General features: G+C 43.3%; 46 protein-coding genes, 1 other RNA gene and 2 pseudogenes. 27 read left to right on the top strand and 22 right to left on the bottom strand.

All coding sequences use genetic code 11. The features are described 5' to 3' along the window. Positions 1 to 133 precede the first annotated feature (133 nt). Entirely contained in the window at positions 134 to 913 is a 780-nt protein-coding gene (locus IM473_RS00245) for a DUF4407 domain-containing protein (protein WP_287690297.1), read from the bottom strand. A 129-nt stretch (positions 914 to 1,042) separates the two neighbouring features. Next, positions 1,043 to 1,228, bottom strand: coding sequence for a hypothetical protein (locus IM473_RS00240; RefSeq protein WP_002737983.1), 186 nt, complete (start codon positions 1,226 to 1,228; stop codon positions 1,043 to 1,045). A gap of 246 nt (positions 1,229 to 1,474) precedes the next feature. Here IM473_RS00240 and IM473_RS00235 point away from each other — a divergent pair, with 246 nt between their 5' ends. After that, a complete protein-coding gene (locus tag IM473_RS00235; RefSeq protein ID WP_287657530.1) occupies positions 1,475 to 2,827 on the top strand; it encodes a helix-turn-helix domain-containing protein in 1,353 nt (450 codons plus the stop codon). A 434-nt stretch (positions 2,828 to 3,261) separates the two neighbouring features. Here IM473_RS00235 and pheT read toward each other — a convergent pair whose 3' ends face one another. Next, positions 3,262 to 5,697: a phenylalanine--tRNA ligase subunit beta gene (gene pheT / locus IM473_RS00230; protein ID WP_287657529.1), complete on the bottom strand. Its 2,436-nt coding sequence runs from the start codon at positions 5,695 to 5,697 to the stop codon at positions 3,262 to 3,264. Positions 5,698 to 5,870: 173 nt separating this feature from the next. Between pheT and IM473_RS00225 the strand changes: the two genes are divergently transcribed. Further along, entirely contained in the window at positions 5,871 to 7,211 is a 1,341-nt protein-coding gene (locus IM473_RS00225) for a DNA cytosine methyltransferase (protein ID WP_287657528.1), read from the top strand. Here the strand turns inward: IM473_RS00225 and IM473_RS00220 are convergent. Together IM473_RS00220 and IM473_RS00215 are read right to left on the bottom strand one after the other, a co-directional pair. After that, a complete protein-coding gene (locus tag IM473_RS00220) occupies positions 7,203 to 7,973 on the bottom strand; it encodes a hypothetical protein (RefSeq protein ID WP_287657526.1) in 771 nt (256 codons plus the stop codon). The genes IM473_RS00225 and IM473_RS00220 overlap by 9 nt on opposite strands. Further along, complete coding sequence (locus tag IM473_RS00215) at positions 7,954 to 8,199, bottom strand: helix-turn-helix domain-containing protein (protein WP_002749478.1); 246 nt, start codon at positions 8,197 to 8,199, stop codon at positions 7,954 to 7,956. Before IM473_RS00215 ends, IM473_RS00220 begins: the two co-directional genes overlap by 20 nt. Positions 8,200 to 8,390: 191 nt before the next feature. Between IM473_RS00215 and IM473_RS00210 the strand changes: the two genes are divergently transcribed. From IM473_RS00210 to IM473_RS00200, 3 genes are all read left to right on the top strand, one after another. After that, a complete protein-coding gene (locus IM473_RS00210) occupies positions 8,391 to 9,023 on the top strand; it encodes a 2OG-Fe(II) oxygenase (RefSeq protein ID WP_287657532.1) in 633 nt (210 codons plus the stop codon). Between the two features lie 27 nt (positions 9,024 to 9,050). Then, positions 9,051 to 9,830, top strand: coding sequence for an ABC transporter ATP-binding protein (locus tag IM473_RS00205; protein ID WP_287657524.1), 780 nt, complete (start codon positions 9,051 to 9,053; stop codon positions 9,828 to 9,830). Between the two features lie 121 nt (positions 9,831 to 9,951). After that, entirely contained in the window at positions 9,952 to 11,328 is a 1,377-nt protein-coding gene (locus tag IM473_RS00200) for an MlaD family protein (RefSeq protein ID WP_287657522.1), read from the top strand. A 77-nt stretch (positions 11,329 to 11,405) separates the two neighbouring features. On the opposite strand, the gene IM473_RS00195 is transcribed toward IM473_RS00200, so the two are convergent. Then, positions 11,406 to 11,627: a type II toxin-antitoxin system HicB family antitoxin gene (locus IM473_RS00195; protein WP_287657521.1), complete on the bottom strand. Its 222-nt coding sequence runs from the start codon at positions 11,625 to 11,627 to the stop codon at positions 11,406 to 11,408. Beyond that, positions 11,608 to 11,859, bottom strand: coding sequence for a type II toxin-antitoxin system HicA family toxin (locus tag IM473_RS00190; RefSeq protein WP_287657520.1), 252 nt, complete (start codon positions 11,857 to 11,859; stop codon positions 11,608 to 11,610). The genes IM473_RS00195 and IM473_RS00190 overlap by 20 nt, the downstream gene beginning before the upstream one ends. Before the next feature lie 302 nt (positions 11,860 to 12,161). Here IM473_RS00190 and IM473_RS00185 point away from each other — a divergent pair, with 302 nt between their 5' ends. The 7 genes and pseudogenes from IM473_RS00185 to IM473_RS00155 all read left to right on the top strand — a co-directional run. Then, a complete protein-coding gene (locus IM473_RS00185) occupies positions 12,162 to 12,593 on the top strand; it encodes a DUF29 family protein (protein ID WP_287657519.1) in 432 nt (143 codons plus the stop codon). 7 nt (positions 12,594 to 12,600) lie between these two features. Further along, positions 12,601 to 12,843 carry a DUF5678 domain-containing protein gene (locus IM473_RS00180; protein ID WP_287657518.1) on the top strand — a complete coding sequence of 81 codons (243 nt, stop codon included), beginning with the start codon at positions 12,601 to 12,603 and terminating at the stop codon, positions 12,841 to 12,843. A 36-nt stretch (positions 12,844 to 12,879) separates the two neighbouring features. Further along, a complete protein-coding gene (locus tag IM473_RS00175; protein ID WP_287657517.1) occupies positions 12,880 to 13,893 on the top strand; it encodes a WD40 repeat domain-containing protein in 1,014 nt (337 codons plus the stop codon). Positions 13,894 to 13,939: 46 nt separating this feature from the next. Beyond that, positions 13,940 to 14,512, top strand: a complete 573-nt coding sequence (locus IM473_RS00170; protein ID WP_287657516.1) for a Uma2 family endonuclease — start codon at positions 13,940 to 13,942, stop codon at positions 14,510 to 14,512. A gap of 16 nt (positions 14,513 to 14,528) precedes the next feature. Then, positions 14,529 to 15,344: a DUF4351 domain-containing protein gene (locus tag IM473_RS00165; protein WP_002750702.1), complete on the top strand. Its 816-nt coding sequence runs from the start codon at positions 14,529 to 14,531 to the stop codon at positions 15,342 to 15,344. A 49-nt stretch (positions 15,345 to 15,393) separates the two neighbouring features. Further along, a complete protein-coding gene (locus IM473_RS00160; protein ID WP_159249668.1) occupies positions 15,394 to 15,735 on the top strand; it encodes a hypothetical protein in 342 nt (113 codons plus the stop codon). 33 nt (positions 15,736 to 15,768) lie between these two features. Beyond that, positions 15,769 to 15,999 (top strand): annotated as a pseudogene (locus IM473_RS00155) (DUF4351 domain-containing protein); the annotation flags it as partial. Positions 16,000 to 16,005: 6 nt separating this feature from the next. On the opposite strand, the gene IM473_RS00150 reads toward IM473_RS00155, so the two are convergent. The 4 genes from IM473_RS00150 to IM473_RS00135 form a co-directional block, all read right to left on the bottom strand. Next, positions 16,006 to 16,812: an MlaE family lipid ABC transporter permease subunit gene (locus IM473_RS00150; RefSeq protein ID WP_287657514.1), complete on the bottom strand. Its 807-nt coding sequence runs from the start codon at positions 16,810 to 16,812 to the stop codon at positions 16,006 to 16,008. A 68-nt stretch (positions 16,813 to 16,880) separates the two neighbouring features. Further along, positions 16,881 to 17,849 carry a phosphate ABC transporter substrate-binding protein gene (locus tag IM473_RS00145; protein ID WP_287657513.1) on the bottom strand — a complete coding sequence of 323 codons (969 nt, stop codon included), beginning with the start codon at positions 17,847 to 17,849 and terminating at the stop codon, positions 16,881 to 16,883. A gap of 420 nt (positions 17,850 to 18,269) precedes the next feature. Further along, positions 18,270 to 18,392 (bottom strand): hypothetical protein, encoded by a 123-nt coding sequence (locus IM473_RS00140; RefSeq protein ID WP_287657512.1) that lies wholly within the window; start codon positions 18,390 to 18,392, stop codon positions 18,270 to 18,272. Then, positions 18,389 to 19,435 (bottom strand): glucokinase, encoded by a 1,047-nt coding sequence (locus IM473_RS00135; RefSeq protein ID WP_287657511.1) that lies wholly within the window; start codon positions 19,433 to 19,435, stop codon positions 18,389 to 18,391. The genes IM473_RS00140 and IM473_RS00135 overlap by 4 nt, the downstream gene beginning before the upstream one ends. Positions 19,436 to 19,625: 190 nt before the next feature. Between IM473_RS00135 and ccmP the strand changes: the two genes are divergently transcribed. Next, on the top strand, positions 19,626 to 20,267 hold the full coding sequence (ccmP, locus tag IM473_RS00130; RefSeq protein WP_002766539.1) for a beta-carboxysome protein CcmP: 642 nt from the start codon (positions 19,626 to 19,628) through the stop codon (positions 20,265 to 20,267). Between the two features lie 100 nt (positions 20,268 to 20,367). On the opposite strand, the gene IM473_RS00125 is transcribed toward ccmP, so the two are convergent. The 3 genes from IM473_RS00125 to ssrS all read right to left on the bottom strand — a co-directional run bounded on the left by IM473_RS00125 (position 20,368) and on the right by ssrS (position 22,419). Beyond that, positions 20,368 to 20,622, bottom strand: coding sequence for a hypothetical protein (locus IM473_RS00125; protein WP_287657510.1), 255 nt, complete (start codon positions 20,620 to 20,622; stop codon positions 20,368 to 20,370). Positions 20,623 to 20,682: 60 nt separating this feature from the next. After that, on the bottom strand, positions 20,683 to 22,050 hold the full coding sequence (locus tag IM473_RS00120) for an NAD(P)/FAD-dependent oxidoreductase (protein ID WP_287657509.1): 1,368 nt from the start codon (positions 22,048 to 22,050) through the stop codon (positions 20,683 to 20,685). A 181-nt stretch (positions 22,051 to 22,231) separates the two neighbouring features. After that, positions 22,232 to 22,419: non-coding RNA, 6S RNA (gene ssrS, locus IM473_RS00115), on the bottom strand. Between the two features lie 349 nt (positions 22,420 to 22,768). Between ssrS and IM473_RS00110 the strand changes: the two genes are divergently transcribed. The 3 genes from IM473_RS00110 to IM473_RS00100 are packed head-to-tail and all read left to right on the top strand — an operon-like array spanning position 22,769 to position 25,559. Further along, positions 22,769 to 24,058 (top strand): M16 family metallopeptidase, encoded by a 1,290-nt coding sequence (locus IM473_RS00110; protein ID WP_287657508.1) that lies wholly within the window; start codon positions 22,769 to 22,771, stop codon positions 24,056 to 24,058. A gap of 14 nt (positions 24,059 to 24,072) precedes the next feature. Further along, positions 24,073 to 24,933, top strand: coding sequence for a fructosamine kinase family protein (locus IM473_RS00105; protein WP_287657506.1), 861 nt, complete (start codon positions 24,073 to 24,075; stop codon positions 24,931 to 24,933). Between the two features lie 35 nt (positions 24,934 to 24,968). Then, positions 24,969 to 25,559 (top strand): Uma2 family endonuclease, encoded by a 591-nt coding sequence (locus IM473_RS00100; RefSeq protein ID WP_287657504.1) that lies wholly within the window; start codon positions 24,969 to 24,971, stop codon positions 25,557 to 25,559. Here the strand turns inward: IM473_RS00100 and murG are convergent. Next, a complete protein-coding gene (murG, locus tag IM473_RS00095) occupies positions 25,541 to 26,614 on the bottom strand; it encodes an undecaprenyldiphospho-muramoylpentapeptide beta-N-acetylglucosaminyltransferase (RefSeq protein WP_287657503.1) in 1,074 nt (357 codons plus the stop codon). The two genes, IM473_RS00100 and murG, sit on opposite strands and share 19 nt — an antisense overlap. Positions 26,615 to 26,691: 77 nt before the next feature. Between murG and IM473_RS00090 the strand changes: the two genes are divergently transcribed. Then, the gene (locus IM473_RS00090) at positions 26,692 to 27,498 is read left to right on the top strand and encodes a DUF8623 domain-containing protein (protein WP_287657501.1); all 807 of its coding nucleotides are present in this window, start codon (positions 26,692 to 26,694) and stop codon (positions 27,496 to 27,498) included. A gap of 179 nt (positions 27,499 to 27,677) precedes the next feature. On the opposite strand, the gene IM473_RS00085 is transcribed toward IM473_RS00090, so the two are convergent. From IM473_RS00085 to psb32, 3 genes are all read right to left on the bottom strand, one after another. Next, a complete protein-coding gene (locus IM473_RS00085; RefSeq protein ID WP_287657500.1) occupies positions 27,678 to 28,496 on the bottom strand; it encodes a transglutaminase-like domain-containing protein in 819 nt (272 codons plus the stop codon). A 222-nt stretch (positions 28,497 to 28,718) separates the two neighbouring features. Continuing rightward, positions 28,719 to 29,318, bottom strand: a complete 600-nt coding sequence (locus tag IM473_RS00080; protein WP_287657499.1) for a hypothetical protein — start codon at positions 29,316 to 29,318, stop codon at positions 28,719 to 28,721. 144 nt (positions 29,319 to 29,462) lie between these two features. Further along, the gene (gene psb32, locus IM473_RS00075; RefSeq protein ID WP_287657498.1) at positions 29,463 to 30,146 is read right to left on the bottom strand and encodes a photosystem II repair protein Psb32; all 684 of its coding nucleotides are present in this window, start codon (positions 30,144 to 30,146) and stop codon (positions 29,463 to 29,465) included. Positions 30,147 to 30,352: 206 nt separating this feature from the next. On the opposite strand from psb32, the gene IM473_RS00070 reads away from it, so the two are divergent. From IM473_RS00070 to apcB, 6 genes are all read left to right on the top strand, one after another. Next, entirely contained in the window at positions 30,353 to 32,362 is a 2,010-nt protein-coding gene (locus tag IM473_RS00070; RefSeq protein ID WP_287657496.1) for a GAF domain-containing hybrid sensor histidine kinase/response regulator, read from the top strand. Positions 32,363 to 32,436: 74 nt separating this feature from the next. After that, entirely contained in the window at positions 32,437 to 32,898 is a 462-nt protein-coding gene (locus IM473_RS00065) for a hypothetical protein (RefSeq protein ID WP_287657495.1), read from the top strand. Next, the gene (locus IM473_RS00060; RefSeq protein ID WP_287657493.1) at positions 32,895 to 33,536 is read left to right on the top strand and encodes a hypothetical protein; all 642 of its coding nucleotides are present in this window, start codon (positions 32,895 to 32,897) and stop codon (positions 33,534 to 33,536) included. The genes IM473_RS00065 and IM473_RS00060 overlap by 4 nt, the downstream gene beginning before the upstream one ends. A gap of 165 nt (positions 33,537 to 33,701) precedes the next feature. Beyond that, positions 33,702 to 35,666 (top strand): single-stranded-DNA-specific exonuclease RecJ, encoded by a 1,965-nt coding sequence (gene recJ / locus IM473_RS00055; protein ID WP_287657491.1) that lies wholly within the window; start codon positions 33,702 to 33,704, stop codon positions 35,664 to 35,666. Positions 35,667 to 35,694: 28 nt separating this feature from the next. Then, positions 35,695 to 36,834, top strand: a complete 1,140-nt coding sequence (gene proB / locus IM473_RS00050; RefSeq protein ID WP_287657489.1) for a glutamate 5-kinase — start codon at positions 35,695 to 35,697, stop codon at positions 36,832 to 36,834. A gap of 182 nt (positions 36,835 to 37,016) precedes the next feature. Then, positions 37,017 to 37,526 (top strand): allophycocyanin subunit beta, encoded by a 510-nt coding sequence (gene apcB / locus IM473_RS00045; RefSeq protein ID WP_502845919.1) that lies wholly within the window; start codon positions 37,017 to 37,019, stop codon positions 37,524 to 37,526. Positions 37,527 to 37,589: 63 nt separating this feature from the next. On the opposite strand, the gene ruvX is transcribed toward apcB, so the two are convergent. Together ruvX and IM473_RS00035 are read right to left on the bottom strand one after the other, a co-directional pair. After that, complete coding sequence (ruvX, locus tag IM473_RS00040; protein WP_287657487.1) at positions 37,590 to 38,069, bottom strand: Holliday junction resolvase RuvX; 480 nt, start codon at positions 38,067 to 38,069, stop codon at positions 37,590 to 37,592. Then, the gene (locus tag IM473_RS00035) at positions 38,069 to 39,310 is read right to left on the bottom strand and encodes a GNAT family N-acetyltransferase (RefSeq protein ID WP_287657486.1); all 1,242 of its coding nucleotides are present in this window, start codon (positions 39,308 to 39,310) and stop codon (positions 38,069 to 38,071) included. The genes ruvX and IM473_RS00035 overlap by 1 nt, the downstream gene beginning before the upstream one ends. 207 nt (positions 39,311 to 39,517) lie before the next feature. On the opposite strand from IM473_RS00035, the gene IM473_RS00030 reads away from it, so the two are divergent. Together IM473_RS00030 and IM473_RS00025 are read left to right on the top strand one after the other, a co-directional pair. After that, on the top strand, positions 39,518 to 40,024 hold the full coding sequence (locus IM473_RS00030; protein WP_002741066.1) for a hypothetical protein: 507 nt from the start codon (positions 39,518 to 39,520) through the stop codon (positions 40,022 to 40,024). 8 nt (positions 40,025 to 40,032) lie between these two features. Then, on the top strand, positions 40,033 to 40,440 hold the full coding sequence (locus IM473_RS00025; protein WP_002783727.1) for an MAPEG family protein: 408 nt from the start codon (positions 40,033 to 40,035) through the stop codon (positions 40,438 to 40,440). A 90-nt stretch (positions 40,441 to 40,530) separates the two neighbouring features. On the opposite strand, the gene IM473_RS00020 is transcribed toward IM473_RS00025, so the two are convergent. Next, the gene (locus tag IM473_RS00020; RefSeq protein ID WP_287657485.1) at positions 40,531 to 41,571 is read right to left on the bottom strand and encodes an adenosine deaminase; all 1,041 of its coding nucleotides are present in this window, start codon (positions 41,569 to 41,571) and stop codon (positions 40,531 to 40,533) included. Between the two features lie 569 nt (positions 41,572 to 42,140). On the opposite strand from IM473_RS00020, the gene IM473_RS00015 reads away from it, so the two are divergent. After that, complete coding sequence (locus IM473_RS00015; protein WP_287657483.1) at positions 42,141 to 42,971, top strand: hypothetical protein; 831 nt, start codon at positions 42,141 to 42,143, stop codon at positions 42,969 to 42,971. A gap of 227 nt (positions 42,972 to 43,198) precedes the next feature. Here IM473_RS00015 and IM473_RS00010 read toward each other — a convergent pair whose 3' ends face one another. After that, positions 43,199 to 44,089, bottom strand: coding sequence for an alpha/beta fold hydrolase (locus tag IM473_RS00010; protein ID WP_287657481.1), 891 nt, complete (start codon positions 44,087 to 44,089; stop codon positions 43,199 to 43,201). 331 nt (positions 44,090 to 44,420) lie between these two features. On the opposite strand from IM473_RS00010, the pseudogene IM473_RS00005 reads away from it, so the two are divergent. Beyond that, positions 44,421 to 44,577, top strand: a pseudogene (locus IM473_RS00005) (flagellar assembly protein H); the annotation flags it as partial.

The raw sequence follows: 44,577 nt of genomic DNA, 5'->3' as shown, positions 1-44,577 counted from the left end.
GGGCTACATCAAATGTTCCAAAAAAATATAGAAGAGCTAATGCAAATTAGCCGCTATCGGTTGAAGGATTACATCAAAGGACAAAGAGCGATATCGCTTGCCCTATCTACCTTCTAGCTCGCTTGTCCCCCTCTCAGGTAAAATCCCCCTGTTCAAAATCTTGTTTTTCTTGAATTAATCTCTCTCTATCGTCTTCAAGAGGAGTCTTACCTTCTAAAGCTTCTTTAAGAGCCTGTTGAGCTAATTTTTCTCCGTTAATAAATTCCCAATTAGGTTTAGGTTGTCCAGAAACAACCGTGGTTCTTAACTTTGGATTTTCAGAGTAGTAACGTAGGTCTTTTTTAGCTTTATCAATAGTTTCTTCTTGAGCGTCAATTTTTTGATCTATTTGTTGAATTTTTTGATTAACCTTCTCAATATTCTTAACTTGAATTGCTCCAATTAGCATAAAAGTACTAAGTGGTACAGTTAAAATACTAGAAAAAGCAATGTTAATAGCTAATTTCACCCAAAAGGTTGCGCTGAATTTATCTCTAAAAGAACTATTATTGCCTTTCTTTCCCTCTTGACTAGAAAAACCTAGAATACTACGATCCATTCCCCACATAAACCCTCCTGCTAGGATGGCTCCAAAAATGCCTCCAGTAGGTGAACCAAGGGAAATTAAAATAAAAGTATAACCACCAAACGTAGCAAGCACTGTAGATACCATAGCCATTGCCCCTAGACCAGCATAAGCTTTTCTGGCGTGACTTGGTAATATCTTGTTATCTGCTCCTGTCCACCAAATCAAGAATGATTGAGGGATTACAGAAATAGACCTAAATATTGAAGACAAGAATTCCATAAACTGTTCAGTATCTAAATCACTCTTTAAGACTGCATGGGAGAAGGAAGCAGGAAGCTTGAGCATTTGTACTAAAATAGCCAATACGCAGTTTAAATGCAGTACAGCCTATTGACTTTCCTGTTGCTTATCTCTCTCGTTACTCATTGTGTTTCAAAAAAGCTTATACTTCATAGTCAAATAGGCTTGTTTTTCTCAACCCCCCGAATACTTGATACCAACTTGACTTAAAATCTGAACCACTTTGGTTGCATCATAACTGGGGACTTCTATCTGATCCCCTGAAATTGAGGCATTTGAACCCAATGAACCGACGATTTTTGCCTTAGCTTCTGATTTTTTAGAATCGAGCGCATATTTGTCTAAAACGAACTTCGTCATAAAATACCTACGTTAAACTGAGACATAAGCAATAATACTTAGAACTAGCGTCGCTGAGTTAGATATGGTTAGTTTTAGGTCTGTTTTGCTTAACTACATTCCATCATGCCAAACGCTTCCAAAAAGTGACAACCCCTAAACATCGGATTTTATCGGGAGTTTTGTCGGGTAAATTTTTCTGAAAATTGGAAAAAGTGGGATTTAGTTGGGCTATAATACGCAAAAGTCTTTTGCTGTGTCGATTGTATGAATATCACGGAAGTTTTACAACTGATTGACGAACGCCTTATCGAGCGAGATAAAAAGCCACTAAATACTATCCAGAAGGCTATTTTTGAAGGGAGTTGGCAAGGACAGAGTTATCAAGAAATAGGTAACGAATATCACCGCAGTGAGACTCATATTAGAGAGGAAGGCGCTAAATTATGGAAGCTTTTATCGGATGCTTTTGGGGAAGAAATAAAAAAATCTAATTTTCGTTCTACCATAGAAAGAATGAAGATTAAATCATCTCCAAATTCTTTGAATGTTGTAAATAGTAACAATAACCATTTTTGCCATACACAAACCTTCACTTTACCCAATGGCAATGACTTAAATAGTAATAATAACTCTCAATTTGAATCAATCTATCATGATCTAACCCTTGCTCCTCAAATTATTGACTTTTACGATCGAGAAAACGAACTAGCAACAATCTCGAACTGGGTGTTTAAGCAAAATACTCGCTTAATTGCCGTTTTGGGATTAGGGGGAATAGGAAAAACCACCCTAGTTAAACGATTTATTGATCTCAATTTAGAACAATTTGAAGTGGTGATTTGGAAAAGTTTAAAATTTCCCAAGTCTTTAGATTTATGGCTAAATGATTTATTGAATACTTGCCAAAAAGAACCGAAAGAAAGCACCGATAACAAAATTCAGCAATTGTTAGAAGTTCTAAGCAATCATAAATGTTTAATCGTCTTAGATGATTTTCAAAATCTTTTTGCTGTTGGTCAAATGGCGGGTAATTATCAATCTGAATATAGCAGTTATCAACATTTTTTAAAACTGATTGCAGAAATCCAACACCAGAGCCATTTTATTCTCATTAGTCAAGAAAAATCCGCAGAAATGAACTATATTAATCAGGAAAATTCTCCTACTCAATGCTTAGAATTATCAGGATTTGAAGCGATTGATTTTCTGAAAAATAAAGGTTTACAAGATGGAGAAAGATGGTTTGAATTAATTCAATTATACGAAGGTAATCCTCTTTATTTAACTGATATTGCCGTTTTGATTAAAGATGTTTTTGATGGCAAGGTTAACGATTTCTTGGCAGAAAATAGCTTAGTTATTACAAAAAAAATGCAGTCTCATTTAAAACAAATTTTTGGTCGCTGTTCTCCCCTTGCCCAACAAATCGCCTTAGAATTAAGTAAAGTTGATCAACCTTTATCTAGAGAGGAGTTAAAAAATAACCTAGATTTATCTGTCAGTGATTTAATCAATGGTTTACAATCCTTGCAACAACGTTATTTAATTCAAAGGGAGCAAAACCGATTTCAATTATCATCTATTTTTAAAGCGTATATCAAAAGCGATCGATTGTAATATTTCTTAGAGGAGATCGAGTCTGAAAAAGAACCCTTCCAACCTCTTAAACTGATTGGTAACAATTAGAGGCAATCAGCGATATTGATAGGGATGTGTGAGATTAGTCTTGAGATAATAAATGGCTGGTTATAATTAAATTAAAAATGAATTTTAGGTTCGATCCCCCCTGCCCCCCTTGATAAGGGGGGTGCCGGTAGGCGGGGGGATCTCCCTTGATAAGGGGGGTTCGATCCCCCCTGCCCCCCTTGATAAGGGGGGTTCGATCCCCCCTGCCCCCCTTGATAAGGGGGGTTTGATCCCCCCTGCCCCCCTTGATAAGGGGGGTGCCGGTAGGCGGGGGGATCTCCCTTAATAAGGGGGGCATCTGATAATTTTTAACGCCTACCTACTTATAAAGTCGATGTCTGATAACTGATAATTGATCGCTGAATTTAACTTCTTAAAGAAACTTGGAACTGTTTAACTAAAGCTTCTCGCACTTTTGTCATTAAGGGTTCCACCTCTTCATCGGTTAAAGTTCGATCGCTGGCACGATAGACTAAACTAAAGGCCAAACTACAATGATTTTCTGGCACATTCTGCCCCTGATAGCGATCGAATAATTCGACTTTTTCTAAGAGATTACCTCCAGCATTTTTGATAGTTTTTGTCAATCTATCTACGGGTATATCTGTGGAAACAAAGAAGGCGATATCTCGTGCCGCTCCCGGATAGGTAGAATAGACCTGTAAACGCGGGGTAATTTTGGCACTATCGCTAAGAGTTGCTAACAGGATCGGGAACTGGATTTCAAAGGCATAAACTGCCTCAATTAACCCCTTTTGCTGACGCAATTGCGGGTGTAGTTGACCGAATATACCTAGGCGTTGTTTACCAATCCATAAAGATGCTGTTCGTCCGGGATGAAAACGCGCATCTTCGGCATATTTTTCGTAGCTTACTGTCAGCGAAAGGCGATCGAATACTGCTTCTAAAATCCCTTTTGCTTCATACCAGGTCATGGCTACCTCTTTACCCGATCGCAGCCAACGTCCGGCCGGGAAGAAATCCCCGCCGAAAATACCGGCAATTGCATCGTATTCGTTGATATTATCCGATTCTAAGCGGAAAACTCGCCCGATCTCGAAGCCATTTAAGGAACCGTTACCCTGAGACTGATTATACTCAAACGCTTCGATTAAACCGTCGAGGAGATTAGTCCGCAAAGCAGAATACTCGACAAAAAGGGGATTAGCGAGGACAACTTCCGCTAATTCCGGTTTAACTAGGGAATATTGGACTAATTCCGTCAAACTCACTGCACGAAAAGCTTCCCGCAGCCGACGCTGTATAGTTTCCTCAAAGGATAATCCTCCGGCTGCGGTTTTTGCCGGCAAAGTATCGACAAAGCGATCATATCCGTACAGTCGCGCTACTTCTTCAATTAAGTCAATTTCTCGTTCTAAATCCCGATAACGGTAGTCTGGCACTGTCACAGTCCACAGAACAGGGTTTTTCGAGGTTAACTGCAATTCACAGCCCAAATTGCCTAAAATCCGCTCCACATCTTCGGCGAGAATTTCACCGATCGCACCATTATCTAGGGTAACTTGACCCAGTATTTGCTGCAAACGTTCTAAACGTAATTCGATCGAACGACTGGACTGATCAGCGCGATCATCAGCTTTAACCTGACTGCTGACAGTTCCCCCAGCTAACTCTAGAATCAAATCGATCGCCCTTTGACAAGCATATTCTAAAGCGGCGGGATTAACACCGCGTTCATAGCGTCCGGAAGACTCGCTGCGTAAACCCTGCGCTTTTGAGGAACGACGGATGGCGATCGGATCGAATAAAGCCGACTCTAGCACAAGATTAACGGTTTCCTCGTTAACTTCCGTATCTTGACCTCCCATCACTCCCGCTAAAGCTACCGGCTTATTATTGGCAGTAATTAATAAATTAAGCTCTTTTAAGCTTCTTTCCTGACTATCAAGGGTAATAAATTTTTCCCCTTCCTCGGCAAAACGGACCCCAATAGTAACGGATTTACCTCCGGCAAAACTCTGTAAACGATCGCGATCGAAAGCGTGTAAGGGTTGTCCCCACTCCAAGAGGACATAATTAGTAATATCGACCACATTATTGATCGATCGCAATCCGGCAGCCTGTAAACGCTGTTGCAACCATAGCGGAGATGGGCTAATTTTTACCCCCTCGATCACCGTACCAATATAAGCAGGACAGGCTTTATTTTCTGATATTTCCAGCGTTAAATCTTTTTTAGGGGAAAATTCCCCTAATTTCACTTTTGGTAGGCTTAATTCTCCTCCTGTCAAAGCCGCCACTTCCCGCGCGACTCCGATCATACTCAAAGCATCGGCACGGTTAGCGGTGGGAGAAATATCTAAAATCACCTCATCGAGTCCTAAAAGGGGACGAACATCTGTACCTAAAGGGAGATTTTCCTGACTAAAAATGTGGATTCCTTCAGAATCCTTGCTTAATCCTAATTCTGCGAGGGAACAGATCATCCCTTCCGATTTTACCCCGCGCAATTTAGCCGGTTTAATCGTTAAATTGATTTTGGGTAAATAGGTTCCCAAAGTAGCCACGGGAACTAGAATATCAGCCCTAGCATTGGGCGCACCACAGACAATTGTACTAGGATTTTCCTGACCGATATCCACCTGACAGACACTTAATTTATCTGCATTGGGATGGGGTTGGCGATCGATAATTTTACCAATAACCACGCCATTTGCCCATTCTCGGCGATCCTCGATCTCTTCCACTTCTATTCCCGCAATTGTCAATAATTCGGCTAATTCTTGGGGAGATTGGGCGACTTTGACTAATTCTCGTAACCAGTTGATCGAAATCCGCATCGTTAATTCTTGCTTGCCGTTGGTTCTTAACTATTGTAAACCGTGGGTAGTCAATGATTTAGGGTTGACAGCAGGAAAGATCGCTTTCAGGGTTGCTGGGGATACTCATTTTTAAAAGTTGCCTTCAGCCAATTATTATTATAGACTATAAGTTACATGGAGTAAGAAAATCGATGAGGAAAGCAATCAGTCTATTTGCCTGTGGTGGAATTGGAGATATGGCTCTTCGCTCTGGGGGATTTGAAGTTGTAGTGGCGAATGAATTATTGAAAGATCGTGCAGAAGTATTTAAATTTAACCACCCAGAATCATTAATGATTATTGGGGATATATGGGATAAAAAAAATGAGATAGTCGCAGAAACAAAGCAGCGACTCTCTGGACAAAATTTAGACATTGTTTTTGCGACTCCTCCCTGCCAAGGTATGTCTAGAAATGGCAGAGGTAAGCTGCTTAATTCTATTCGTAAAGGCTCAAAAAATGAAATCGACCAGAGAAATTTATTAATCATTCCCACCCTAGAAGTTTTTCTGGCTAGTGGAGCAGAAACACTGGTCATGGAAAATGTGCCAGAAATGCAAAATACTTATATACCCTTTCCCGAGAAAGACGATTATTTAGTAAATATTTTATATTATATAAAACAGCGTATCGGTGATAAGTTTTTAAGTTCGATTAGCATTATAGACTTTGCTGATTATGGAGTCCCGCAGAATCGTCAACGACTTATTTCAATATTTACTAAAAATGAGAAACTGAAGAATTATTTAAAAAAGAACAATTCTCTTTTTCCTAAACCAACTCATAGTAAAGAAGGATTAGAACTTCCTAGATGGAAAACTGTTCGAGACGCAATAGATCATTTACCACCACTTGACTCTCAACGAACAGAAACTGCTAAATCCGATGATATACCATATCACTATGTACCCCTATTAGATGAAGAAAAATATTTTTGGATCAGTAATACACCAGAAGAAAAAAGTTCATTTGATAATCAATGTATTAACCCTGTTTGTAGATATAATGGTAATCCAACACACAGCGCACGCAAAAATAATGAAGGAATTAATAGAGCTAGTACAGAAACCCCCCTTTACTGCCTTAAATGTGGACACATTCTTCCTCGTCCATGGGTTAAAGAAGATGGAAAATACAGGTTGATGAAAGGTTATACCAGTGCCTATAAAAGAATGAGTTGGGACGCACCAGCCAGTACAATTACACGAAATCTCTCCTATGCTTGTAGTGACAATAAACTACATCCTATTCAAAATAGAGTATTATCTCTGTATGAAGCAATGATTCTTCATACAATTACCGAATACCCATTTTCATGGAAACGGGCAGATGACAAAAGAGTTAGTGATAAACTAATTAGAGAGTTAATTGGCGAAAGTATCCCACCTGCTGGATTACAAAAAATATTTGATCATTTAGTATCCATCCTCAATGATGATTGTTCTCTTGAGGAGCAAATCAAGGAAAAATATCAGCAGCTCTGTCTATTTTGAAATTAAATTGTCTTTGTTATATTTGTTGACAAAATTAATATATCTATCGTCATTCTTGATCATAATCCAGTTTTTATACATTTTCTTAACGCCTTGTCGTGACATAATTGAGACGCTAGTTGTTCTTCCACCGCCTTCTTTTGGCTGAACAATTTTCCCCCAATCATTGTCAGTTAAGTTGTTGCCAAAAAATAAAGCAACTATTTGAGGTATGGTATTCTCAAAATCCCAGAGAATGCCAATAAGATTGTTAGTTTCTCTATGGTGAGCCTTCCAATCATAGCTTTTCATTACCTCGATTCTTGTGTCTCCCATATCGGGTTTTTCTTTTCCAGTCTTCTTTAATTCTCTTGGTGTAGGAACACTGCCACAAGTGGCTTTAACCTCTACTCCCCCATTAGCAAATGGACTAAATGGAGACTTATCTCGCATTCGTCTTTCTTGGGAAAGTTGTTCAAAAAAAACTTTGCCATTTTTATCCATTAACAGCAAATCTGGATAGCCGTCTTGATGCGGATTGTTGATAAATAATCCCTGGGATTTATTGGCAAATTCTATGGCAAATAGCTCACCAATAAATGCAGAAAGATTTCTCATACCTAGAATTCTAAATATATCTACAGGTATATCTTGGACTATTTTTTTAACAACAGAATGACATTCAACTAATGAATGCTCAAATATGACTTTATCGATAGTTATTTTCTGACCCTGTTTTGAGAAAAAGCTGGTATCAGAATGTTTATTTATGATATAACTCATTAATTTCTTCCGCAACAGTATTGACAAAAGTAACAATATCCATGTCCAGAGCTGAAATAATTTGTTCTAAGGAGTCCAAAGTAATGTTTCTCACTCCCCTTTCAACTCCAGATATGTAGGTTCTGTCAAGATTAGCCCTATACCCTAAAGCTTCTTGACTCAGATTACGTTTCTTCCGCAATTTTCTTACAGTCACAGCAACAGCAGTGACTAGCTTTCCTGCCATATGTAAACTACCAAAGAAGATATTGAAATTCTCTACAGTCCATTTTCCTTCTATGATGACTATTAATCTACGGACTATAAGTCACAAATGCTGATTCTGAATAAACCTGTATTCGGGAGCAGCAAAAACTCTGATTTTGTGTTTGACTAAAAATGTATCATAAAGATTGCCATCTTGTTCCGATTCTATCCGTGCCTTACTATTCCCAATATCCCGACGCTTTTACTCCCAGTTATCTGAGCGAACTACAAGGACAGATTCTCGCTTGTCCCCACTTCACAGTTAACAATTTAAATCGAGATTTCGTTAAAACCAAAGGCTTTTCCATCGCTTTTCGACGCACACAAATCAGCGAAGTCGCACGAATGTTTCCCTATTTTAAACCCTATCTCGATCGCAGTTTACAAGCTGACTGCAACGCTTTTTATCTTAACCCCTTACTCCTACAAACCGGTTCACGCGTCGATCCCCATATCGATCGCTCCCTGCGCTCCTATTGTAAAACAATCGATCCCCCGCTCCTAGTTAGCGTCCTTTATGTGCAGGTTCCTAAAGATATTCAAGGGGGGGAACTGGTACTAGCAACAGGCAATCGTTCCGTGGCCCGGATTCATCCTTGTGCTAACACCCTGATCCTCTTTCAAGGAGATCTCACCCATTCAGTTAATCCCGTTAGCTGTTCTGGTATTCGTCTGAGTCTTGTCTGCGAACAATATCGTTTAGATGCCGAAGAATTGCGAGAGATTCCCGAAATGCAGATAGAATCGCGAACCATAAAACCAGAAAAGAAAAAAAAGAAAGATCGGGTCGTTGCCCTACAATAAAAGGGCATTTTTGTAAAGATATTCTAGATGGTGATGCGCGAACCGATCGTCGAATTAAGGGGAGTAACCAAAGCTTTCGGCAAGAAAGTAATCTTAAATAACGTCGATCTGAAAGTGTACGAAGGGGAAGCGATCGGCGTGATCGGTCCATCGGGGACGGGAAAATCGACGATTTTGCGCTTAGTCGCCGGATTACTGGCCCCCGATCGGGGAGAAGTGTACATCTACGGCACAAAACGGCAGAGAACCGTAGAACAGGGGGAAGATCCCCTCGGTGTTGGTCTAGTTTTCCAGCAATCGGCCCTTTTTGACTCCCTCACCGTCGGGGAAAATGTCGGTTTTGCTCTCTATCGCAACTCAAAGCTAAAACGAGCCGAAATCCGGGATTTAGTGGAAGAAAAACTGGATTTAGTGGGAATGTCCGGTTCCTACGACCTCTATCCAGCTGAAATATCCGGAGGGATGCGAAAACGCGTCAGTTTAGCCAGAGCAATTATCAGCGATCCCTCGATCGCCGCCGATCGAGCGAACATTCTCCTTTACGATGAACCCACTGCCGGACTGGATCCCGTCGCTTCTACCCGCATCCAGACGGTAATTATGGAACTTCTCAAAGTCAAAAAAGCCTGTGGGGCCCATCTCATTGTCACCCACGTCCACAGCACCATCGAAAATACCACCGATCGCATCGTTTTTCTCTATAAAGGTCAATTTCAATGGGTTGGACCGACTCAAGAGGCTTATCACTCCGAAATCCCCGTACTCAAGCAATTTTTTACCGGCAGTATCCACGGACCAATTCAGTGATCAGTAAACAGTAAACAGTAATCAGTGAACTGATAACTCGCATCTGATCACTGATCACTGATCGCTGAAATCCCCCGATTTCTCCTGTAAGATACTGTGTAGAGATGAGGAGTAATTATTTATGGAAGCTGGCGGTTCACAACGAGGGATTTCCCCAACTCTGCGGCAAAGTGGTATCGGTTTAATGTTACTGACATCGGGGGGAATATTAATCTGGTTTATCGCCTGGTTAAGTAATTTTAGCTTCGGGGGACGCAGTTATCGAGCCAGCTTCCTTTTTCCTAATGTGGGTGGCATGATGGTGGGAACCCGCGTCGGTTATCGGGGAGTGAGAATCGGGCAAGTGACGGCAATTACCCCAGAACCGGAGGGAGTCGCCGTAGAAGTGGAGATTTCGCCAGCAGATCGCCTAATTCCCAGTAATTCCCTCATCGAAGCCATTCAATCTGGTTTAGTGGGTGAAACCACGATCGATATTACTCCCCTGCAAGCTTTACCCGTCGGTGGTGTTAAAGAACCCCCTTTGAGTCCTAACTGCAATGGGGAAGTGATTATCTGTAACGGTTCCCGTTTACAAGGGCAATCGGCGCTAAATGTCAATACCTTGATCAGATCTTTACTGAGAATTTCTAATCTAGTTAGTGATCCCGATATGGTAGCCGGATTTCGTTCTTTTACCCAGCGCGCTGCCAATGCCTTGGGGGGACTCGATCGCTTTAGTGGTGAGGCAACCACCGCTTTAAGCGAGGTTCGTCGCAGCGGTACTCTAGGTAAAGTTAATTCGGGGATGAGATCCCTAGAATCTTTACCGCAAGTATCCGGTTCCCTCGATCGCCTTTCTAGTGATCTTTCCGGTGTCGGGGGATTGAGTCAGGAAGCGACTACTTTACTGAGAAGTTTACAGGGAAGTGGCGGCCTGAGAAATTTAGACGCTACCCTAGTGGAAGCCCGAAAAACGCTGCTTTTGGTGGGAGAAACCACCGAAGAACTGCGGGTTTTTTTGGCAGCTAATCAAAATCGTTTAATTGCCACTCTCGATAGTATCAAAACTACCAGCGATCGCCTACAAACTACTCTCGCTGCTTTGGATCCCATCCTGACGCAAGTGCAGAAAAGCCAAATTATTGATAATTTAAATACTATTTCGGCAAATGCTGTTAAATTAAGCGAAAATTTGGGAAATTTTACCGCTTATCTCTCCGATCCTGCCACTGTTGTCACCCTACAGCAACTCCTCGACTCCTCTCGTGCCGCTTTTGCCAATCTTCAGAAAATCACCTCGGATGTGGATGAAATTACTGGTAATCCGCAACTGCGACAGGAAATTATCCGTTTAATTCAGGGTTTAAGTCGTTTGGTTTCTTCTAGCGAACAACTACAGCAGGAATTCGCCCAAGGTCAAGCAATGACAAGAATGGCCGCCCAAATTGCGACAATAGCCCCAAATCCCGCCGCTAATACCCCAGAAAAAGACCCTAAGAAACCTGAATCTGAGTAGCAGAATTTGGGGTTAGGGGTTGGGAAAAAAAAGTCCGAGCATTTGTACTAAATTGTTTCAAGACCCTGCTAGTGTGCCTAATTTTTTGTCATAGCTAAATGAGGAATTTCTTCACCATGTTGACGATAACTTTCTTTAACGCCTTCCCAAGCTAAAATTAATTGATTGAGTGCTGTTTGAGGGCTATCAGCAAAAGCGGAAACGCTAGGCATTTCTACTAAGTATGCTATCCAATCTCCCACCTCATCTCGGAAGATATTAATGCTAAAACCGTTAAAATCATCGGTTTTTGAATTCATTTTCTTCCTCCTGTATTTTTAAAAATTGTTTAACTTGATCAGCTTTCGCCTCACCGTTTTTTGTCGGTTGAATAGATAGACGGACTCTCTTGGATGAATACCAAATGTGATGACTTCCTATTTGATGGTCAAAAGTCCAACCACAAAGATTAAGCAAACTCTCAAATTCGCTAAAACGTAATCCTTGAGGTGAGTTTTTGGCCTTTTCTAGCAGTTTTTCTTTTTTTCCCATCGATCGATCACAACGAACTCAATCTATTTTAGCTTAAAGTTAAAAGAAGGAGATCGCATTTATACATCAGAGATAGAATGCAATTCGCCGCTACAATACCCGCAAATCAATTAGTTTTGCTAATCTTCGAGTTATGACTAAAAACTCCATTTTCACAAGAACGGTCACAGCATAGCCCAGAAAAGCTTAAAATAAATGAAAAAATGATTAATTTTTTGCTCAAGATGGCCTTAAATGAGCTTTTGGATAGAGAGACTTGTGGCAAGATATAATTAAGGGGTATTGAGGGAAGAAATTGGATTATGGAAGAACTTTTAGAATTAAAGGCTTTACTCTTAAAAGGTGATATTAAAGGTTCACTGGCGATTGTAGAAGACCTTGAAGATATGAGCAAAAATGGGATTATTAGCACCATTCGTAGTTATGCTGTTATCTTATTACTTCATTTAATTAAACAACAGGCAGAAAACCGAACCACTCGTTCTTGGGATGTCTCCATTCGCAATAGTGTTAGAGAAATTCAACGCCACAATAAACGCCGAAAAGCAGCAGGATATTATTTAAGTGATGAGGAATTAACAGACACTTTAAACGATGCTTATCTTAATGCTTTGGATGCCGCTTCTTTAGAAGTCGAAGCTGGTCGGTATCAATCGGAGCAACTAGAAGCTATAATTGACAAAAATAAACTGATTAGTGATGCTTTCTTTTTAATTAAAAACGTCTCTCCCTAGAAAGATTATGATAAACTCAATCTCTCAAGAACAAGCCCAAGAAATGTTACGTTGGTTAAACAAAAATCGTGACACCGTGATTGATTTATATAAAAATCAATACATTGCCTATAATGAAAAAGGGGTCATTGCTCACGGTGAAAATTTACAGAATGTTCTGGAACAAGCCAACACAATCAATCAAGAATTTGTCATTTATCTTGTTCCTCGTTGTCGTTATTCTATTCAAATCTTACCAGTTCAAGTTTAAAGTAGTTTAAGATGATTTTGACAACGGCAAAATTCTATGAAAATAACCCTTTATCAACCGACGTTATCGTTATTATTGCTGCTGTTGCTATCCGGTGGTTGTGCAGTCAATCAGGAAAAAGGGAAAACCATCACTCCGCAAGCGTCTCCCCTAGCAGAAATCGTTCCTTGGCAGATGGTGGAACGAGTTACTATTTTAAAAGCCGATCAGGATCCCATCTATGCTTTAGCCATTAGTCCCGATAACTCTTTACTACTTAGTGGTAGTTTTGACGGCACTGTTAGGGAATGGGACCTAAAAACCCAAAAACCTCTCAGGACTTGGCAACTAGGTGATACTATCAATGCTATCCAATTTAGTCCCGATGGTGAGAGTTTCGTAACTGCCGATGCGGGGGGAAAAGTGCAACGCTGGAATACGCGCACGGGAAAATTAGAAATGACCTATCCTGGCCATGCTTTTCTCGTTACTGATGCCGCTATTTCTCCCGATGGTAAAACTTTGGCCACGGGTAGCTGGGATCGTACTGTTAAACTCTGGGATTTTCAGACGGGTACACTGCTAAAAACCCTGCGCGGCCATAATCATCCGATTCAGGCGATCGCATTTAGTCCCGATGGTAAAGGAATTGTTAGCGCCGATTACGATGGCTTCGTTAAACTGTGGAAAGTGAGTACTGGTCGCTTTATTCGCGCCTATGCGGGTAATTTATTCCCCGTTTATCGGGTGCTTTTTTCCAAGGATGGTAATACCGCCGGTACTGCCAGTCAAGACGGTTCGATCCGCGGTTGGCAAGTGAAAAGCGGCATCGGCACCACTACTATTCTCGCCCATAACGACGCTGTTACCGATCTGGCTCTGCTCGATGGGGGCAAAGTTTTGGCCAGCACCTCCGGGGATGGAACCGTCAAATTTTGGGATGTTAATACCCGTCGGCGCTTGAATACCCTGAAGGGAAACGTCATCTTAAGAATGGTTGCCAGTCAAGATGGTCGTTGGTTAGTCACTGGAGATCGAGACGGTGCGATCGCAATCTGGCGGGGAATCTAATTGACTATAATTAAGACTAGAGTGTTTTCTAGGGCGAAATATAGCTATGGCAGCAGTGATTTTAAACTTAGATACAGTCAATCTCACCGATGAGCAGTTTTACTGTCTCTGTCAAGTTAACCCAGATTGGCAATTGGAAAGAAACGCCCAAGGAGAATTAATTGTGATGCCACCTGTTGGGGGAATTAGCGGCAACCGAGAAGCCGATTTTATCATTGACTTAGGTATCTGGAATCGTCAAACCCGATTGGGTAAAGTCTTTAGTTCGGCGACGATTTTTCGTTTACCGAAAGGCGGATATCGCGCTCCTGATGCCGCTTGGGTGAGTTTAACCCGTTGGCAAGCTCTAAGTCGAGAAGAACAGGAGAAATTTCCGCCTATTTGTCCCGATTTCGTCATTGAACTGCGCTCCCGTAGCGATTCCCTCCCAGAAATTCAAGCTAAAATGCAGGAATATCTCCATAGTGGTTTGCGATTAGGTTGGCTAGTTAATCCTCAACAACAACAGGTGGAAATTTATCGTCCTCAGCAACCCTTAGAAATTATGGAACTACCCGCTAATTTAAGCGGAGAGGATGTCTTACCAGGCTTTAGTCTATTTATCTCCATTTTTGAGTAAAATATAGTCAAGACTAATGTATGATTCTACTTGTAAATTTATCGCCCTGGAATATTCGAGAGATTTAGCCACTTGGTTATTAGGTAAACCTTTAGATTTAACCGAAATTAAACCCTCAGAGTTGTCATTGGAGCCGATAAGAGCCGATAGTTTAATCTTTTTAGAGTCAGAAGAATTAATCTTACATATTGAGTTCCAAACCGACCCTAAAGAGGATATTCCCTATAGAATGCTCGATTATGCCACAAGACTCTATCGACGCTATCAGGGCAAACCTATCTATCAGGTAGTGATTTATCTAAGGAGGAGTACCTTACCCCTAGTCAGACAGAATGACTATCAACAGGGAAAAACTTATCATCAATTTGAGGTGATTAGACTATGGGAACAACCCTATCAACCCTTATTACAAGCACCAGGACTATTGCCCTTTGCTATACTAGCTCAAGCTGAGGAGCAAGAGAATTTACTGCGGCAAATCGCCCAAAAAATCGAACAAATCAGCGACAGTCGAGAACAAAGCAATCTGGCTGCCTCCACCGCAATTCTCGCTGGATTAGTATTAAACAAAGACATCATTCAACAATTGTTGAGGAAGGATATTATGAAAGAATCTGTCATCTATCAGGAAATCAAAGGGGAAGGAAGACAAGAAGAAGCCATCAATTTGCTTCTACGTCAATTAAATCGGCGTATAGGTGGCATTTCTGCCGAATTATCTGCCAATATCCAAAGTCTTTCTCTAGAAAATTTAGAAAACTTAGGAGAAGCTTTATTAGATTTTCAGTCAGTAGAGGACTTAGAACAATGGCTAGAAAATGAGCGTTTTTAACTAATTTACTGCGGTTATTTTTATTCTATTAATTCCCTCTATTATCATTATGTCAGATCATCAAGCTAGTTATGCCGTCAATGCAATGTTAGGTCGATTGTATTTGAAAAATAAGGCGTTTCAGTCCCTAAGTTTTGAAGAACAACAGTCGATAGTTTTGGACATAATTAAAGAATCATTCCGTTGCGATGTCAATATCGGTGAAATTCTCAGTAATGAGTGTTTTTATGATTTTGATGATGTGGAAGAACAGAGAACGATAGCAACGATATTTCAAATTTGTTCCTACTGTGGTCAAGCATCAGCTAACGTACAAGACTATGGAGATGATTTTAGCAAAGAAGCAATTTGTTCCGCTTGTCTTGCTAAATATTTCCCCGATGGATATTAGAGATAATTTAATCTCAACCTAGGGATAATCAATATTCAACAATTGTTGAGGAAAGATATTATGAAGGAATCTGTCATCTATCAGGAAATCAAAGAGGAAGGAAGACAAGAAGAAGCCATCAATTTGCTTCTACGTCTATTAAATAGGCGTATAGGTGGCATTTCTGCCGAATTATCCGCCAATATCCAAAGTCTTTCTCTAGAAAATTTAGAAACCTTATCAGTAGAGGATTTAGAACAATGGCTAGAAAATGAGCGTTTTTAACTGAAATTACTGTCCAAATAAAACCGAACTATTGCCGGCCCCTTTGAACAAGATCCAAGTCATCAGCAGATTAGATACAAAAATCGCTAAGAGCATAGTGACTACAGCTGCGGTAGTAGCTTGGCCGACTCCTTTAGCACCGCCATCGGTCGTTAAACCCCAATTACAGCCGATAATCGCGATTAAAGCCCCAAAAACCACCCCTTTAACCGGTCCACTCAGCACGTCTCCCACACCCAGAAAACCGCGAACCGAGTCAAGAAAAACTGAATTGGCAATCCCGTATAAACTTTGGCCGACTAGCAAACCGCTACCTAAACCGATCAGCAACGCCATAATACTCAAAGCGGGAACCATCAGACAACAGGCAATTAAACGGGGCAGCACCAGATATTCCACGGGATCGGTTTTGAGCATATAGAGTGCGTCGATCTGCTCTGTCACCTTCATGGTACCGATTTCCGCCGCAAAAGCCGATCCTACCCGACCGGCTACCACGATCGCCATCATAATCGGACAGAGTTCCCGACCGAGAGCAAGGGCCAAAATTCCCCCCACCATACTGCCAGCACCCAAAGCTTGGAACTCCCGGGCCACTTGGATAGTAAAGATCATCCCGATCACCGCGGCCGTGATCATGGCGATCATCAGCGAGGCGGGCCCAGCTGCCACCATTTGTTCTTGGGTGACGCGCCAATCGGGTTTGCGCGTGAATAGGAAGTAAAAAACCCTGCCGGTTAATAGTACCGCTAACCAACAGCGCCGAAACCAAGAGCTTAATTCCTCGCTAAAAATTGCCAATAAATCCTTCATGGTCCCCAAAATCGATCGGACTAGAGAAAAGTCTATCCTGTTTTGTCTTCTGAGTTAGTTTCCCTCGACTACTTTTGTAGGTCTTCATTGGCCCGAAAAATCGCTTCTTGACCATCACTAGAGGCCACAAAACCCATAAAAGCTTTGACCGCTTCACTAGCAGGTTCTTTGTAAACGTAGTAAAGGGTACGCTGCCAGGGATAATTAGGTTCACTGGCTGAAATTCCGTCCACAGCGAGCGCCCTGACGGTTTTTTGGTCGGCAATTTGGCTATAGGTTGCGTAACTAATGCCATTCAGTCCTAAAACTCGCAAAATCGGGGTCGTTGCATCCCTCTCCATCATTTGAAAATTAGTTCCCCTACCAAATTCTGCCCCTTGCAAGACTTCCTGACGAAAACTTTGATAAGTGCCACTAATAGGAGGACGATTAATCACTTGAATAGTAGCAGCAGAACCTCCCACCTCCGACCAAGAGGTGATTTTTCCGGTAAAAATATCTTTAACTTGGGCAGTGGTTAACCCTCCCGCAAAGGGGTTTTTTACTCCCACCACAATAGCGATCGCATCTCGAACGATCGGACTAGAAGCCAATCCCTGAGAGCGTTCTGACTCGGTTAAAGGTCGTGACACCGCCGCAATATCGATCGCCCCCCGGGCCACTTCCTCTAATCCCTTATCAGATCCTTGAGCATTTGTCAAAACCTCTACCCCCTGAAATTTGGCAGTTAAAGCGGCTTTTAAGGCTTGATTAATCTGTACCATACTGGTGGAGCCGTTAATGCGAATTGTCGTGCCACTGGGGATAGAAGTCGGTGGGGCAAAACTGACCACTCCCTGGGGGGAAGGGGGAGGGGGTAAGGGAGAGGAGGCACTTTCCGATGTTGGGGATTTTTGCGGACTTTTACCGCTGCCACAGAGAAAAAATTCTTTACCTGCAGCACATTGACTTTGTAGCCAGAAGTAACCCCCACCTAAAATGCCGGCAGTGGCTAAAAGAGCGATTATTAAAGCAGTTGTTTCGTTTTTTTGAGACATAATTATTCAGTGAGCGGTGATCAGTTAGGGGATTTGGGGATTTTTCGGTCAACAGTGAACAGTAAACAGTAATCGGGGAAAAGAAAGTTCCGAAGTTTTCAGCTAACACCTTCTACTTAAAACTGCAATCTGATCACTGATAAGGAATGAGGCTCTTCTGGTTTCTGTGTGGAAACGAGGTCTATACTGATAGAATATCCGCAAGATAGTCCTAAAAGTCTTGTCTGATAAGTATTTCACGATTCCATAAGCAAAAATTATCACACAAAGTCGAGAAGAGCCTTGGCATTTTCGCCTAAATAGATAATCAGTCTTTGATAACCGGATTTAGTATAACTTTGATAACTTTAGGCGAAGAGTCCTCTTAAATTGGCATTTTGCTACTAATTGATCATACTCAGTCTAGGAGAGCCATAATTTTTAATCCTTTTGATCTGAACTCATCGGCAACAGGCAAGGCCAATAAAGAGCAATCCAGGCCGCTTGCGGGGCGATAATATTCTGAAAATAATCCCTAGCCATCTCCAGTAAACCCTCGCTCATAGCTGACTAGCACAGTAAACCGCCCCCATCAGTCCCACTTGAGCATTAAGGACGATATGGACGGGAATATTGCTTAATAGCTCTGCCATCCGACCTTTAGCCCGAAAAGCCTTCATAAAGCTCCCCTCGGTCATTAGGGGAAGATTTTTGGCCGCAATCCCCCCCGCGATGTATAATCCTCCGTAGGGAAGCAATTTGAGGGCTAAATTGCCCGCCTCCGCACCGTAGGCCTCGACAAAGATTTTCATGGTTTGATAACAGAGATAATCCGAGTTATCTTGGGCAAAACTGGCAATTTTAGCCGCTAAATCCACGGTTTTTTGCGGTTTACCCATTTCTGCTAACCAAGTGCGGTAAATTTCCGCCATGGCTGGTGATGACTGACTATAGTTATTATCGTGGAGAAATCGATAGATAGAAGTGATTCCAGGACCGGAAACCACTCGCTCCACCGAAATGCGCTCGATATTATAGAGTTCCAAGAGATAATTTAATAGTTGATATTCTAAACTCGATCGAGGGGCAAAATCGGCGTGGGAACCCTCACTACCAAACACCCGATATGTACCCTTCGAGACAGGGATCAAAAAACCCTCTCCTAACCCAGTTCCCGCACCGATAACCGCAATCGGGGCCTCTGGTACTGCGGGGGCCGACTGTAGATTGTGCAGCTCCTCTGGGGCTAATCCTAACACCCCATAACCGATCGCCGCAAAATCATTAATTAATTTTACCCGCTCAATCTGCAGCTCGCGGCTTAGGCGATCGCCAGTTAGGGACCAACTTAAATTGGTCAATTCGGAACTATTGTTAACCACTGGACCGGCAATACCGAAACAAGCTTTTGCCACCGGGGGAATAGTGGTTTGTCGGTCCAAAAACTGCTGGACGATCGGCACCAGATCGGGGTATTGTTCACTAGGATAAATTTCTTGATCGAGAGTAGTTAGCAGGGGTTGGGGACTATCCGATGAGTTTTGGCAATCCACTAAACGCAGGATTGTTTTAGTTCCCCCGATATCTCCCCCTAAAAGAATCGTCATGTTGGTTTTCCCTCAGTTTGTCCTCATAATTATAGTTTTTTTACCGCTTCTCCCCAGCAAATTTAAGGGCAGCCGATTCTATACTATAGTTAAAGATGATAATTCCTAAGCCCTAATTAAGGATTGATTAATCGTCGCTCCGGGGTTGGAATGGGGATTTGCCAGAGGACAGAAAGAGGGAGAAATTAGCTTGGGTGTAGAACTTCGCAGTTACGTTTATCTTGACAATTTACAGCTTCAACACGCCGCTTACATCGGTACAGTCGCCCAAGGATTTTTACCCTTACCCGGGGATGCTTCCCTCTGGATTGAAATTTCCCCCGGCATCGAGATTAATCGCATCACCGATATTGCCCTCAAATCCGCCGTGGTTCGTCCGGGGGTTCTATTCGTAGAACGACTCTACGGACTCTTAGAACTCCATTCTAGCAGTCAGGGAGAGGTAAGGGCGGCCGGTCAGGCAATTTTGCAGTATTTAGGCGTTAGTCAGCGCGATTGTCTGAAACCGCAAATTGTTTCTAGCCAAATTATTCGCAACATTGACGCTTACCAAGCCCAATTAATTAACCGTAGTTCTCGGGGTATGATGTTAATGGCAGGACAGACTTTATACGTTTTAGAAGTGCAACCAGCCGCCTACGCTTCCCTTGCCGCTAATCAGGCCGAAAAAGCCGCTTTAATTAATATCCTACACGTTACTTCCGTGGGCAGTTTTGGCCGCTTATATTTAGGGGGAGAAGAACGGGATATTATCGCCGGTTCCCGAGCGGCAGTTTCAGCTTTAGAAAATATTCAAGGTCGAGCTTTTCCGGGTAGCGACAAAAAAGAATAAGCTAATGAAGGCAAAAGGCAGAAGGCAAAAGGCAAGAGGTGGTTAGATATGTCTAATTAGGGTTTGCTGTATACTAAATAGCTGAAAAGGAAATTTCGCCCTATTGGGGAGATTCAAAAATTAGTTCGCCATTATTAAGTTTTTCAACGACTAAATGGCGATAGAGTGTCACTTGCCGGAGGATTTGGTCGGGATTGTTTTTCTTGTTAGAAAACATGATCATTTTAATCGATTCAAATTCTATTCTTGTGATCACACCATCTTTGATCGCTCGTTCAATTTTAACTCGTAAATATTCTAATTCTTGGCTTTCCTCTGGGGTAATTTCCAGACTGTTAGGATGTTCTATTTTCATGATCGATTGTTCTTACCGGCTAACTGATAACTAGATAATCACGGCTATTTTTTCACCCTTTCACGATCGCGCAGAGAGAGTTTCCGTCTGGTTAGAAACGGCCAGATTATTATTTTGGCCGTTATTTTGCGGCAATTGTCCCGAGGCTAAATTCTGCCCCTCTCCCGTAATCAAACGAGCGCCACGACCGCGGGTAAAATAATTCCAACCCCATTGCACCATCACCACTAATTTATTATCAAATTCGATCAGATAGTAAATATGGGCCCAAACCCAGACTAACCAAGCGATGAACCCAGAAAACTTGACAAATCCCAAATCAACCACGGCCGCATTTTGGCCGATCACTGCCAGACTACCTCGATCGATATAATGAAAAGGTTGAATAGTTTGCCCTTTTAGGCGAGAAATTAATAAATTGGCCAGATATTCGCCCTCCTGCATGGCCACGGGGGCAATTCCGGGTAAAGGTTTATCTCCCTGATGGGCAAAATTAGCCAGATCCCCGATCACAAAAATATTGCCATAACCGGCGATACTTAAATCGGGTTCAACGATTACCCGGCCGACGCGATCAAGATTTACCCCGGTTCTTTCGGCCAAAATTCGCCCCATTCTCGATGCTTTGACCCCTGCTGCCCATAAAATTGTCTCGGCGGCGATTTCTGTCGTCTTTTCTCCCTGACGGACCGTGACACAACCTTCAACAATATTGGTAACGATGCTGTTAGTTTGCACTGTCACCCCTAATTTTATGAGAGAAGCGGCAGCTTTAGCGGATAAATCGGGTGAATATGGGGGTAATACCCGATCCATCCCTTCTAAGAGCAAAATTTTCGCTTCTGTGGGGTTAATCTGGTGGAAATCAGACCTAAGCGCACCGTGGGCAATTTCAGCGATCGCTCCTGCTAATTCTACCCCCGTCGGTCCGCCACCGACAATCACAAAAGTTAATAAAGCTTGCCGCTTTTCGGCATCGATTTCTTTCTCGGCCTTCTCGAAAGCGAGATAGATGCGACGACGCATTTCTACTGCGTCTTCAATGGTTTTTAACCCGGGAGCGTAGGGCTGCCATTGATCATTGCCAAAATAGTGATGACTGACTCCCGTGGCAATGACTAACTGATCGTAGGCGATCGGCGGGTGATCTTCCAAGATCACTTCTCCCTTAACCGGCTCTATATCTATGGCATGATCGAGGAGAATATCTGTATTGTCATGACCCCGTAGGATTAAGCGCAAAGGTGAGGAGATATCGGCCGGAGACAGCGCCCCAGTAGCGACTTGATAGAGGAGGGGCTGAAAAAGATGGAAATTTCGCTTATCGATGAGGGTAACATGAACGGGGGCGTTTTTTAGGGCTTTGGCCGTGTATAAACCCGCAAATCCGCCGCCGATGATAACAACTCTTGGCTGTTTTTCAGTCATTGCTTAACAATAATTCATAAATTTTTCCCTAGTGTAGTCCGGATTGTCACAATTTAGCGGTGACAAGCGTTACCGAAAACAGCAGTCTTTAACCTAGAAAAAATATAAATCAGCGCTTTTTTGGCCAGCGCGGAAGGCAAAACCAAAAAAGTACAGGGACTCTGATCTGCTCGAAAAACTTGAAAAGACCGCTACGCCGTTTTACCTAAGTTTATGACCTGGGTTAACCAGGTGGGAACTTATATTCCGCGTTTCTGTTTCCGAGTACAAGCTCGGTTTACTACCACACGAATTGGTTATTCGCTCCCTTATCACAATCAAGCATAGATCAAAAAACTTGAAAGGCAGTCACCAACGTAGAAGCCCGATTTAGTTCGATCATAGCATTTTTTTTTCTCAGAGGCAAGAGGAGAATTATGAATTATGAATTATAAATTATGAATTATGAAGTGGGGAGGTGGGGAGGTGGGGGGTGGGGGGATGGGGAATTATGAATTATGAATTGGGGAAGTGGGGAGATGGGAGAATAAAGCTGCCTATTGCCTATTGCCTATTGCCTATTGCCTATTGCCTATTGCCTATTGCCTATTGCCTATTGCCTATTGCCTCCTGAATCCTAACACCCAACACCTGATCTTGTTTGCTCTCTGAAAGTCTGGGACTACAATAGAGAAAAGTGACAATTTTTGCCAGAGTGATTACCGAGGACTAATAAAGAATGACGGCTATCCTAGGGAAACCTGCCACGCTCAACACTCCGATTCTGCACCGTCTTGCCAATGGTTTAACGATTATTGCCGAAAGTCAACCGGTAGAAGCGGTTAATCTCAATGTCTGGCTGCAGGTCGGCTCGGCCTTAGAATCGGATCAGATCAATGGGATGGCTCATTTTCTTGAACACATGGTTTTTAAGGGAACCCGTAACTTAGACAGTGGTGAATTTGAACGGGCGATCGAATCGAGGGGAGCGGTGACTAATGCCGCTACTAGCCAAGAATACACCCATTATTACATTACCACTGCCCCGCAGGACTTCGCCCATCTGGCCCCGCTGCAGCTAGAAGTGGTTTTAGAAGCTTTAATTCCCGATGAAGCTTTTGAGCGGGAAAGACAGGTTATTTTAGAAGAAATTCGTCGTTCTCAGGATAATCCCCGTCGTCGCACTTTTTATCGCACCATGGAGACCTGTTTTCAAGTTTTACCCTATCGTCGTCCGGTGTTGGGTCCGACGGCAGTGATTGAAAATCTTACTCCTCAACAAATGCGCGATTTTCATCGGACTTGGTATCGTCCCGAATGGATGACGGTGGCAGTGGTGGGTAATTTGCCTGTAGATGATTTAATGGCTATTGTGAGCGATTCTTTAGATACTTTAGGCATTAAGGGCAATTCTGGGCTGATTTCCCATCCTATCGCCAATCTACAGCCCGAAGCTCCTTTTAACGAGATTATCCGTCAAGAATACGAGGATGAAAATTTGCAGCAGGCCCGCTTAATCCTATTTTGGAAAGTGCCGGGGTTGAGAGACTTAGAAAAAACCTATCCTCTCGATGTTTTAGCGGCTATTCTGGGTCAGGGCAAGGTATCGCGATTATTTCAGTCTCTGCGCCAAGAAAAGGGCTTAGTTTCCCAAATAACTGCCAGTAATATGTCCCAAGCAGTGCAAGGAGTGTTTTCCGTGTCGGCCCAATTAGCCTCGGAAAATATCGAGCAAGTGGAGAGGGAGGCCATAGCACAGATTAGACAAATCCAACAGGAAGCCGTGACAGTTTCTGAACTGGAACGAGTCAAAACCCAAGTGGCCAATCGGTTTATTTTTAGCAATGAAAGACCGAGCGATCGAGCTAACCTTTACGGTTATTATCATACTCAGATCGGTGATTTACAACCGGCTTTTTGTTATCCCCAACACATTGAAGCCCTCACTTTAGAGGATATTCAAAATGCCTGTCAAGAGTATTTAAATCCCCACGCTTACGGTGTGGTGGTGGTAAGACCAATTCAGTAATCAGTAAACAACCTATGTGGACTCAAATTGCTCGACATATTGCCCAAACCACGGAAAAACCTTTTGAAATCGAGAAAAGTCGTCCCGTTAGTGGTGGCTGTATCAATCAGGGTTATGCCGTCAGTGGCAATGGTTTAATTTATTTCGTTAAGATTAACCAAGCGAACCAAGAGGCCATGTTTGCCGCCGAAGCTTTAGGATTAAAGCAAATTCACGCTACCAAGACTATCAGGGTTCCGGAGCCAATTTGTTGGGGAATTGCCGATAAATCTAGTTATTTAGTTCTAGAGTGGCTAGAATTCGGCGGTGGCGATAGTCAAAGCTGGGAAAAAATGGGGCGAAATTTAGCTCATTTACATCAAGTTTCCCTATCCGATCGCTTTGGTTGGCATTGTAATAATACCATTGGTTCTACTCCCCAGATTAATACTATTAGTAACAATTGGGCGGATTTTTTCGCTCATCAGCGTATTGGCTATCAATTAAGACTTGCGAAGGAGCGCGGGGGTAATTTTCCCGACGAGGATCAAGTTATTCCCGCTATTAGCGAGATTTTGAGTCAGCATCAACCCCATCCCTCCCTCGTCCATGGTGATTTGTGGTCGGGAAATGCGGCCATTACCGTCGATGGGGAACCGGTAATTTTAGACCCGGCCACCTATTGGGGAGACCGGGAGGTGGATTTAGCCATGACGGAACTTTTTGGCGGTTTTCCGGCGGCTTTTTATCGGGGTTATAACGATGTTTTCCCCCTCGATGCCGGTTATCAAAAGCGCAAAACTCTTTACAATCTCTACCACATTCTCAATCACTTTAATTTATTTGGTGGTGGTTACGCTTCCCAGGCCAACCGGATGTTACAGGAAATTCTTTAAGGGTTTTACTTGTGAATATTTACCGAGGATAAATTATGTCTATTCGAGAAACTACTGTGATTAAAACTCCAGAGACAAAAGTATGGACTAATACAGAATTTATGGCGTTACCTGACGATGGTAGTCGTTACGAATTGGTCAAGGGAGAGTTAGTTAATCTGGGCAATTCTGGGGCTTTACACGGTTATATTGCCATTATTTTAAGTGCTGCTTTATTCGCTTTAGTAACATCTCGAAAACTAGGGGTATTATTGGAATCCAGCACTGCTTTTACTATGAAAAATGGCAATAAACGTTCTCCTGATATAGCTTTTTTTGCTAAGGAACGTCTGCAAGGATTGGAAGAATTGCCGACGGGTTTTTTAGAAGGTGGGCCCGATTTAGTGGTAGAAATTCTCTCTCCGGGGAATACAGTGGCAGAAATCGAGGACAAAATTGCCGAATATTTTGCCAATGGGACTCGTTTGCTCTGGGTTATCAGTCCAGGTCAACACTATGTTTTAGTTTATCGTTCCGGGTACGAACCGCAGGGATTATTAATATCAGGAGATTTTTTGGAGGGGGAAGATGTGGTTCCGGGGTTCACTTTTCCCGTGGCCGATTTGTTTCAAAAACTATCTTTGTGACTCTTTCTTCTCAACAAATCGGCTAATAAATCGGCACTGTCACTAATAGCTAGATGGGAAGCTTGTTGAGCCATGGCGGCCAATTTTTCGGGATTAGACCATAAATCGAGGACTAATTCGCTTAAAAACTGAGCAGTTAACTCATTTTGACGATAAAGATAAGCGGCTTGAGCTTCAGCGAAAACTTGGGCATTATAAAACTGATGGTCTTCGGCAGCAAAAGGATAGGGAATTAAAATCGAAGGCGTACAAGTGATCGCTAATTCTGTTAAAGTGCCGGCACCGGAGCGACTGATAGCCAGATTAGCTCTTTGCCATAGTCCCGCCATGTTGTTGTAAAAAGGCCGGGAAAAATAGTTAGAATGGCGCAAACTATCCGCTTCGGGGTCGTTTTCTCCCGTGAGATGCACGATATAAATGCCTTTTTCTAACCATTGGGGAGCACTTTGTCGCACAAGTTGATTAAGAGCCACGGCCCCTTGAGAACCACCGGCAACGACAATTAAAAAAGCATCCTCTGGAATCGGTAAATCTAGGGACTGGGGAATGAGAAACTGCTCGCGTACTGGTGTACTAACCCAAGTGGTGCGAGTGCCGGGTAAATAGCTGGCGGTTCCCTGAAAACCGAGGGCAACCGTATCACACCAGCGACCGAGAACTTTAGTGACTTTGCCCGGTATGTAGTTAGATTCGTGTAGGATGACGGGAATATTGGCTAAACGAGCCGCTAAAATGGTCGGTCCTGCGATATAACCCCCGGTGGTAAAAACTGCCGCTATCTGACGTTTTTTGATTAAACTACGCACCTGCCAAATGGCCCGCAGTTGACCGAACAGAATCTTGAGAGTTTTTAACCCCAAACGGGTTTGAAATCCCTCAATGGGGATGGTGTGCAGGGGATAGGTTTTTGGAACTAAGGACTGTTCCAGACGGTCTGGAACTCCTAACCATTCAATCTCATAATCTGGCAAGCGCTCGGCCAGGGCCAAGGCGGGAAATAAATGACCACCAGTACCACTAGCGGCAATCAATAGACGGGTTGGAGTGCGTGCCATAATTCGAGAGAGGGTAAATTCAGTCCTAGAATGAAATAATCTACCATAGTTATCGATCCTTACACAAACTATCACTAATGCGTAACTTGAACACAATCCCCGATAAATTTTTTCGTCAATCCCTCAATTTTTCCCTATCGTTGCTGTTAGGTTTGGGGTTAACTTTTGCCCTTGCTACCGGCCTGCGAGCCGAAAAGCCAGAAACTGCTCCAGCTAATTTAAAAACCCTTATCTCCAAAATCGAAACGGCCGCTAATGAGCGAGATATCAAGCAATTAATGGAGTTTTATAGTCCGAAATTTACTAACTCCGATGGCTTGACCTACGAAAAAACTAAAAAGGCTTTAACTCATTTTTGGGAACGTTATAACAATCTACAATACACCACGACTCTCGAATCTTGGAGTCGTTCTGGTGATAAGTTAACGGCCAATACAATTACTAAAATTACCGGGACGGGAAAGGTGCAGGGACGAGTGGTGAGAATGAATGCTACTATTCGTTCTCGTCAACAATTTCAAGGTAATAAACTGGTTTATCAGGAGATTTTAAGCGAGAGAGTTGAGTTAAGCACCGGCAAAAATCCCCCCAGTATTCAAGTGAGAATTCCGGAAAGGGTGAAAGTGGGTGAAGAATTTGATTTTGATGTGATTGTCCGCGAACCTTTAGGGGATGATTTATTGGCCGGAACGGCGATCGATGAAAAAGTAGATATTGAGCGCTATATTAATACAAAGCCTCTAGAATTGGAATTATTACAGTCCGGCGGTTTATTTAAGCGGGTAAAAGCGCCGGCAACACCGGAAAATCGTTGGTTATCGGCGATTTTAATCCAAGGAGATGGGATTGTTGTCGTTACTCAACGGGTTAAGGTAGAAAAGTAATTTTTATCTAAGTAGGGTTTGCTGAAAAAGCTTGTTGGTGGGGTGTGGGGTGTAGGGTGTAGGGTTTTATTCCCCCCTTTCACTCCAAGGGCTGGCACTTTCAGGCAATTTAATCCTTATTTTTGCCGTTTTTGAACCCTCAAAAATTAATTATGCAAGAGGTTTAATAAATACTCTGATTAAGCATAGAGGTGGGAAACATCGCTCGTCCATACTTTAAATTTTGTTAAATTTACTTGACCAAAAGAAGTTGTTAGGGAAGCATCCACGGCATCTAAGCCGCGAGTCATTAAAATCCGCCCGATTCTGGGGGTGTTATGACGAGCATCAAAGGTGTACCATTGATGGTCTAAATAAACTTCAAACCAAGCACTAAAATCCATCGGTAGAGGTTGGGGAGAAATACCGATATCTCCGAGATATCCAGAGGCATAACGGGCGGGAATATTTAAACAACGGCAAAAAGTCAAAGCTAGATGGTTAAAATCGCGACAAACCCCCGTTCTTTCCCGATAGACATCATAGGCGGTTTTCGTCACCCGCGCGTATTCGTAACCAAAACGAATGTGACTATGAACCCAATCACAAACCGCTTGTACCCTTGCCCAACCGGGGGGAGTTTGTCCGAAAAGTTCCCAGGCAATTTCCGAAAGCAAATCTACTTCACAATAACGGCTACTCATTAGGTAGGGAAAAACTTGGGTTGGTAACTCTGTTAAGGGAATTTCTTGGGCATTCCAATTAACGATGTCGGGTTGCCATTCATTCTCGATAACGGCTTCATTGTGAATGCGTATCTGTCCGTCGGGTAAAATTAGACGACTGGTTCGATTACCGAAGCTATCTAAAAATTCTTCTATTTTTGTTGCCGGTTCCACCTGCAAATTTTCCGATTGTCTAACTTGATTTAAAATTGAGGGGTGTAGATAAAGTTTTAACAACATGACCACGGGTAAGGGTGCATCAAAGCCAAATTCATAACCAACATGGATTAACATTAGGACTCCTATCTAAATGAAATTTTGTCAGGATTGGTAGAGATGAAACGCCAATAATCGCCAGATTGAAAAAAGTTAGGCCCGACTACTTAGTTAAAAGTTTGAGGAGAAAGTAATAGCCAGGCTGAAAACCGATAAGCTTTGTACAGAGTTACTTTTATTATAAACCGCCTCAACTAAAAGCTTTGTAACTTTGAAGACAAGCCATCAGGAGGATTAGCTCTATCGAAAAGAGTCTGGGGTGGATGGTTCCTCTAAGAGACGGATTTCAATGGGGATGTAGGCCAGTTTAGCAAAAATCTTTTGTTGATGACTGACGGGCCACCATTCGTAAAGAAAAATTTCTAAAGGTCGCCAGAGGGCCACCCAACCACTAATTAATAATCCTTCTTCTAAGAAGTGAATAAATGTATCGGTGCCAAAACGACTAATTAATTCGCTGAGACTCAAACAAACAAAAAGAAAGGAGAGACCAATTATCAAAGATACGCGTCCCTGTCGCCAAATTGTGCGTAATTTTCTTTGTTCTCCCTGTTGGCGATAGTCAAAATAATTATGTAAAGCTGAGGGTAGCAGATGTCGGGCGGTATTCTGTTCGTTACTAGGAAGATAAAAGACTAATTTAAGGGGGGTATTTAGGGGGAATTCATCCACAGAGTTAATAATATAGTTTTCGGCGTTATCGTCTAAATCTCTATCTAAAAATGGCGAAGGATCGAGAGAATTAAAGACTTGCTGTAACTGATTAAGTTTAATTTCAATTAAGTAAGTTCCTTCCTCCTCTCGATAATAGGATTGTAATTTATTTACCAGTCTAGACATTAGTTATTAAGGTTAAGCAAATGTGGTAAACTGACACAACTAAAATCTACTACCAGAAGTTACTTTATCTTGCTCATACAGGCTGAGAATTGAGCTATCTCTGAGAATATTTTAGCTGTATCAGTCCCAGATCATTAATTTAATTTATCGACCAAAACCAGCGTACCAAAAATAGGTAACCATCGGGATTACTGTGGCTAAAACCAGTAAAACTATCACCCAAATCGTGGCGTTTTTATCGTCAGTTTCTTCTGCGGTAGTAAAAGTACTTTCGATATTAATTGTCGCTACTTCCGGCGGTCCGGGATCCGCTTCTCCAGAAAGTACCGCCGTTAGACGACGACTAGCATCGAGTAAAGCTTGATTATATTTTCCCCCATCTTTGAGGGGAACTGCCATAGTTTCCGAGAGGATACTATCGGCAATAGCATCGGTTAATAGGGGTTTTGCTTCCTCCCCAACCCGCATAGCAGTTTTATTGGTTAAAGTATCAAGGACGATGATAGTTTGATTGGCACGATCTTCGGAGTTAGGATACCATTCTCTCAGGATATCATCGGCTAAATTGTCAATTTTTTGACCGTAATCCAAGCGCCGGACTACCACCATTCTCACTTCCTGTCCGGTTTTTTCGGCGAGATTTTTCAGATCTTTATTTAATTTTCCTTCGTTAGCGGCACTAATGGCCGCAACGGGATCGACCACATAAGTGGGCGCTCCGGGGTTTAAAATGGGGAGGTCATAGACTCCCATGGCAGCAGCCGGTGATAGGGAAACACCCAAGGCTACACAGCAGGAGAGAAGGAGAGAAGCTAATAATTTGAGCATATTGATTCGGTAAAATTCCTATAGAACATAATAGGGGAAAAGTTTACTGTTTTTTGAGTCGGGAGACGGGAAGTGGGGAAGTGGGGAAGTGGGGAAGTGGGGAAGTGGGGAAGTGGGGTGATGGGGAAATTCAACTAATACCCTCAAACCCTAAAACCCCAACACCCAAACCCTTTTAACTGATAACTGATAACTGATAACTGATTATGAGTGATTTTGAGGAACTAGAGTCTAAAAAACGGGAAAAAGCCCTAGAAATGCAGGCCTATCGCGATAATTTGCTCTCACGGGTGACAAGATTACTAATTTCTCAAGATATCCACTTGGCGATCGATCATACCCTAGAACTGCTCTGTCAATTTACCCAGAGTGCGCGCTGTTACATTATTCAATATTCCACCTGTCGTCAGCAGTGGAGTATGGTTTATGAATACTGTCACCCCGACTATCCGCAAGTTATCCCGATTCGGGAACAATCACAAAATCTCTCGACGGAAACCTTTCCCTGGTTTTCTGAACAATTATTAAACGGTATTCCAGTTAAACTGAACTCTTTAGACGATTTACCCGCTACTGCTATCCCTGAAAGAACTATTCTCGCTCATAGTCCTACTCCCTGTCTCTTAATCGTTCCCATGTGGGATAGTTATGGGGTAACGGTGGGTTATCTGGGATTGGATGCAAGTGCAGAAAAGCAATGGACAAGGGAAGATGTCACCTTTGTCCGGTTGCTGGGAGAATTAATTGCGATCGCACAAAGTAGATATGAAGCGGAAAAAGGATTAAAAGAGGCTAAAGAAGCGGCAGTTAAGGCAAATAAAGCTAAAAGTGAGTTTCTAGCTAACATGAGCCACGAATTACGCACTCCTCTTAATGCTATCTTGGGTTTTACTCGCTTAATATCCCGGGATAGCAGCATCAGCAGTGAATATCGCCAATATTTGGAAATTGTCAATCGTAGCGGAGAACATTTATTAGAGTTAATCAACGATATTCTAGAAATGTCGAAGATAGAAGCGGGAAGAACGGTTTTTAATCCTAGTAATTTCGATTTATACGCTCTTTTAGATAATATTGCCGAAATGCTCCGCCCACAAGCGCAGGCAAAAGCTTTAAGCTTAATTTTTGATCGCAGCTCCGATCTGCCTCAATATATATGTACTGATGAAAGTAAATTGCGACAGGTGTTAATCAATCTCTTGGGTAACGGATTGAAGTTTACTGAGTTAGGAGGGGTGACTCTCCGGGTAAAATTAGGGGAGAAAAGAGAAGATTATCAGCGATTGCTCTGGGAAATTGAAGATACAGGCCTAGGAATCGCTCCAGAGGAGATTTATAAGCTATTTCAACCCTTTAACCAAACAGAAACGGGACGAAAATCCCAACAGGGGACAGGATTGGGTTTACCTATCAGTAAAAAATTTGTTGAGTTGATGGGGGGTGCGATCGGAGTTAGTAGTATTCTGGGTCAAGGAAGTATTTTTAGTTTTGATATTCAGGTGGGTTTGGTGGGGGAAAATGAGATTAAAACCGAAACCAATAGGGCAAAAGTTATCGCTTTAGCGGAAAATCAGCCTAAATATCGCATATTAGTCGTCGATGATCGACCGGAAAGCCGTTTGCTGTTGCTGAAACTCCTGACTACCCTAGTATTATCCGTGCAAGAGGCCGCTAATGGTCAAGAAGCGATCGCAATTTGGCAAGCATGGCAACCGCATCTTATCTGGATGGATATGAGAATGCCAGTAAAGGACGGTTACGAAGCAACTAGGGAAATTCGGCGGTTAGAGGCTGATAATCGCGGAAAAACGGTAATAATTGCCCTAACTGCCAGTGCTTTTGAAGAGGATCGCGCTCTGGTTATTGCCGCCGGTTGTGATGATTTCGTGCGTAAACCTTTCCGAGAGGAAGTTATTTGGCAAAAAATGGGCGAATATTTAGGATTAAAATATATTTATGCCGATAATGAGCCAAATCAGCCCAATTATTCGCCAGTTTTCCTCGATTCCCTGCAATCCCTATTAAAATTAATCAGTCCCGACTGGATTAGACAATTGCAACAAGCGGCACGAGAATGTGATGATGAAAAAATTATCGCCCTAACCGCAGAAATTCCCCCCGATTATGCTACCCTTGCCCAAGGTTTACAACAGTTAGCCGGAGAATTTTCCTTTGATGCGATCGAAACCATAATTAAAGATTTAAACATATCTTAAGAGAGTATTTTATCCATACCTCAAAAACGTGATATTCTAAAGGCATAAATCTCTAAATATGGCAATTTTAAAGGATGAAACTGTTAAAAACGCTCATCGGTACTTTCTTAATACTACCGATTTTTTCCGTTCATGCTCAAGTCCCCTCGCTGCCCCCAATTAAGCAAAATTCCCCCAATCTTGGTGATCTACCGAATGATCCCACCCAGCAGAAAAATTGGGTTTGTAACCAAGGAGATCAACGCATTGCCGTGGCTGCCAAAGAAGAGAAAAGTTGGAAAGAATTAATTGAAAAACAAGGTTGGCAATGTCGTGAGGGAAATACCGACATACCCGATAAAACTCTCGGCTTTTCCTGTGAACCAGAACAAACCCTCGGCCTCTTGACAGTTTACTGGTTAAATGGTAGTAATGGTCAACAACAATTAAGCCAATGGCGAGATAAATTAGCAGCACAACAGGGGATGGTTTGTACCATCAATAACGTGCAGTTATTCGATACTCAAGAAAATATACCCAACCCATCAAAACCATGATTAAATTAGCAATTTTACCTCAGTCTATTCTCCTGGGTATCAGTTTATTATTAAATAATTCTCTGCCCTTACTTGCCCAATCTACACCCCTGAGCGTCGATAATTTAAGAAATACCGTCTATAACATTCCTAATCGGGGTTCCGTAATTGTCAGCGATGGTATTTTTCAATCCAATGAGGGACCGATTTTAGGAGTGCAAGTCAGCCGAGAAGCTTTGATGGGGGACTATAATAATGATCAAAGGACTGATGGTATTGTCGTCTTAAGAGTGATTACCAGAGAGCAACAGCAATTACATTATTTAGCCCTAGTGATCGATAATAACGGTAGTGCCACTAACACCGATACTGTCCTGTTAGCCGATCGAGTAATTGTCGATAATCTTAGCACTAAAGATGGTATGATCACCGTCAACATGAGAAGATTTCTCCCCCGGGATCCTTCCTGTTGTCCGTCGGGAGTCATTACCCAACAATTTGCGATTAATTCTAGTATTAATCAATTGACTTTACTGAGTACCAACGAAAGTCAACCCACCACCCCAAATGTGCAGGTAATACCCAGTTCTCCCCTGAGAATTAATAATAATAATCTCCCCTTTCAACCTCCCGCTGGGGCCATCCAAATCCGCTTTTAACCTTGTTTTTGGTGCGTTACGCTGCCCTAACGCACCCTACTGGACTGTTTCAGCTAAAATAGGGCAATAGATTTCGGCTTAAAGTCTTAGATTATAGAATTTCTAGCATTTTTCTAATACACCAAATTAGCTGAAACAATCCACTACCTTTTTGTTTGAGAAAAAATGGACTACAAATATCCCATCCAACGCTGGTATATTGCCGCGACTAATCCCGAAAAAATCGAGGGGTTAGCGCGAGAAATGGGACTATCATCCTTATTAGCAACTATCTTAATTAATCGCGGTATTGATACCCCCGAATTAGCTAAAACTTATATAGATCCTGAAGTGGATACCTTACCCTCTCCCCTGGGAGAATTTCCCGACTTAGAAAAAAGTGTCAATTTATTAGTAAAAGCGATCGCTAGGGGCGATAAAATTGCTATCTGTGGGGACTACGATGCCGACGGCATGACCAGTACATCTTTACTGTTAAGAGCCTTGAGACATCTCGGTGCTAGGGTAAATCATGCCATACCCAGTCGCATGAAAGAGGGATACGGAATTAATCAGCGCATTGTCGAAGAATTTGCCGAGTCGGGAGTCGGATTAATTCTCACCGTTGATAATGGCATTTCCGCTCACGAACCGATCGCCCTAGCGATAGAATTAGGATTAAAAGTTATTATCACCGATCATCACGATCTGCCGCCAATTTTACCGAATGCCTCCGCTATTCTCAACCCAAAATTATTAACCTCTAACTCTCCCTATCAGGGATTAGCGGGGGTGGGAGTCGCCTATATTTTAGCGGTGACAACTGCCCAAAAAATGGGTAAATTACAGGGATTAACCGAGTCATTATTAGCATTATTTACCCTAGGCACTATAGCAGATTTAGCCCCATTAATCGGGGTAAATCGTCGCTGGTTAAAACGGGGTTTAAGAAAATTACCCAAATCTCAATTAGTCGGGATTCAATCCCTGATGCAAATAGCGGGAATTAGCGAGGAACAAAAGCAATTACAACCGGATGATATTGGCTTTAAATTGGGACCGAGAATTAATGCAATTGGCAGAATTGGCGATCCCCAGATAGTTATTGAATTATTAACCACCGATGATGCGGGAATTGCCTTAGAAAGAGCGATGCAGTGCGAACAAATTAATCGTACCCGTCAAGAGTTGTGCGAAAAAATTGAAGAAGAAGCGATTAAATTAGTCGAAGAAACACCGATTCTTTGGCAAAAAGATCGAGTTTTAGTATTAGTCGAAAAAGATTGGCATCATGGGGTAATTGGTATTGTGGCCTCCCGTTTGGTGGAACGCTACGGAGTGCCGGTTTTTATTGGTACTTACGAGGAAGAATATGCTAGTAAAATTCGCGGTTCTGCCAGAGGAATTGAAGAATTTCACGTTTTTGAAGCCCTACAATTTTGCCAAGATTTACTAGGAAAATTTGGCGGTCATAAAATGGCGGGGGGTTTTAGTTTACCCACAGCTAATTTACTAGCATTCAAACAAAGATTAAGTCAATTTTCTCACAAAATTTTACAAATAGAACAATTAAAACCTTTAATTAAAATTGATACTATCATTGACTTTAAACAAATAAACCTGCAACTTTTTCAACAAATTGATAGTTTGCAACCCTGGGGAATTGGCAATGAATTACCCGTTTTTTGGACTCCTAACGTGCGAGTAGTAGAACAGAAAACTATCGGAAAAAATCATTTAAAATTATTGCTGGCTCAAAGGGATGATACCAGAATTAAAGCCCTAGCTTGGCGTTGGGGCGAATATTGTCCTTTACCAACGCGTTTGGATATTGCCTATAAACTCAAAGAAAATACCTGGAATAGTAATACAACCATAGAAATTGAATTAGTGGGAGTACGATTACCCCAAGAAAATGATAATATTAAAAAAGCAATTTTTATGCACGCCGAAAAAATGTATCAATGTAGTTTTTGGGGTGATTTAAACGAGATTCGCATCAAAAATGAACAGGGCGATATTTTAGTCGTGCAGAAAGGGCAGCGCATTGGTTTATTAGGCAAAAATCGGCAACAAGCTAGAGAAGTCAACGTGACTGAACCCCGTTTTTATACTTTAATTAAAGTTGCCATCAAAGCTTTGGCTATCTAGCAACACCTCCAAAAAAAGCGCCTTGACGATGAACCAAACCATAGTGATCAAAATCGGTACTTCCAGTTTGACCGATAATCAAACCGGCCAATTATCCCTCTCCACGATCGCCGCTTTAGTGGAAGTCCTCACCCGGTTGCGCGCTGCCGGTCATCGGGTGGTATTAGTATCTTCCGGGGCCGTCGGGGTGGGCTGCCGTCGTCTGGGAATACAGGAAAGACCGAAAAAAATCGCCCTCAAACAAGCGATCGCCGCCGTCGGTCAAGGTCGTCTGATGCGGATCTATGATGACCTCTTTACCAGTCTTGGTCAACCGATCGCCCAAATTCTGCTGACCCGTCCCGAATTGATGGAACGCACCTGTTATGTCAACGCCTATAATACTTTTCAGGCTTTGTTTGAATTAGGGGTAATTGCCATTGTCAACGAAAATGATACGGTGGCGATCGATGAGTTAAAATTCGGCGATAATGACACTTTATCAGCCCTTGTGGCCAGTTTAATCGAGGCTGACTGGTTATTTATCCTCACCGATGTGGATCGCCTCTACAGTGCCGATCCGCGGCTATTTCCCGAAGCGGCGGCTATTGCCCGAGTTACTCCCGCGCAATTAGCGCAACTATCGATCGATGCCGGTAGTAGTGGCAGTCAGTGGGGGACCGGGGGTATGGCGACTAAATTGGCAGCGGCCCGGATTGCCACCAGCGCCGGGGTAGAAATGGCGATTACTAGGGGACGGCAGCCCGGCAATATCTTAAAAATTATGGCAGGAGAGGCGATTGGAACCCGTTTTGAGGCCCAAAAACGCAGTGATAACGCCCGCAAACGCTGGATCGCCTACGGACTAATGCCCATGGGTAAAATCTATCTCGATGCCGGGGCGATTCAAGCCATTTGTCAGGGGGGAAAATCTCTCCTAGCGGCCGGGATCACCAAAGTGGAGGGGGAATTTAGCGCCTCGGAATCGGTGCAATTGTGCGATCAAGAAGGCCGGGAATTGGCCCGGGGAATTGTTAATTATAGTAGTGAGGAGATCGATCGAGTTAAAGGTCAACATTCCGAGCGTATTGCCAGTTTATTAGGTTATATGGCCGCAGAAACCATCATTCATCGGGATAATCTCGTCATTTTGAGCGCCTCGTCCACTACCTCGACTAATAAGGGATAATTCCGCCACCCAGAGGCGGTCGAGCCAATGCCTTAAATGTAAAGAAATGTCTCAAAAAAACAACAAATTGTTAGACAAGCAAGAGAGTTAGACTGGGGATGTCCCCCGAAGTTCAACCCTGTGAGATTATAAATAAAGCGAAACTCAAAAATGTCTTTATTGCTGTTGGGAGAAACTTAATAATGCGAGACGCGGTAACTAGCCTGATTAGAAAATACGATGTCACCGGACGTTATCTCGATCGAGATGCGATCGATAATCTTAAACAATATTTTGCCTCGGGAACTGCCCGTCTAGCTGCCGCCGCCCTCATTAACGCTAATTCGGCGGCGCTCGTGCGTGGGGCGGCGATTCGTCTATTTGAAGAAGTTCCCGAATTGATCCGCGCTGGGGGTAATGCCTACACCACCCGTCGTTATTCTGCCTGTCTGCGGGATATGGATTACTATCTCCGCTATGCCAGTTATGCCCTAGTAGCTGCTGATACTAATGTTCTAGATGAGCGGGTACTGCAAGGACTGCGGGAAACCTATAATTCCCTCGGTGTCCCCATCGGTCCGACGGTGCGCGGTATCCAAATCATGAGCGAAATGATTCAAGCCATGGCTACTGAGGCGGGTATTGCCGACACCTCTTTGATCGCTGAACCCTTTGATCATCTCACTCGTGAATTAAGCGAAGTCTCTATTTAAATTCAGTTATCAGTTATCGGTTAGGAAAGGCAAGGGGCAACAGGCAAGAGGCAAGAGTATTGATTAATTTGTCTCCTGTCTCCCGTCTCCTGTCTCCTGTCTCCCGTCTCCTGAATTATTAACTCGCCGACGGCGATCGAGCCATTGTTGTAAAATAATCGCCGCCGCTTCCCGATCGATCGCTCCCTTATCCCAAGAGGAAAACTGTTTTTTGGCTTTTAAGAATTCTTCTGCCTCTAGGGACGTGCAACGCTCATCAATGTATTCCAGGGGCAAATCTAAGGCGATGGCTAGTTTCTCGGCGTATTTTTGCACCTGTTTGGCCTGAAATCCCAACTCTCCCGCCATGGTATAGGGCAGTCCCGCCACCAAAATCTTAATATTTCTTTCCTTGACAATTGCCTTAAACTGTGCTAAGTCGGCAACAAAGGAAGAACGGATAATCGTGGTTAAACCGGTGGCGATTAAACCTGTACCGTCACATCCTGCCACTCCTACCCGTTTTTTGCCGATATCCAAGCCCAGGGCGGCGACTCTTTCCATTACACTGGATGCCCCTGATCGGGGGGTTCCGAGGGCGGTTTAACTGGGGGAAGTTCCCCCGGACTGTCGAGGGAGTCCAGGGGGGGATTATTGGGCCATTTTAACCAAGACATCCGACTAGGGATGGGAGTTCGCGGCACCGATTGTAAACCCTGCAGCATTTCTGCTAGGGCGGAATTTTCCGGCTTAGTTTCGCGGATTTTGTGCCATACCGAGCGCGACATCATCAGGGTGTGGGAACTGCGGATCGCTCCCAATTGTTCCAGATATTCCCGTCTTTCGTGCTGATAATCAGCCGATATCAACTCTAGCGATCGAGGGGGATACTTGCGAGCGATCTGGGCCATCTGGATTAATAACTTAGGATAGAGCCAAGTGTAGGCGGGATGGACAATTAATTTCGCTTGATGGGGTCGCTCATCCTGATTAGATAGGATTAATTCAAAATAACCGATCGCCGCTTTTCGTTGTGGTTCAAAAACGTAACCGCGACTAATTTGCGGACCGCCGCACCAACTCTGACAGCGACCGAACAAACTATCAACTAAACTGATTTTAAAATCCTGGATATGGCGATCAAATACCTGACGCAGTAGCGGCGGCATAGACACACAATCCAACTGATAAAGTAATTGAGCGTCAGCATTGCTCACAGGCAGTAAATTCGGTAAATCTGCCTCTTGTTTGCTCAATTCCTGTAATAATTGCGGCGGTAAAGACCAATAGGTTAATTCTGCCAAAGGCTGAAAACCGTGTTGCCGGAAAAGTGCCAAACTGTCCTTTTGATTGATATTAACCTCTAACACCCAGGTGCGGGCTTCCCAAACCGTTTCTAGACAATAACGCAGTAATTGCGCCCCGATGCCCTTGGGTTCGCTTAAAGACTCCGCCGGATGCACCCGCACCTGTTCCACCCGCCAAGTGCTGCGACTACTATTAAAAGGGGTGACTTGGATTGCCCCGCGAATTTTCCTTTCTTCTCCCCGATCCGCCGTAGACTCAGCTACATAGACATGAAAACGGTGTTGGAGAGGATTGGGAAAAAGACTGAGAATTTTAAACAACCCAAACCAAGGACGCACCCGTTGCACCTGCGTGCGGAAATTTTGGGCGCGACGATCGATATCCTCATCGAAGTCATCTAGGGTTAAAGCTTCAATGTCTTCCAAATCCCGATATTGTACGGGACGGATCGGGAGATCCCTAAAATCGTCCCCTTGGGGAACAGGAGAAGTGGTCATGGCTGTGGCGTAAATATCGTCTATGCACCTATCTTACAGCAGAATCTAGAGGCACTTCTGCACCAATAACAATTTCTGACGGCTCAAGGGGGCCCCCGAAAGGACACCTCGATCGGCAGATGAGGTTTTCCGGCCAAATTTCTGATCATGACAATTCGATGCTACAATAACGGACGGTTAATCAGTCCGAATTTGCAGTAAAAGTCTTTGAGTCAATCTGTAGATACCACTAACACCCTAGACACTCTAGCTCAAGAACTAGCCGCCATTCAGCAGACCGGTTCTAAGCGCGTCGCTTTATTGGGTTCCCGTCACGTTCCCATCACACACCAGCAATTGATCGAAATGATGGCCTATGCCCTCGTGCTGGCGGGCAATCGGATTATGACCTCCGGGGCGACGGGAACCAATTCCGCCGTCATTAAGGGGGCAATGCGGGCAGATCCTAATCTGTTAACCGTGATCTTACCCCAAAGTCTCGATCGCCAGCCCCTGGAATCCCAAGAACAACTCCAGCAGGTTATCCATCTGGTGGAATGTCCCGAAAATGACCATCTATCCCTAGGGGAAGCCAGCAGCCTCTGTAATCGCGAGATTATCAATCGTTGTCAACAGTTAATCTGTTTTGCTTTCCACGACAGTCAAACCCTTTTGCAAACCTGCGCGGAAGCGGAAGATCAACGCAAGCTAGTTACCCTATTTTATTTTGACTAAATTCAGCGATGAATCTCTCCGTCAGTGCCATTCTTCTCTATTCGATAGTGGCCGCCGCTATCTCTGTCTATCTACCTTTTCTGCTGGTCGCTTACGCTAGAGCTAAGGTGGGTTACGATACCTCCGCCCCCCGGGCAATGTTCGACCAACTCCCAGACTACGCTAAACGAGCAACTTGGGCCCATCAAAATGGTTTTGAAACCTTTATGATCTATAGTGCCGCCGCTCTCATGGCCTACGTTACAGGAGTCTCCTCCTCCCTGGCTGCTAACTGTGCGATCGCTTTCGTGATCCTCCGGCTTTTATTTTCCCTTTTTTATATCACTAATGTCCCGATCGCTCGTTCCCTGATGTTCGGTCTCGGTTCTCTCTGTACTTATACTCTCTTTGGCTTGAGTTTAATCAAGATTCAGTAGAATTCCCCAAACCCCATGCAGGAGAGTCGAAAAACCCTATAGTTCGGGAGCGGTAAAGAAGTTGCTTAACCCGAACTAAAGTTAATTTTGTTACTGATAAACCGGTAATTTGGGATTATCCACTGATAACAAACCGGTTAAAAGTGAGGCGGGTTTTTGACTATAGGGCCAGGCAAAAGCATGACGAAAAGCCGCGTCTTGACAAGCTTGTAATTGTCGAAAATCGATCACATCTAGGGTGAGTAAATTCTCGTACTCGAAGGGCAGCCGGACATTGTGTAAACCGGCATTATCGGTACAGATAGCAATATCAACCCCCGCTTCAAAACAGCGATCGAAGACTATCTTTAATTGCGATAAACTTTCAAGGGTGCCGGTTTTTAAATAGGTGGTGGGACAGACTTCTAAACATTGATGACGACGGGCAACTTCCGGCAGCAATTCTGGGTATTGTAGGGGAATTTGAATACCGTGACCAATTCTTTGCAGATAGGGCAGTAATTGGGGATAACAACCGTCCTTTGTTTCGTAAAGATGGCCGGTGGTATTTAAACCGTTTTCCCTGGCATAACTGTATAAACCAGCAAATTCCTCTAGTCGAGTTTGGTAGTAGGAATCACCCCCAGCAATATCGATCGCACAGACGTATTCTCTCATCTCTAGGGCAAGATCGACGATCGCTTTGTTGACTTCGTAGGGAAGTCGCGAGTGCATACAGAGAATTTGACTGGTAATAATCGGATATTCGCTCATTTTCGAGGCTTGACCAACGATCTCGACAATCGATCGCATTTGCTCGATTCGCTCTGTTTGGTTCAAATGTTCGTCGGTGCGATAGTAGGGAGTATAGCGCAATTCTAAATAGGCAAGATTCTCGAAGATGTAAGCGCCGCGAATCAGACGATAGATAAAATAGGGCAAAGTTTGGGCGGTTTGAACACTTTCGACGAGGGTGTGTAATTCCAAATACTCATCTAAACTATTGCGTTCGCGGGTGTAAAATTCCTCAAAAGCGGGGTATTCCTGGAATTTGTCCGCTAAATCCCGCTCATGTCTGTGAAAGTAGCGCCAGAGAATTCTCGGTACTACCGATCCCCCTAAATGGCGATGCAAATCTGCGTATAAAGCCACAACTCCGCTGCTCCTTAGTCTCTCAAATGTTCCTTAAATATAACGAAGTTTTACAATTGTTTGACAATTGCTCGCAAATAGTATCAGTACCTAGTCGGTGAACAGTGGGGGGGAGAGGGAATTATGAATTATGAATTATGAATTATGAATTAGACATCGACCTAATATTATCTCAAGACCAAAAGTCTCTCTAGTTAAGGAATCTACCCGAATAAAAATGATTTTAATTGCCTCATATTTTTTCAGTAAAATTGAATTAGCAACGATAGATATACATTCCAGCCATCGAACCAGTTGGTTAGTACACAGGACAAAAGCAAGCTGTGACTAGGTTGTAATTTTTGGAGATGTCTATTATGAATTGGCGAGAAGGAAGGGAGAAGAGAAATGGGAGATGGGGAAAGGGGAGCAGGGGAGATGGAAGCAGGGGAGATGGGAGATGGGGAGATGGCGAGAAAAAAGCTGATGGCTGATGGCTGATAACTGGTAACCGATCACTGATAACTGATAACTGATCACTGCTTAATTATTTGATAGCATGGAGGAAAACCTATAGAGGGTGAAGCGGTATGAGTAACTATAAAGATTCTTCTTCCATGCGCTATTTCTTGGCAGGATTAAAACCCTTTGCCCAACCTTTATTTTGGCTGCCGCTAGGAATATTTTCCTTGGCTCTAATTGGTTTCTCGATATATCAACAGAATCCTGAATGGTTGGGTTCGGTATTAGATACCCCAGGAATGTCCTTGGAGGAACGCGAAATCCAGACTAAGCAGATGACCGATGCTCCTCTCCCCAGTCCTGCAACAATGCCGGCCATTCCTGCCAATAATAATACCGCTCCCCCGAACGAACCGGCCTCGCCGCAGCCTTTTAATCCTTTAAATACTAATCCCAATAACAACCAGAAACCCTCTTTATTCGCCCCGTTAATGCCGCAGACTAAGCAAAATCAGGCACCGAAGGCTAGTAAAACTCTGCAACCGATTCAAGTGCAACCGATTAGTGGCAACAATAGCAATTATCCTTTACAAAGGGAAATCGAAAATCGCTCACGGACTACTAACTTGAATAATTCTCCTAATCTCAACCCCGGGGGCAACCCGAATCAAGTCAACCCCCAGGGAAATTATTCCCCTTATCAACAAAATACTCAGCCCCTACCCTCCTGGAATAATACCAACTCTAACCCGGTCTCCGGCTCTAGCAACCAACCCAACTATTATCAACCCCCCGTATATCAGTCCCCCGTCTACGGCAATCAACCTAACGTCACTGGTTATCCCAATCAGGGAATGGCACCTAACAATAATGGCACCCCCTATCAAGTTCCCCCTCAAAGTACTAATCGAGGCTTCTCCATCCAACAACCCATTAATGCCCGGCCTTCCGGTTACTAGAGGGACTTAGATAGGGTTTGCTGAATAAATCTAAAAACCTTGTTGGATAACATTTTTAGACTTTTTTGAAATCAAAAAGTACCAGTGATTGGAGTGATTGGGGGGAAAATTCAGGGACTTTTTCCCTGAAAATTAGGTAATTGACCGCCTGAAAATGGGTAAAACCCTACACCCCACACCCCACACCCCACACCCTACCCCCACCAACAAACTTTTTGCCGCAAACCCTAGATAGGAGCTTGCAGGAAGTCTAATAAAATCGGATTAACTATTTCTGGGGCTTCATCCTGGGGACAGTGGCCTAAACCGGCTAAGGGGATAAACTGTTTGACTGTCGGGAATCTTGCTAATTCCCGGCCCAAGGACAAGGGTTCCCAGGGATCTTCGCTACCCCAAAGCAGAATAGCTGGACAGGGGAGAATCGGCAGCAGGTCTTCTGGGAGTGGGCCGCCAGAATAACCGGTAAAAGCGAGGAAAACCTCGATCGCTCCCTGATCTCTGGCGGGTTTTAGGATTATTTCTACTAATTCCTCCGTTACCGCTTCCGAGCGCCCATAAGCTTGCAGGAGAATTTTACGCACTGTCTGGGGTTTAGCGATCTGTTGGAAGAAAAAAGCCCCAATTGCTTTATTTTTGAGAATTATTTGGGCAATATCCGCGCCTAAACGACGATACCAAGGTAATTTCCCCCGTTTTCTTTCGTGCAGTAGTCTGAGGGAACAATTAATCGCCGCCACCCCAAGGACAAAATCGGGATGATCGACGGCAGCCTGCATAATGGCCACACAACCGATGGAATTACCCGCCAAAAAAGCGGGACCCCCCACCACTTCCCGACAAAAATCGGCAATCTGCGCCCCCCAAGTCTCGAAAGTGTAATCGATCTCCTTTTGCGGTTCGGGTTTGTCGGAACCGCCAAAACCAATTAAATCTAGGGCAAAACAGCGACATTTTTCGCCTAAAACGGGGATATTTTTCCGCCAATGTCCCCAAGATGCCCCAAATCCATGCACAAGCACGATCGCAGGTCCCGTCTCCCCCGCACATTGATAGGTGATTTTGAATCCCCGCCAATGCCAAATTTTTGCCTGTGTCTCTAATCCTAGAATTTGTTGCATATTTTTGTTTATCTGTAAAGTATTTGTTGCTTTTCTTAATATATACTGTCAGGTTAACTGGCGGCTTAACTAATCGTCTGGGGATGATGCCAAATCCCGTCATAGTTCATCTCAAATGAACCCAACAACCGCCAATTATGATGAACCCTGGAAAGAAGTATTAAGTCACCTAGAAAACGGGTTTCTTGAAGAAACCCATTTTCTGTGGGGTTTTTTGCGGAAAGTAGGTTAAAGGGGTAAGGTCATAACAATCCTTTGCCAAAACCGACTTCTCAGAATATAATAGAGAAGAGTAGTCATTCATCGCTCAGATTAGTTAAGATGATATTACATGACTAATAATATTGACCATGATCGCTTATTTAAGGAGTTAATCTCGACCTTTTTTGTCGAATTTATTGAGTTGTTTTTTCCTCAATTGATCGATTATTTAGATAGGGACTCGATTACTTTTTTAGACAAAGAAGTATTTACCGATGTCACGGAAG

It is taken from the genome of Microcystis sp. M015S2, from assembly GCF_020245945.1.
Lineage (GTDB): Bacteria > Cyanobacteriota > Cyanobacteriia > Cyanobacteriales > Microcystaceae > Microcystis.
Note: the sequence above shows the minus strand (reverse complement) of the source record. Positions and strands in the feature narration are given on the sequence as shown.

Coding starts and splice junctions, on each gene's coding strand:
- ruvX (WP_287657487.1), bottom strand. CDS start 38,069: ATGGAAAGAGTCGCCGCCCTGGGCTTGGATATCGGCAAAAAACGGGTA.
- IM473_RS00190 (WP_287657520.1), bottom strand. CDS start 11,859: ATGGGAAAAAAAGAAAAACTGCTAGAAAAGGCCAAAAACTCACCTCAA.
- IM473_RS00235 (WP_287657530.1), top strand. CDS start 1,475: ATGAATATCACGGAAGTTTTACAACTGATTGACGAACGCCTTATCGAG.
- IM473_RS00240 (WP_002737983.1), bottom strand. CDS start 1,228: ATGACGAAGTTCGTTTTAGACAAATATGCGCTCGATTCTAAAAAATCA.
- IM473_RS00015 (WP_287657483.1), top strand. CDS start 42,141: ATGAGTAACTATAAAGATTCTTCTTCCATGCGCTATTTCTTGGCAGGA.
- IM473_RS00175 (WP_287657517.1), top strand. CDS start 12,880: ATGAAAATAACCCTTTATCAACCGACGTTATCGTTATTATTGCTGCTG.
- IM473_RS00225 (WP_287657528.1), top strand. CDS start 5,871: ATGAGGAAAGCAATCAGTCTATTTGCCTGTGGTGGAATTGGAGATATG.
- IM473_RS00060 (WP_287657493.1), top strand. CDS start 32,895: ATGATTAAATTAGCAATTTTACCTCAGTCTATTCTCCTGGGTATCAGT.
- IM473_RS00135 (WP_287657511.1), bottom strand. CDS start 19,435: ATGACGATTCTTTTAGGGGGAGATATCGGGGGAACTAAAACAATCCTG.
- IM473_RS00085 (WP_287657500.1), bottom strand. CDS start 28,496: ATGTTAATCCATGTTGGTTATGAATTTGGCTTTGATGCACCCTTACCC.
- IM473_RS00185 (WP_287657519.1), top strand. CDS start 12,162: ATGGAAGAACTTTTAGAATTAAAGGCTTTACTCTTAAAAGGTGATATT.
- recJ (WP_287657491.1), top strand. CDS start 33,702: ATGGACTACAAATATCCCATCCAACGCTGGTATATTGCCGCGACTAAT.
- IM473_RS00010 (WP_287657481.1), bottom strand. CDS start 44,089: ATGCAACAAATTCTAGGATTAGAGACACAGGCAAAAATTTGGCATTGG.
- IM473_RS00200 (WP_287657522.1), top strand. CDS start 9,952: ATGGAAGCTGGCGGTTCACAACGAGGGATTTCCCCAACTCTGCGGCAA.
- IM473_RS00125 (WP_287657510.1), bottom strand. CDS start 20,622: ATGAAAATAGAACATCCTAACAGTCTGGAAATTACCCCAGAGGAAAGC.
- IM473_RS00110 (WP_287657508.1), top strand. CDS start 22,769: ATGACGGCTATCCTAGGGAAACCTGCCACGCTCAACACTCCGATTCTG.
- IM473_RS00025 (WP_002783727.1), top strand. CDS start 40,033: ATGAATCTCTCCGTCAGTGCCATTCTTCTCTATTCGATAGTGGCCGCC.
- IM473_RS00065 (WP_287657495.1), top strand. CDS start 32,437: ATGAAACTGTTAAAAACGCTCATCGGTACTTTCTTAATACTACCGATT.
- proB (WP_287657489.1), top strand. CDS start 35,695: ATGAACCAAACCATAGTGATCAAAATCGGTACTTCCAGTTTGACCGAT.
- pheT (WP_287657529.1), bottom strand. CDS start 5,697: ATGCGGATTTCGATCAACTGGTTACGAGAATTAGTCAAAGTCGCCCAA.
- IM473_RS00080 (WP_287657499.1), bottom strand. CDS start 29,318: ATGTCTAGACTGGTAAATAAATTACAATCCTATTATCGAGAGGAGGAA.
- apcB (WP_502845919.1), top strand. CDS start 37,017: ATGCGAGACGCGGTAACTAGCCTGATTAGAAAATACGATGTCACCGGA.
- IM473_RS00245 (WP_287690297.1), bottom strand. CDS start 913: ATGCTCAAGCTTCCTGCTTCCTTCTCCCATGCAGTCTTAAAGAGTGAT.
- IM473_RS00150 (WP_287657514.1), bottom strand. CDS start 16,812: ATGAAGGATTTATTGGCAATTTTTAGCGAGGAATTAAGCTCTTGGTTT.
- IM473_RS00195 (WP_287657521.1), bottom strand. CDS start 11,627: ATGAATTCAAAAACCGATGATTTTAACGGTTTTAGCATTAATATCTTC.
- IM473_RS00120 (WP_287657509.1), bottom strand. CDS start 22,050: ATGACTGAAAAACAGCCAAGAGTTGTTATCATCGGCGGCGGATTTGCG.
- IM473_RS00165 (WP_002750702.1), top strand. CDS start 14,529: ATGTATGATTCTACTTGTAAATTTATCGCCCTGGAATATTCGAGAGAT.
- IM473_RS00100 (WP_287657504.1), top strand. CDS start 24,969: ATGTCTATTCGAGAAACTACTGTGATTAAAACTCCAGAGACAAAAGTA.
- IM473_RS00180 (WP_287657518.1), top strand. CDS start 12,601: ATGATAAACTCAATCTCTCAAGAACAAGCCCAAGAAATGTTACGTTGG.
- IM473_RS00090 (WP_287657501.1), top strand. CDS start 26,692: ATGCGTAACTTGAACACAATCCCCGATAAATTTTTTCGTCAATCCCTC.
- IM473_RS00140 (WP_287657512.1), bottom strand. CDS start 18,392: ATGAGCGAGGGTTTACTGGAGATGGCTAGGGATTATTTTCAGAATATT.
- IM473_RS00220 (WP_287657526.1), bottom strand. CDS start 7,973: ATGAGTTATATCATAAATAAACATTCTGATACCAGCTTTTTCTCAAAA.
- IM473_RS00035 (WP_287657486.1), bottom strand. CDS start 39,310: ATGACCACTTCTCCTGTTCCCCAAGGGGACGATTTTAGGGATCTCCCG.
- murG (WP_287657503.1), bottom strand. CDS start 26,614: ATGGCACGCACTCCAACCCGTCTATTGATTGCCGCTAGTGGTACTGGT.
- IM473_RS00215 (WP_002749478.1), bottom strand. CDS start 8,199: ATGGCAGGAAAGCTAGTCACTGCTGTTGCTGTGACTGTAAGAAAATTG.
- IM473_RS00160 (WP_159249668.1), top strand. CDS start 15,394: ATGTCAGATCATCAAGCTAGTTATGCCGTCAATGCAATGTTAGGTCGA.
- IM473_RS00070 (WP_287657496.1), top strand. CDS start 30,353: ATGAGTGATTTTGAGGAACTAGAGTCTAAAAAACGGGAAAAAGCCCTA.
- IM473_RS00145 (WP_287657513.1), bottom strand. CDS start 17,849: ATGTCTCAAAAAAACGAAACAACTGCTTTAATAATCGCTCTTTTAGCC.
- IM473_RS00105 (WP_287657506.1), top strand. CDS start 24,073: ATGTGGACTCAAATTGCTCGACATATTGCCCAAACCACGGAAAAACCT.
- IM473_RS00205 (WP_287657524.1), top strand. CDS start 9,051: ATGGTGATGCGCGAACCGATCGTCGAATTAAGGGGAGTAACCAAAGCT.
- IM473_RS00170 (WP_287657516.1), top strand. CDS start 13,940: ATGGCAGCAGTGATTTTAAACTTAGATACAGTCAATCTCACCGATGAG.
- psb32 (WP_287657498.1), bottom strand. CDS start 30,146: ATGCTCAAATTATTAGCTTCTCTCCTTCTCTCCTGCTGTGTAGCCTTG.